Source organism: Nocardiopsis sp. TRM 82005 (genome assembly GCF_056312425.1).
Window position 1 is genome coordinate 230,687 of sequence record NZ_JBWDTQ010000010.1, and the last position, 48,693, is coordinate 279,379.

At 69.2% G+C, this 48,693-nt stretch carries 40 protein-coding genes and 1 pseudogene (1 of these 41 running past the window's edge); 18 read left to right on the forward strand and 23 right to left on the reverse strand.

Annotation, left to right across the window (positions count from 1 at the left end; genetic code table 11):
- Window positions 1-473, forward strand: the 3' portion of a protein-coding gene (locus tag AC0T5L_RS07400) for a type II secretion system F family protein (RefSeq protein ID WP_476164635.1). The gene continues 439 nt to the left of window position 1, outside the view; the window shows 473 of its 912 coding nt (coding positions 440-912); its start codon lies off the left edge, out of view; it ends in the stop codon at window positions 471-473.
- A 40-nt stretch (window positions 474-513) separates the two neighbouring features.
- Here AC0T5L_RS07400 and AC0T5L_RS07405 read toward each other — a convergent pair whose 3' ends face one another.
- The 3 genes from AC0T5L_RS07405 to AC0T5L_RS07415 form a co-directional block, all read right to left on the reverse strand.
- Window positions 514-1,440: a nitroreductase/quinone reductase family protein gene (locus AC0T5L_RS07405; protein ID WP_476164636.1), complete on the reverse strand. Its 927-nt coding sequence runs from the start codon at window positions 1,438-1,440 to the stop codon at window positions 514-516.
- A 659-nt stretch (window positions 1,441-2,099) separates the two neighbouring features.
- Window positions 2,100-4,121 (reverse strand): serine/threonine-protein kinase, encoded by a 2,022-nt coding sequence (locus AC0T5L_RS07410; protein ID WP_476164637.1) that lies wholly within the window; start codon window positions 4,119-4,121, stop codon window positions 2,100-2,102.
- Window positions 4,122-4,524: 403 nt separating this feature from the next.
- Complete coding sequence (locus AC0T5L_RS07415) at window positions 4,525-4,884, reverse strand: ArsR/SmtB family transcription factor (RefSeq protein WP_476164638.1); 360 nt, start codon at window positions 4,882-4,884, stop codon at window positions 4,525-4,527.
- Window positions 4,885-5,065: 181 nt separating this feature from the next.
- Between AC0T5L_RS07415 and AC0T5L_RS07420 the strand changes: the two genes are divergently transcribed.
- On the forward strand, window positions 5,066-6,073 hold the full coding sequence (locus AC0T5L_RS07420; protein WP_476164639.1) for an LLM class flavin-dependent oxidoreductase: 1,008 nt from the start codon (window positions 5,066-5,068) through the stop codon (window positions 6,071-6,073).
- 166 nt (window positions 6,074-6,239) lie between these two features.
- Here the strand turns inward: AC0T5L_RS07420 and AC0T5L_RS07425 are convergent, their stop codons facing one another.
- Window positions 6,240-7,400 carry a TIGR04222 domain-containing membrane protein gene (locus AC0T5L_RS07425; RefSeq protein ID WP_476164640.1) on the reverse strand — a complete coding sequence of 387 codons (1,161 nt, stop codon included), beginning with the start codon at window positions 7,398-7,400 and terminating at the stop codon, window positions 6,240-6,242.
- Between the two features lie 622 nt (window positions 7,401-8,022).
- Here AC0T5L_RS07425 and AC0T5L_RS07430 point away from each other — a divergent pair.
- The 5 genes from AC0T5L_RS07430 (at window position 8,023) to AC0T5L_RS07450 (ending at window position 13,397) form a co-directional block, all read left to right on the forward strand.
- Window positions 8,023-8,244: a hypothetical protein gene (locus tag AC0T5L_RS07430; RefSeq protein ID WP_476164641.1), complete on the forward strand. Its 222-nt coding sequence runs from the start codon at window positions 8,023-8,025 to the stop codon at window positions 8,242-8,244.
- Window positions 8,210-9,361, forward strand: a complete 1,152-nt coding sequence (locus tag AC0T5L_RS07435; RefSeq protein WP_476164642.1) for an OmpA family protein — start codon at window positions 8,210-8,212, stop codon at window positions 9,359-9,361. The genes AC0T5L_RS07430 and AC0T5L_RS07435 overlap by 35 nt, the downstream gene beginning before the upstream one ends.
- A gap of 11 nt (window positions 9,362-9,372) precedes the next feature.
- The gene (locus tag AC0T5L_RS07440) at window positions 9,373-9,906 is read left to right on the forward strand and encodes a hypothetical protein (protein ID WP_476164643.1); all 534 of its coding nucleotides are present in this window, start codon (window positions 9,373-9,375) and stop codon (window positions 9,904-9,906) included.
- A 27-nt stretch (window positions 9,907-9,933) separates the two neighbouring features.
- Window positions 9,934-10,605 carry an aggregation-promoting factor C-terminal-like domain-containing protein gene (locus tag AC0T5L_RS07445; protein ID WP_476164644.1) on the forward strand — a complete coding sequence of 224 codons (672 nt, stop codon included), beginning with the start codon at window positions 9,934-9,936 and terminating at the stop codon, window positions 10,603-10,605.
- Between the two features lie 359 nt (window positions 10,606-10,964).
- Window positions 10,965-13,397, forward strand: coding sequence for a glycosyltransferase family 4 protein (locus AC0T5L_RS07450; RefSeq protein WP_476164645.1), 2,433 nt, complete (start codon window positions 10,965-10,967; stop codon window positions 13,395-13,397).
- Window positions 13,398-13,464: 67 nt separating this feature from the next.
- Here the strand turns inward: AC0T5L_RS07450 and AC0T5L_RS07455 are convergent, their stop codons facing one another.
- Entirely contained in the window at window positions 13,465-14,472 is a 1,008-nt protein-coding gene (locus tag AC0T5L_RS07455; RefSeq protein ID WP_476164646.1) for a hypothetical protein, read from the reverse strand.
- Window positions 14,473-14,908: 436 nt separating this feature from the next.
- Here AC0T5L_RS07455 and AC0T5L_RS07460 point away from each other — a divergent pair, with 436 nt between their 5' ends.
- The 3 genes from AC0T5L_RS07460 to AC0T5L_RS07470 all read left to right on the forward strand — a co-directional run bounded on the left by AC0T5L_RS07460 (window position 14,909) and on the right by AC0T5L_RS07470 (window position 18,716).
- The gene (locus AC0T5L_RS07460; protein ID WP_476164647.1) at window positions 14,909-16,003 is read left to right on the forward strand and encodes a VldE C-terminal domain-containing protein; all 1,095 of its coding nucleotides are present in this window, start codon (window positions 14,909-14,911) and stop codon (window positions 16,001-16,003) included.
- Window positions 16,004-16,090: 87 nt separating this feature from the next.
- Window positions 16,091-16,966 (forward strand): hypothetical protein, encoded by an 876-nt coding sequence (locus AC0T5L_RS07465; RefSeq protein ID WP_476164648.1) that lies wholly within the window; start codon window positions 16,091-16,093, stop codon window positions 16,964-16,966.
- Window positions 16,967-17,801: 835 nt separating this feature from the next.
- Window positions 17,802-18,716 (forward strand): hypothetical protein, encoded by a 915-nt coding sequence (locus tag AC0T5L_RS07470; protein ID WP_476164649.1) that lies wholly within the window; start codon window positions 17,802-17,804, stop codon window positions 18,714-18,716.
- Here AC0T5L_RS07470 and AC0T5L_RS07475 read toward each other — a convergent pair.
- From AC0T5L_RS07475 to AC0T5L_RS07500, 6 genes are all read right to left on the reverse strand, one after another.
- Window positions 18,709-19,746, reverse strand: coding sequence for a pectate lyase family protein (locus tag AC0T5L_RS07475; RefSeq protein ID WP_476164650.1), 1,038 nt, complete (start codon window positions 19,744-19,746; stop codon window positions 18,709-18,711). The two genes, AC0T5L_RS07470 and AC0T5L_RS07475, sit on opposite strands and share 8 nt — an antisense overlap.
- A gap of 413 nt (window positions 19,747-20,159) precedes the next feature.
- Window positions 20,160-21,866: an ABC transporter family substrate-binding protein gene (locus AC0T5L_RS07480; RefSeq protein WP_476164651.1), complete on the reverse strand. Its 1,707-nt coding sequence runs from the start codon at window positions 21,864-21,866 to the stop codon at window positions 20,160-20,162.
- 73 nt (window positions 21,867-21,939) lie between these two features.
- Window positions 21,940-24,144 carry a dipeptide ABC transporter ATP-binding protein gene (locus AC0T5L_RS07485; RefSeq protein ID WP_476164652.1) on the reverse strand — a complete coding sequence of 735 codons (2,205 nt, stop codon included), beginning with the start codon at window positions 24,142-24,144 and terminating at the stop codon, window positions 21,940-21,942.
- A gap of 150 nt (window positions 24,145-24,294) precedes the next feature.
- Entirely contained in the window at window positions 24,295-25,206 is a 912-nt protein-coding gene (locus tag AC0T5L_RS07490) for an ABC transporter permease (protein WP_476164653.1), read from the reverse strand.
- Window positions 25,207-25,300: 94 nt separating this feature from the next.
- Window positions 25,301-26,281: an ABC transporter permease gene (locus AC0T5L_RS07495; protein WP_476164654.1), complete on the reverse strand. Its 981-nt coding sequence runs from the start codon at window positions 26,279-26,281 to the stop codon at window positions 25,301-25,303.
- A 599-nt stretch (window positions 26,282-26,880) separates the two neighbouring features.
- Window positions 26,881-28,548: a family 2 glycosyl transferase gene (locus AC0T5L_RS07500; protein ID WP_476164655.1), complete on the reverse strand. Its 1,668-nt coding sequence runs from the start codon at window positions 28,546-28,548 to the stop codon at window positions 26,881-26,883.
- A 686-nt stretch (window positions 28,549-29,234) separates the two neighbouring features.
- Here AC0T5L_RS07500 and AC0T5L_RS07505 point away from each other — a divergent pair.
- Complete coding sequence (locus AC0T5L_RS07505) at window positions 29,235-29,699, forward strand: ATP-binding protein (RefSeq protein ID WP_476164656.1); 465 nt, start codon at window positions 29,235-29,237, stop codon at window positions 29,697-29,699.
- Between the two features lie 64 nt (window positions 29,700-29,763).
- Here the strand turns inward: AC0T5L_RS07505 and AC0T5L_RS07510 are convergent, their stop codons facing one another.
- The 4 genes from AC0T5L_RS07510 to cmtR all read right to left on the reverse strand — a co-directional run bounded on the left by AC0T5L_RS07510 (window position 29,764) and on the right by cmtR (window position 35,798).
- Complete coding sequence (locus AC0T5L_RS07510) at window positions 29,764-29,934, reverse strand: hypothetical protein (protein ID WP_476164657.1); 171 nt, start codon at window positions 29,932-29,934, stop codon at window positions 29,764-29,766.
- A 393-nt stretch (window positions 29,935-30,327) separates the two neighbouring features.
- Complete coding sequence (locus AC0T5L_RS07515; RefSeq protein ID WP_476164658.1) at window positions 30,328-31,185, reverse strand: SigB/SigF/SigG family RNA polymerase sigma factor; 858 nt, start codon at window positions 31,183-31,185, stop codon at window positions 30,328-30,330.
- Between the two features lie 535 nt (window positions 31,186-31,720).
- The gene (locus tag AC0T5L_RS07520; RefSeq protein WP_476164659.1) at window positions 31,721-34,927 is read right to left on the reverse strand and encodes an efflux RND transporter permease subunit; all 3,207 of its coding nucleotides are present in this window, start codon (window positions 34,925-34,927) and stop codon (window positions 31,721-31,723) included.
- A gap of 541 nt (window positions 34,928-35,468) precedes the next feature.
- On the reverse strand, window positions 35,469-35,798 hold the full coding sequence (gene cmtR, locus AC0T5L_RS07525) for a Cd(II)/Pb(II)-sensing metalloregulatory transcriptional regulator CmtR (protein WP_476164660.1): 330 nt from the start codon (window positions 35,796-35,798) through the stop codon (window positions 35,469-35,471).
- A gap of 120 nt (window positions 35,799-35,918) precedes the next feature.
- On the opposite strand from cmtR, the gene AC0T5L_RS07530 reads away from it, so the two are divergent.
- The 5 genes from AC0T5L_RS07530 (at window position 35,919) to AC0T5L_RS07550 (ending at window position 40,750) form a co-directional block, all read left to right on the forward strand.
- The gene (locus AC0T5L_RS07530; RefSeq protein ID WP_476164661.1) at window positions 35,919-36,833 is read left to right on the forward strand and encodes a cation diffusion facilitator family transporter; all 915 of its coding nucleotides are present in this window, start codon (window positions 35,919-35,921) and stop codon (window positions 36,831-36,833) included.
- A gap of 267 nt (window positions 36,834-37,100) precedes the next feature.
- Window positions 37,101-38,459 carry a TrkH family potassium uptake protein gene (locus tag AC0T5L_RS07535; RefSeq protein ID WP_476164680.1) on the forward strand — a complete coding sequence of 453 codons (1,359 nt, stop codon included), beginning with the start codon at window positions 37,101-37,103 and terminating at the stop codon, window positions 38,457-38,459.
- A gap of 28 nt (window positions 38,460-38,487) precedes the next feature.
- Complete coding sequence (locus AC0T5L_RS07540) at window positions 38,488-39,159, forward strand: potassium channel family protein (RefSeq protein WP_476164662.1); 672 nt, start codon at window positions 38,488-38,490, stop codon at window positions 39,157-39,159.
- Between the two features lie 120 nt (window positions 39,160-39,279).
- Entirely contained in the window at window positions 39,280-40,254 is a 975-nt protein-coding gene (locus AC0T5L_RS07545) for a metal ABC transporter substrate-binding protein (RefSeq protein ID WP_476164681.1), read from the forward strand.
- A 262-nt stretch (window positions 40,255-40,516) separates the two neighbouring features.
- Window positions 40,517-40,750, forward strand: coding sequence for a DUF397 domain-containing protein (locus tag AC0T5L_RS07550; RefSeq protein WP_476164663.1), 234 nt, complete (start codon window positions 40,517-40,519; stop codon window positions 40,748-40,750).
- Window positions 40,751-41,057: 307 nt separating this feature from the next.
- Here the strand turns inward: AC0T5L_RS07550 and AC0T5L_RS07555 are convergent.
- Together AC0T5L_RS07555 and AC0T5L_RS07560 are read right to left on the reverse strand one after the other, a co-directional pair.
- Window positions 41,058-41,899 (reverse strand): annotated as a pseudogene (locus tag AC0T5L_RS07555) (helix-turn-helix domain-containing protein).
- A 251-nt stretch (window positions 41,900-42,150) separates the two neighbouring features.
- A complete protein-coding gene (locus AC0T5L_RS07560) occupies window positions 42,151-42,648 on the reverse strand; it encodes an ATP-binding protein (RefSeq protein ID WP_476164682.1) in 498 nt (165 codons plus the stop codon).
- A gap of 324 nt (window positions 42,649-42,972) precedes the next feature.
- Between AC0T5L_RS07560 and AC0T5L_RS07565 the strand changes: the two genes are divergently transcribed.
- Window positions 42,973-43,731: an SDR family oxidoreductase gene (locus tag AC0T5L_RS07565; protein ID WP_476164664.1), complete on the forward strand. Its 759-nt coding sequence runs from the start codon at window positions 42,973-42,975 to the stop codon at window positions 43,729-43,731.
- Window positions 43,732-43,953: 222 nt separating this feature from the next.
- Here AC0T5L_RS07565 and AC0T5L_RS07570 read toward each other — a convergent pair whose 3' ends face one another.
- The 4 genes from AC0T5L_RS07570 to AC0T5L_RS07585 all read right to left on the reverse strand — a co-directional run bounded on the left by AC0T5L_RS07570 (window position 43,954) and on the right by AC0T5L_RS07585 (window position 47,007).
- Complete coding sequence (locus AC0T5L_RS07570) at window positions 43,954-44,937, reverse strand: serine hydrolase (protein ID WP_476164665.1); 984 nt, start codon at window positions 44,935-44,937, stop codon at window positions 43,954-43,956.
- A gap of 143 nt (window positions 44,938-45,080) precedes the next feature.
- The gene (locus tag AC0T5L_RS07575; RefSeq protein ID WP_476164666.1) at window positions 45,081-45,695 is read right to left on the reverse strand and encodes an energy-coupling factor transporter transmembrane component T family protein; all 615 of its coding nucleotides are present in this window, start codon (window positions 45,693-45,695) and stop codon (window positions 45,081-45,083) included.
- Window positions 45,692-46,372 (reverse strand): energy-coupling factor ABC transporter ATP-binding protein, encoded by a 681-nt coding sequence (locus AC0T5L_RS07580; protein WP_476164667.1) that lies wholly within the window; start codon window positions 46,370-46,372, stop codon window positions 45,692-45,694. Before AC0T5L_RS07580 ends, AC0T5L_RS07575 begins: the two co-directional genes overlap by 4 nt.
- Window positions 46,372-47,007 carry a biotin transporter BioY gene (locus tag AC0T5L_RS07585; RefSeq protein WP_476164668.1) on the reverse strand — a complete coding sequence of 212 codons (636 nt, stop codon included), beginning with the start codon at window positions 47,005-47,007 and terminating at the stop codon, window positions 46,372-46,374. The genes AC0T5L_RS07580 and AC0T5L_RS07585 overlap by 1 nt, the downstream gene beginning before the upstream one ends.
- A gap of 219 nt (window positions 47,008-47,226) precedes the next feature.
- Between AC0T5L_RS07585 and AC0T5L_RS07590 the strand changes: the two genes are divergently transcribed.
- On the forward strand, window positions 47,227-47,703 hold the full coding sequence (locus AC0T5L_RS07590; RefSeq protein ID WP_476164669.1) for a hypothetical protein: 477 nt from the start codon (window positions 47,227-47,229) through the stop codon (window positions 47,701-47,703).
- On the opposite strand, the gene AC0T5L_RS07595 is transcribed toward AC0T5L_RS07590, so the two are convergent.
- Window positions 47,655-48,041 carry a hypothetical protein gene (locus AC0T5L_RS07595; RefSeq protein WP_476164670.1) on the reverse strand — a complete coding sequence of 129 codons (387 nt, stop codon included), beginning with the start codon at window positions 48,039-48,041 and terminating at the stop codon, window positions 47,655-47,657. The genes AC0T5L_RS07590 and AC0T5L_RS07595 overlap by 49 nt on opposite strands.
- A gap of 135 nt (window positions 48,042-48,176) precedes the next feature.
- Window positions 48,177-48,693: cbb3-type cytochrome c oxidase subunit I (locus AC0T5L_RS07600; RefSeq protein ID WP_476164671.1), on the reverse strand; the 517-nt coding region annotated here is incomplete at its 5' end.

Here is a 48,693-nt window from a genome sequence, read left to right on the forward strand (position 1 = left end):
AGGAGCGGGCCGACCGGGTGCAGTCGCAGCTTCCGGACTTCCTGGACGTGCTCGCGGTGACGGTGAGCGCGGGGATGTCCTTCCGGGCGGCGGTGGCGCGGGTGGCCGATTCGATGCCGGGCGTGCTCGCCGACGAGTTCAAGCTGGCCCTACAGCAGATGGAGCTGGGCACGTCGCGGCGGGAGGCGTTCGAGCTGCTGCGCCGCCGCAACCGCAACGAGTCGCTGAGCAAGTTCGTGACCGCGATCCAGCAGGCGGAGGAGCTGGGCGCCCCGCTCAGCGACACCCTGGTGGACATCAGCCGGGACATGCGGCGGGCCGACGCCCAGTACATGCGCCGCAAGGCCCAGCGGATGAATCCGAGGGTGACGATGGTGACCGCGGTGACCCTGCTACCGGGGCTGCTCATCCTCATCGTGGGGTCGATGTTCCTGGGCACCGAGGTCAACCTCGGTGTCATCCTCGGCGGCTGAGGCCCCGGGGCCCTCGCAAGGGATCCCGGGGCCGGTACGGCTAGGGAGTGTCACCGGGCGGGAAGGGGATGGCGGCCAGGGTCGGAAACAGCTCGGTCTCCTCGTAGTCCAGGTGCGCCTCCAGCTCCCGGGTCATCCGCTCCACCTCCTCGCGGAACCTCGTGGGGTCGACGGTGGTCAGGTCCGCGATGAGCGCCTCCAGCTCACCGCGGAGCCGTTCCACAGTGCGGTGCTCCTCGCGCAGCCGGTCCAGCGTCCGCTCCAGGTGCGGCTCACGCTCCCCCAGGTGCGGAAACATGAACTCCTCGCTGGTGTGGTGAAAGTGCAGGGACTCGCAGAAGGCCAGGCAGTGCTGGCGCAGTTGCAGGTTGATCCCGGGCGGCGGCGGTCCGTCCCCGTTCGTTCGTGCGGAGCGCTCAGCGAGGTAGGCGTCCGCCTCGGCACGCACGTGCCCGAGCTGTCCGCGCAGCCAGGTGTGCACCTCGACGAGCTTGTCAGCGAGGTTGGCGGCCTCGGCGCTCTCAACGTAGGGGCGCTCCAGGGCCACGACCGGCAGGACGCGGTCGGTCCCGGCCTGGTAGTCGCCATAGCCCGGTAGCCGGCGCACGGCCTCGGCGAACAGCCGGTCCCGTTCGGCGCCCTCAGCGGGCACGGCGACGGCGCCGAACTCCTCGGTACCCAGCTCCACCCGCACCATGGGATAGGCGAGCAGGTTGCGGTACCAGGCGGGGTGACGGTCCGATCCGCCCGCGGAGCCGATGACCAGCAGCCGATCCGCGATGCGGACGTAGCCGAGCGGGGTGGTGTGCTCACGGCCGGACCTGGCGCCGACGGTGGTGAGCAGCAGCAGGTCGCCGCCCTCGAACACGCCGCCGACGCGGCCGCCGTTGGCGCGGAACTCCTCCACCACCGGGATGTTGAAGTCGCTGACGTGTGGTTCGGATCGAATGTGCGGGTTCTCGGTCATGTGTCTCCTTGGGGTGTGGTCTTGGGCGCGACCGTCCCCGAGGACGTCCGCGGCGGCCCGGGCCGGAGCACGGGCGGCGGACGGACATGACGGTGGACCCGGGTGTGGCCGGGAACGGGGTTCGGGGAGGCCGCGATGGATGCCGGTGCGTTCGGGCGCGGCTCAGGCCGACGCCTCGGGAACGGCTAGGGAGTGTTTTTCTGGACGCTTTCGCCCGTATCGGCGGAGCCGATCCTCGCGGGCGGCCATCTCCCCTACTGCGCGCCGCCTCGCAGGCTCGGCAGGATCGCACAGCGGGGGCCCGGCCGTCTCTCGCAAGACGTGGCGCGCAGCTCAGCCTGGTCGTGCTTCGCAAGCGTCAGCGGCGCGGCGAGAGGGTCGCGAGCGCGGAACGCCCCAGAAAACACGCCCTAAACGCGGTCCGCGGTGTGTGTACTCACAGTGCGCTCCCCGATGGTCAAGGTGCCTCCATACCTACCGACCGGCCCACTTCTCTTTGGTCGGTGGCACGCGACACGGCGCCACCATACGCCACCCGGCGGATCCGGCGCCATGGGGGGGCAGTGCGGGACGCCGACCGGCACGGTCCGCGGCTTCGTGTGCGGCACGGACACGGGAGAGGACCGGCCGGCGATGCTCCCACGGGCCGAGTCCCCAGGTCAGTCGTTGGGCGAGGTGAGGTCATCCGTCGGCCGGAGCTGCTCCGGGTCGGGGATACCCAGGTCCGGGTCCCCGTCCATCCCCACGAACGTGTACCGGGTGTACCACCGTTCCGTCTCCGAGGCCGCGGAGTCCAGGAAGGACCTCGGAATGCCTTCGGAGAGCGGGCGCCCGTTGAGGGCGTAGCCGCCGGCGCCCTCGGTGGAGAAACCCAGCGGAACCCCGTCCTCCGTGGCGACCAGCACGAACGCCGTGTCCGCCTCGCCTGAGTCACCGGAGGCGGAGAACTCACCCTCCACCCGGACGGCGGGCACGTCGTCGGGGACCTCGCCGCCCAGGTGGCCGTAGGCGTCCTCGGCGGGCGGGGGCGCCGTGAAGGCCACCGCCTCCTCCTCGGTGACGGTTCCGCTCTCCGCGGCGCGGACCAGGGGTTCGACGACCCCGTCCGGGGTGAACGCATCCGCTGAGCCGAGTACCTCGGGCTCCGCCTCGTACCAGGTCGGCGGCCCGTTCCACGCGGTGTTCCCGGCCCGCAGCATGTCGCCGTCGACCACGGCCAGATCGCTGGTGCGGGCGCCGCTGACGGTACTGGTCCAGCGCAGCGCCTCTGGCGGCCCCGACTGGTAGAGCACACGGTCGAAGAAGGTGGGCGTGGTGACGGTGTCGTCGGGCAGCGGCTGGCCGTAGCCCTCGCCGTTCCCGGCGTAGGTGATGAACGTGAGCTCGAAGGAGTCGGCGGCCAGGAGGGTGTCCAGTGACGCCGACACCAGGTCCATGCCGCTCAGCGGCTCGGTCCCGGCGGTCGCGGCCTCCCCGGCCTCCCCGGCCTCTTCCTCCTGCTCAGGATCGGTGTCCTCCTCAGGCGGCCCGGGTTCCGAACCCGTCGTGGTGGTGTCGGGTTCCCCGGCCGGGGTGTCCAGGAACAAATAGCCGCCGCCGACGGCCACGGCCAGGAGCACGGCCGCGACGGCTCCCAGCACCGGGAACCCGCCGCGGCGGTGTCCACGGACGCGCCCACCGGTTCGGCGCCCGGCCCCGTCCGCGGGCCCCTCGGCTCCGGTGCCGCGTTCGGCGAGGCCCGGGGCTGCGCTGACCCACTCCTCCGGCCGGGGCCGGGCGACGTCCACGCGCGGCCAGTGCTCACGGATGAGCGCGAGCAGCCGTTCCGCCCACACGTCGCGGGTGGCGCTGTCCTCCACGCCCGCCAGCAGCAGGCACTCCAGGTAGGCCTCCTCCGCGGGAGGGCGCAGCGCCGGATCCGTCGACAGCGCCCGGGTCAGCACGGAGCGCAGCCCCTCGGGCACTCCCGCGAGGTCGACGGTGTCCTCACGGGCCTGGCGGGCCGCCTCCTGCGGTGAGGCGTCCGCGGCGAACGGCTCCCGCCCGGTCGCGGCCATCACCACCAGGCACGCCCACGAGAACACGTCGGAGGCGGCGTCGGCCGGGGCGCCCGCGTAGCGCTCCGGGACCAGCCAGCCGAGGCTGCCCGCGGTGGTCCGCGAGTCGCCGTCGTCGACCTGGCGGGCGATGCCGTGGTCCACCAGCCGGGGACCGTCCGGGGTCACGATCACGTTGCCGGGTTTGACGTCGCCGTGGGGTACTCCCGCGACGTGCACGGAGGCGAGGGCCTCGGCGGTTCCGGCGGCCAGGACCAGGAGCGCGGGCTCGGGCAGCGGCCCGTTCTCGCTCACGTGGCGGCCGAGGTCTGGGCCGGGAAGGTAGCGGACCGCCGTCCACGGCCGCCCGTGCAGGGAGCCGCTCGCGCTGACGCCCACGGCACACACGCCCCGGTCGTGGCGGACCAGGGTGATTCCCCGGTCGGGGTCCGCGGCGGGGGCCCACTCGGCGTGGGCGGCCTTGAGGGCGACCGCCTCCCCGTCCGGGGCCACGGCGGCGTACACGACGCCCATGCCGCTACCGCCCAAGCGGCCGATCAGTCGGTGACCGCTGATCTCGGCGGGATCATCGTCGGCGAGGGGACGCACGTGCGGCGGGAGGGAGTCCAACGGGTGAGGAGCCATGGGGGGACGCCTTCCACTCTCCTGGATCGGGGGAATACCTGCCGGTCCGGGCCACCGACCCACAGGTATGCGAATCTGTTGAATACCGACCGTACATTCCCGCACATACTCCGCGTCCGAACGGTTCACGACTGCACAAGTCCGGTTGCGGTCAGGTCGCCCCGCGGCCGGGCGCAGCTCCTGACACCCGTGGTCACCACGATTACGGTGAAAGGGTCAGCGTCCAGGCACGGCTACCGTCCGGTCGTGCCCGGGCGCTGACCCGTGCGCTCGGGTTCCGGGGCATGCTCCCCGGACACGTGCTCTGCCCCCGCGACGGGCGATATTCACAGAACACACCCTTGGGGCATGCTCGGCGGACACCTGCTCCACTGCGCGACGGGCAGCACCCACCGAACGCTCCCTAGCGGTCGCCGCCGGACAGTTCCCCTTCCGCGACCTGGGCGTGCACCGAGTCACGGCACGTCAGGACCGAATCCAGCAGGCCGGGGAAGCGCCCCTCCAGCTCCTCGTCGCGCAGCGAGATGAAGCACCGCGTCCCCTCGGTCCGGTTCTGCACCAGGCCGGCGTTGCGCAGGATCTTCAGGTGGTGGCTCAGCGTGGACTGCGCGATGGGCAGGTGGATGTCCTTCCACGCCCGTTCCCCCTCCATCGCGGCGAGCATTCGCACGATCCGCAGCCGGGTCGGCTCGGCCAGAGCGGCGAGGACCGTGACCAGTTCCACCTCGTGGAGGGCGGGGTGCGCGTGCTCCCTGGGAGCCAAGGCAGTCCTCCTCGTACGGGGCCTGGCCAGGACCAGACGGGATTTGGCTCGTGGACAGTCGCGAGTGTACCTTCGTAATTCGATGTTCGTCGAACATCGAACGTGCAGGCCAGTCGGTGACGAGGATCCCCGTCCCGGCCTCGCCGCCGGATCCGCCACGCAGCAGGGGAAGAGGGCCACCATGTCCAACGTCGCGCTGTCGGTGCTCGACCACGCCAGCATCGCCGAGGGGTCCACCCCCGGTGACGCGCTCCGCTCCGCGCGGGAACTCGCCCAACACGTGGAGCGGCTGGGCTACAAGCGCTTCTGGCTGTCCGAGCACCACAACATGCAGGCCATCGCCAGCGCCGCGACATCCGTCTCCCTCGGGTTCATCGCCGAGGGAACCTCCACCATCAGGATCGGCGCGGGCGGTGTCATGCTGCCCAACCACTCACCGCTGGTGATCGCCGAGCAGTTCGGCACGCTGGAGTCGCTCTACCCGGGCCGGATCGACCTGGGGCTGGGCCGCGCACCGGGCACCGATCCCCGCACGATGAGGGCGCTGCGCCGCGACCACAGCGCGTCGGCGACCTTCCCCAGCGACGTGCAGGAGCTCCAGGGGTTCTTCGAGCCCGCCGACCCCGGCCAACCCGTGCGCGCGGTCCCCGGCGAGGGGCTGCGGGTGCCGCTGTGGATCCTGGGCTCCAGCCTCTTCGGCGCACAGCTCTCCGCGCAGCTCGGCCTGCCGTACGCGTTCGCGTCGCACTTCGCCCCGGACGCGCTGTACGAGGCCCTGAAGGCCTACCGGGAGGGCTTCCGGCCCTCCGGACAGCTGGACAAGCCCTACGCCGTCGCGGGCGTGAACGCTTTCGTCGCCGACACCGACGAGGAGGCCCGGTACCTGTTCACGACCATGCAACAGGCGTTCCTGGGCACCCTGCGCGGGGCGCGGGGGCGGCTCCGCGCGCCGGTGGAGAGCCTGGACACCGCATGGCGTCCCGGAGAGAAGGAACGGCTGGACCACATGCTTCGTTACTCCTTCGTGGGCTCTCCCGAAACGGTCCGCCGCAAGCTCGACCTGTTCGTCACTGACACGGGTGCGGACGAGCTGATGGTGTCGTCGATGATCTACGACCAGACGGCTCGCCTGCGTTCGTTCGAGCTGCTGGCGGAGCTGGCCGAACTGAAGCGTCCGGAACAGGGCTGATCCCATCTCCTGAGCCGGGAGACGATCAAGGGTGGCGGCGCCGAACTGCGGGCAGGCAGGGGCGCCGTCCTCCCGGCACGGGAACGCCGGGTGGGGTCGCGCGACCCCACCCGGCGTTTTGGCGCTCTCGCTTTCTGGTGCCGGGATGCGGGTGCCGGTTCGGGTCTCAGGCACCCCCGCCGCCGCCATCGCCCCCACCGGAGCCGGACCCGCCTCCGTCACCGGATGAGCCGAAACCGTCGCCCCAGCCACCGGAGGAGGAGCCTCCGCCCCATCCGCCGCCGGACGGGCCCGGGCCCTGACAGAGGTCGGCGAACGCGCTCATCTCTTCCAGGCAGACGGAACCGGAGTCCGTACCGCCCGAACCGCCTGTGTCGTCGGCGCTGCCCATGTGGATGAGGGGAGTGGAGAGGTCCTTGTGGGCGCCCGTGGAACGCCGGACCGGAGAGGTCCCGCGGTCCCGGTTCCGGGGCACGGCCCCGCGCAGTGCCCGGAACCCGGCGACGGCCGTGTGGCGGACCGCGCGGGCATGTGTCATTCCCCCGGCGGAGTGTGTGTCTGCGGCATGGCCATCATGGGCCTGGGCCTCCAGGACGCCGTACCTCTGCCTGGCGAGTTCGACCACCGCGTTCCCCGCGGGGGTGTTGGGGCTCAAGGCGGGCCCTCCGGTCGCAGTCAGCACCGCCTGCACGGCCGTCAGAGCGGCAGCGGCGGCCAGCCCTCCGGAGAGGAAGGCGAGGGCGCCGGTGCCACCGGAGTCCAGGAAGAAGAGAAAGCCCGCCCCGCCAACCAGCAGGGACGCCGTCCTCAGCCCCCGGATCAGCTTCGGGACCTCCGCACGTGCCTGGAGCGCCTGACGCAGCCGAGGAGAATCCACGAGCAGACCCGACTCGGCGAGATCGACGCGCAACCGCTCCACTCCCCGGCCGGTGACGACCCGGCTCACCATCTCGCGGGCGCTGACGCCGACACTGTTCTTGAAGGCGGCCACCATCTCCCGGTGTGCGAGGTCCTTTTCATGGGCGGAGGGGCGGGGTCGGCCGACCAGGGTGAAGAAGCCCCCGGAGGACTGCTGGCGGATACGGCCGCGCAGGAAGGCGTCCATGACCACGGCCTCCCCCACCCGAACCGGGCCGCCGGCGAGCAGGGCCAGCTTGTTCGGGTGCAGGTCGTCCGGGTCGGGTGGGTCATCGCGGGGATCGGCGGCCTCCCGAAGTGCCTCCCTGAGGGTGAAACCGCCATGCAGGACGGCCGCCAGCGGAACGGCTCCGACCACCAGTCCCATGACCAGGGCCGCCACCAGGTAAAGAACAGCGCTGCCGTCCAAGGCACTACCTCTCGTCTTCTGTGTCGGTGCCGTCCGGCGGAGTGCTTGTCCCGGGACTTGTCCGGCCGGGGGCTGTGGGGATCTCTGAGAACCAGGGGCGGGGGTCATGGGGCGGGGATGGGGGCGGGGTGACGGGGGGTGGAGTAACGGAGCCAGGGACATGTGCCCGGGACCCGCGTCGGGTGGAGCCCGCCCATGGTCCTGTCACGGCCAAGGCACCATCCAACACCAGCGCACCGAACACGTACAGGATGGCCCGGCATCCTCCTACCGGCCATGGCGCTTCGACAGCGCACATGCCATCATGGTGATCCGTCGAACACCAAACGTGATTCCCGCGGCGAGGAAGCGTGACAGCGTATCCACCTGGCTACTCGGTTTCACCTGGGCATTCACCAAGCCCTGTGGATAACGTGTGGCCTCGGGTTCCATGGGGCATCCTGAGAAAAGATGGCCACATCCGGTCAGGAGCCGGGCTGGCATCGGTGTTCGTGTCGGATAGTGGGATTCGGTGAACACGCGCCTCCCGCGCAAACCCCCGGCGGGCCCGTCCAAGGGTTCACTGCCCAGAGACCGCAGAGATGTGGTGCCCCAAGACCCCCTCCTCCAAGGAGTCAGCCCCGTGAACAGCTTGACCAAGCTCTGGGTGACGCTCAGCGCCTTCCTTGTGCCAACCTCCAAGAAGGATGACAAGGGCGCCGGGATAGTCGAGTACGCCGCCGTGGTGCTACTTGTTGCCGCTATTGCTTTTGCGGTCTACCAACTAGGCCTTGCCGAAAGCATCAGCAGTGGGATTAGAGGAGCTGTCGATGGTGTTCTTCGTGGCCCCCAAACCCCCGAATAGAAAAAGCATCCTGAAGGGCGGAAAGCGAATATCAAAACCACCCCAGGAAGCCAAGAAGGATTTGAATATAGAACATCGATCTTCTCAAAAGAAGCGCAAGAACTCCCTCATAATCACAGGAGCCTCAGCAACTGCGGCCTTTCTCCTCGCCTCCGGTTGCGTCGTCAATCCTCCAGACACCTCAGACAATGAGGGCAGCAAATCCAGCCAAACAGGTGAACCCAACACAAGCCCTTCTTCACAACCAGACAGCACAGAAAAGGAAATTATCGCCAGCAGCACAACTTCTTCCACATCAATCGGCGGAGACTATCAGATTGACATCCATGCCCTCGAAAAAGTAGGAAACAATCTCCTAAGACTTCGAATCGGAGCAACAAACAACTCTGAATCAGATTATTTCCTCCAGGACGGATTAAGTGATTTTGAAAATCCTTACACCGCCAACAGAATAACCCTGCTAGACCCAAAGAACCAGACTCGGCACCTAAGCTTCAACCAGAATAATGGCTCCTGCTTCTGCTCTAAACTCAACGAAAACATTCCCGCCGGCGGAAGCGCTGACATGTGGGTCATCTTCCCTCAACCACCAACAGACGTTGAGTCAATGACAGTCACAACACCGCTCACTCCCCCAATTTTTGACGTACCGATAAGCAACTCTTCAGAAACTCTGGAGAATTCAGGACTTTCCGATCCTGAAATTATCCCCATGACCATGATCTCAAATGACACCGAGGACAACACTGGACGCACCGAAAGTGGAGATGAGGTAAGCATCATTCTCTCCTCCGACGTCCTCTTCGAGATAAACAGCGCCGACCTCAATCCGGATGCGCAGGATATTATCGACCAAGTCGCCACAGAAATCAACGACGCAAAATCCCCCGTAGTGAGTATCGATGGCTACGCTGACAACACCGGGTCTGACTCAGTCAATATCCCACTGTCTCAGGAACGTGCTGAAATTGTTGAGTCAGTTCTGTCCGACCTCGTCACTAGAGAAGGAGTCACCTTCGAGGTCGAGGGTCATGGGTCAGCAGACCCCATTGGAGATAACGCCACCGAAGAAGGCCGAGAGCGCAACCGCCGAGTCAGTGTCACGTTCGAGAAGTAATGGAGACAACAATGCAAATACAGAAGCCTCCCCATAAACTCGGACTTATTTCTTTGGCTGCAGGAGCCACCTTTGCTATGTCAACAGGAGTCAGCGCTGCCTCACCTGTTCCTCGAACAGAGAATCTTGATTCACTTGGAACCACTCAGGGCAACGCTGATGTGTCAACCAATCTAACTGCCGAAGTCCACGAAGCCAAAAGAGACGAAGCATCAACTTTCTTATCCATCACCTGGAGCATCGAGAACACAGGGAATGGCCAAGAAGGTCTAGCCTGGCTCAAGGATGGTTCTTATCTCTACACAGGGCAGAACTTTGCCGGGGTGACCATCATGACCCCGGAAGAAGGAACTCGATACCACCCGATCATGGACGGAGACGGGTCCTGCCTTTGCTCCGGGGAAAGCAGTAACGAGTTCATCGGGACACTGAACCCTGAGGAAAAAATCGCTTACTGGTCTCTCTTCTCTGTGCCTGATGACATCGACGCAGTGACGATCGAGATCCCCAACTTCGAGCCCATCAAAGACATCCCCATCTCCTGAACCTCCACAGATCCGTAGGAGGCGGCGTTGCCCACCCCCCACCGCCCCGCACTCGGGGACTCCCGACGGCCCTCCCCCACCGGGCCGCCTGGGCGGACCGACGACCGCACCAGACCGCCTCGGGCCCGACGCCGGGCCGAGCGTGCCCTCCGTTGGCTGCGCCCCCGGGGGCCGCTGCGGGACCGCGGCGCGGCGTTCGTCGAACTGGCGGCGGTCACCGTCCTGGTCGCGGCGATCATGGTCGCGGTCTACCAGCTCGAACTCAGCCAGACCTTCAACAACGGGGTGCGGCAGATGGTCTGCCTGGTCGAGGGGCCCGGCTGCGGTGACGACACGTGGGTGGACGCGGACCGGCCGGAGGAGCCCGAGGAGTACGAGTGGGGCGGTGACGACTCCAATGCCCTGGAGAACGAGAACACCGCCATGAACAGGGCCGCGGCCAAGGGCTGGGAAGAGAACGAGTGGGAGTGCCTGAAGAACCTCTGGGGCACCATCTCCCACTGGGACCACACGCTCGTCAACTCCACGACCGGTGACAACGGCATCTCCGGGTTCAATCCGGCCCTGCACGGCACCATGCCTCCCGGGTTCCGGGAGAGCCCGTCGGTTCAGATCGACTGGGGGCTGAACCACATCGAGGAGGCCCACGGGACCCCCTGCGTCGCTTGGGCGTACTGGGAGGGCGCCGGGAGCTACTGACGGACCCGTTCACCGGCCCACCCGCCGGGTCCACTCCCCCTTCGGCCCGCTCCCCCGCCGCCGACCTCCCCGCGCGCCACGATCCCGCCCGTTCACCGCCTGTGGCGTGCTCTCCTACACGAACACCGTCCCTGACTCCGGGCGTGTCGCTTTCGCGTCGTGTGAAATTTCCGCAAAACCCACACAGAGGCTCGTAAATCTTGTGGACTTACCCGGCATAAGGGGCATTTTCCTCTAAGCGACGTCCATAGCCTGTTCGTCATTCCCCGTGCCCTCCCCGACAGGGACCCGGGCGCGGAGAACGGGCAACGCTGCCGTCCCGTGGGGGCACGGGACGGCACGGAGTACACGGGGGCTTTGTGAAGATCGCCTATCTGATCAACGACATGTACGGGATCGGCGGGACCGTCCGTACCGTCGCCAACCAGGCGACGGCGCTGTCCGCGCGGCACGAGGTCGAGATCGTCTCGGTGTTCCGGCACCGCGCGGAACCCGTTCTGCCCGTGCCCGCCCAGGTACGCCTGGTCCCGCTCGTCGACGTGCGCGACCACGACAGCCGCGACGGCGCGGGGGCCGAGGGCCGTCCGCTGTACGAGGGCTCGCCGAGGGCCGGTATGCCCCCGTTGCTCTTCCCCCCGGAGGACATGCGCGGCCCCGCACACAGCCGCCTGACCGACGACCGGCTGGAGGAGTACCTGGCCACCACCGACGCCGACGTGGTCGTGGGCACCCGGCCCGGGTTGAACGTGGCGATCGCCCGGGCCGCGCCGCGACGGGTGGTGAAGGTGGGGCAGGAGCACCTGACCTACGGCCAGCACTCCGAGCCGATACGCCGGGTGATGGAGACCGAGTACCCGCACCTGGACGCGTTCGTGACGGTGACCGAGGCCGACGCGCGCACCTACCGCCAACGGATGTCGCTGCCGAACGTGCACGTTCTGTCCATCCCGAACTCGGTGCCCGCGCCGCCCTTCACCGCCGACGGCCGCAACACACACACCGTCGTCTCCGCCTCAAGACTCGCCCCCAGCAAACGGCACGACCTCCTGGTACAGGCGTTCTCCATGGTCAGCGACGATTTCCCCGACTGGACCCTGCGCATCTACGGGCGCGGCAACCAGCGCGCCTCACTGGCACGGCTGGTGAGGTCGTTGGGGCTTCAGGACCGGGTGTGGTTGATGGGGGCGCACCCGCGCGTGGAGGAGGTCTGGGCCCAGGGCGCGTTCGCGGCGGCGACCTCCAGCGAGGAGCCGTTCGGTATGACGATCGTGGAGGCGATGCGGTCGGGTCTTCCGGTGGTGAGCACCGACTGCCCGCACGGACCGGCGTCGATCATCCGCGACCACGAGGACGGACTGCTGGTACCGAACAAGTCCGCCTCGGGGATCGCCGAGGGCATGGCGAAGCTGATGGCCGACGACGGACTCCGCCGCCGGATGTCGTCCGCCGCCCTGCTGGACTCCGAGCGCTTCGACCCGGCCAACGTCGTGCTGCGGCACGAGGAGCTGTTCTCGGGCCTGAGCGGCCGCCCCGTGCCGCCGCCGAAATCGCCGGTGCCCGCGCCGCGTCCTGAGCCGCCCGCCGCATGCCGTGTGCGGGCCGGTGCGGACGGGACCGCGGTGCTGTCGTTTCCCGACCCGCCCGACCGGGTGGTACTGGCCCGGCCCGGACAGAGGGTGGAGCTGGAGGTGGACGGTTCCGGTACCGCGGTCGTGGACGCCCGGCGCGAGGGCCTGGCCGTGTGCACGTGGGAGGTACTCCGGGCCGACGGCGACCAGGAGACCCCGATCCATGACGTGGAGATCCACCAGCACGGTTTTCCACTCGCCCCGGACGGAGTCGAGCAGCTGGCACTGGTGGTGCCCGCGCGCTCGGCCAAGGGCTGTCTGGTGCTGCACGCGCGCCGGTCGGCGCACCACGCCGAGGTGGAGCACGTGGAGTCGGCCGACGGGCTGATCACTGTGCGGGGCCTGGTACTGGGGCAGCACGCGCCGGACGATCGCGCGTGCCTGACGGTACGGCTGCGCACCCCGCCCCGGGCCATGCGGGAGTTCCCCGCCCCGGTGCGGGGCGACGGCCGGTTCACCGCGGTCGTCGATCCCGAGGCCGTGGTCCGCGACCGGGACGGGGAGTCGGAGAAATGGGAGCTGCGCCTGGTGCTCTCCGACGGGACCGAGTGCACGGTGGGCCGGCACCTGTCCGGTGTGGCGGGATACAAGAAGATCATCAAGTACCCGGCCCAGAAGGTGGTGCGGGAACGCGGGTGTGGTTCGCGGGTGCAGCCCTACTACACCGTCAACGACCGACTGGGCCTGAAGACATCGACGCTGGCGCCGACCCTGGAGGTGGACGACGTGCGGGTGCACTCGACAGGGCACCCGGGACGCGGACTCCGGTTCGAGGTGCGTCTGTTCTCCTCGCTCCCCGATGACGCGGAGTACGCGGTGGAGGTGGTGCGCGGCACCGCCGCGGGCCAGCGCTTCCCGCTGCGGGCCGACCCCGTCCGCGCGCAGGAGGGCAGCCGCCTGACGGGGACCCTGCCGCTGCTGGACCGCGCGGAGCACGAGGGTGTCTCCGCGGTCCGGGCGTCGTGGCAGCTGCGGCTGCTGGCGGGGCCCGCCGGGGCCCTGGGCCGCCTGGGCGCCAAGGCCGTCCCGGTGCGCACCGCGCGCCGCTGGGACCACGGCCCCTACGTGCGTTCGGTGACCGTGGCGCCGCTCGGCAACGGCGACCTCCATGTCACCGTCGCCGACGTCCACCTGATGGAGGCCGTCCGTCGGCGGCTGCGCTAGGTCGTGTCCGGCGGACACGCTCCGGCCGGCCACGGCTCCCCGCTTCACCGCCCTCCACCCTCGACCGTCACGTTCCGTGCCTCTGCTCCTCCCCGGTGCGGATCATGCGCTGGGCGAGGCCGAGCCGGTCCAGCAGCCAGTCCGGAAGGTGGTCGGAACTACGCGGGAAGTGCTGGATGTCCTGGTGGAAACTGCGGGGGTCGGGCTCGAAGTCGAACTCGGGCGGGGCGTCGTGGTCGAAGTGCGCTCCGATCTCCCGCGACTCGCTCACCGTGAACCGGGCGGTGAACCACGTCCCCTTCCCCGGCTGGTACATCCCCGTGCGCAACCGGTCCAGCATGTGTCCGACCTCCGGCAGAAGCAGCTCCCACCCGGTGTCGCCCTCCGCTCCGCGCACCGTCACCCGGGACGAGGACACCCCGACGAGCCCCTTGTAGTCGATGACGATCTCGCTCCACTGGCCGCGGACCGACGCGACCGTGCGGTCCACGATCTCCTGGACGGTGTCCATCATCTCTTCGGGGGTCATGTCTCCGGGCGAGATCCCCGACCGGGCGGAGGGGCTCGGGGCCGCGGCCAGCAGGCTCCAGGGAGAGGCGCTCTCCGGCGCCGTCCCGGGCACGCGGTCCCCCTCCAGGCGTTCCCGCAGCCAGTCGGGAACGTGCGCGTCGTCGCGGGGGAAGCGCTCCATGTCGAGCACGTGGTCGGCGTCGCCTCGAAGCTCGTCCTCCCGGGGGTCGTCGAAGTGGGGTTCGTTCTCGTAGTCGTACCGGATCCGGTAGCTTCCGGGCCGCTCGATCTCGTAGTAGGCCGTGTACCAGGTGCCCGTTCCGGCGGTGTACATCCCCGCGCGCATCTCCCGCAGCCGGTCCAGGGCACTCAGCGGCGGAACCCAGCCGGTGCTGCGCCCGTCCTCGAACATCACCTCGAAGCGGGCCGTCTCGCGGTCCCCGAGCCCCGAGTACACGAGCCGGAGCTTGGCCCAGTCCTCGGGGGCCGATCTGAGCAGGTCCGTCCCGATCCGACGGAGGAACTCGTCCTGTTCGATGGGGGACATCGCTTTTCGGGCGCTCATGTTCTCGCCTTCACTTCATACGCGGCGGGTGGGTTCGTCGGCCGGGCACCGCGGTGTTCCCCACGCGGCTTGCACCGGCCAGGGTCCATACTCCTGCGTGCGCACCGGTTCCGGATGGACAACTCGGCAGAAACCCCCAAATCCGGTCTCTAATACGGTGACCACGAAGGTTCGCCAGGCCGCTTCTGTCCAGCGTGATCTTGTACTTATAGCGCGGCTCGACGGTCCAACCTCGCTATAAGTACAAGATCAACGGGCGTGGGACCTCCCACACGTCCCACCGGACGCGGCATCCGTCCACAGGCTCTACCGATTCCCAGTATGCCCGGCTAAGCTGCGTCAGGCGGGGTGTCGCCCTTCTGCCACGCACACGCGCCCCGTCCCCGACGACCCCCGCTCCCCGCCCCGCAAGCACCCCCACCCCCACGGACAAGGCATGGGACTGCGAAGGATCCCCTCCCACCCGACCCCACGGCCTCGACGGCGCCTCATGGGCCGTGACGACGACGGGCAGGCCAACATCCTGCTCCTGTTCGGGCTCACCCTGGCCCTGCTGGCTCTGACCCTGCTGTTCGTGCGGGTCGGTGCCGCCAACGACTCGCGGTCACAGGCCCAGACCGCGGCCGACGCCGCCGCGCTGGCCGCGGTGAGCGCTCTACAGGACCAGGCCGCGCAGGACATCGTCAACGGCGTGTACCCCATGCCGTGGTTCGACGAGGAGGTCGCCGAGGCGCGCGCCGATGAGTACGCCCGGGCCAACGGGGCGGTGCTCACCGACATCCGCGCCAGCGACAACGTCATGGGGCGCAACGGCAACATCGTGCGCGTGGAGGTGCGCGGCGCCGTGTGCCAGAAGGAGCTGGAGGAGGACGGCTCCCGGCCCTGGAACGACGTGGTCTGCGACGGGACCGAGGACGAGACCGACACCGTGGTCGGCAACGCGTCGGCCATCGCCATCGTCCGGATCCCCTCCCAGTGCGGACGCGACCAGGGCGACCTGGTCTGCGACGGCGGGCCGGTCACCGACGCCGGCGCCGCCAAGCGGCTGGTCGAGGTGCACCTGGTCGACCAGGAGGGCCGCTACAAGTTCGATCCGAGTATCAGCTTCGGAGGAGGGCCGATGGTGGACTGTTCGTCCCTCGGGACGCTGCACCCGACCATGTGCGCCGTGCACAAACGTCTCCACACCGAGTTCGACGGCTTCTACATCTCCGCGGGCGGACAGCGCACCGAACCGGGAAGCGACCACCACACCGGCGAGGCCGTGGACTACATGATGGCGAACCTGGGCGAGGTCCCCACCGGCGAAATGCAGTCGACCGCCGTCCAGGTGATCGACTGGGTGATCCAGAACGCCCGGCAGCTCGGGGTCAAGGGTGTCATCTACGACCATCACATCTGGAACGCGACCAGGGGGGACCCGGTGGGGCCGTGGATGAGCGTGCGGCGCCCCATGGAGGACAGAGAGAGCAACACGCAGAACCACGTCGACCACATCCACCTGGCGGCGGGCGACGGGCCCATGCGCTGACCCCCGTCTCCGCCCGTGGGGCCAGGGGTCGTCCACAGGCTCGGGAAGGGCCTTGCCGGAACCCCGCGAGGCGCCGAACCTGGGAGTATGACAGTCCGTGGTCATACGCTCCCCGATCGTTCCCTCCTCCTGCGCGCCCTCGCCCCCATCGTGGGCCCGCTCTCCTCCGACGCGGTCACCTGCGACGTCACCGCCTCCTACGTGTGGGGCGTGGACCTGTACCCGTCCGGTGTCCGCGCCACCCGGGCCCGGCCGCACGTGTCGCTCCCCCGGGGCGTACGGACGGGCGGCACGCCGGTCATCGCCCACCGCGATCCCGTGTCCGCGGCGGACCGCACCGTGGTGGAGGGCGTGCGGATCACCACGCCGGCGCGCACCGCCGCCGACGTGGCCGCCCGCGCGCCCTCGGTGTTCATGGCCACGGCCCGCCTCGACGCCTTCCTCTCCCGGGGGCTGGTCACCAGGCGGGAACTGGTCGGCGCCACGTACCGGCCCCGTTCCGGGCACCAGCTCCGTCAGCTGCGGACCGCCCTGCGCTACTCCTCGGAGCTGAGCCGGTCGCCCGCCGAGTCCTGGACCCGGGCACTGGTCCTGGAGGCGCACCTGCCCCCGCCCGTCCCTCAGTGCCCGGTGGTCACCGACGAGGGCCTGTTCCACGCCGACCTCGGCTGGCCCGACCAGAGGGTGGCGCTGGAGTACGACGGCCTGGAGTTCCACTCCTCGCCACCGGCGCTGGCCAGCGACAGGCTCCGTTACACCGCCATGCGGGCGCGGGGCTGGGAGGTGGTCCCGGCCAGCGTGTACGACCTCCAGTGCCGCCCGGAACGGCTGCTGCGGCGGATCCTGGACACGCTCACCCGGCGGGGCTGGTCCTGCCCTCCCGAGCGCCTGGGGCGCGTCCGCGCCCGTGTGCGCGCCTACGAGAAGGCCCCTCCCCGGCTGTTCGACCACCGCACGGGCTGACGTGCACGGTCCCCGCTACCGCTGCCCAGGAGGAAGGAGGTGCATGACGTGGACCGGGGCAACGCCCTACCGGAGTACGCGGCCCTGCTCCTGGTCGTGGCGTCCCTCCTCGTGGCGGCCACCGCGTACGGGCCGCTGGAGCCCCTCCCCCAGGGGTTGCGCGGCGCCGTACACCGGATCCTGGACGCCGCCGCGGGCCCCGCCGACGTCGGCGGCCCGGTGGGCGCCTCACCCCGGGGCGACGGTGCTTCCGGCGAAGGTCCTGGAGATCGCCCTCCCGGTGACGGGGCCGGGACAGGCGACGGCGGGGCCACAACCGGCCACGGACCCTCACCGGGACACGGCTGGAGGCTGGACCCGGCGGCGGCCGCGGAGGCGGTCCTGCGCTGCGCGCCGCACCCGCTGGCGGCCCGCGTGGACTGCGCACTGGCCCTTCTGGGACTGCTGGACTCAAAGGTGCTGGAGGCGACCCTCCTACGGCTGGAAGCCGACGAGCTGCGCGAGCTCTTCCTCAGCCGTTCCTTCACGGCGACCGGGGCGGCCCGGACGGCGGTGCGGCTGCTGTGGGAGCACGCCTCGGAGGAGACCCTGCGGCGGCTGTCGCGGACCCACACGTTCGGCTTCCTGCGTCCGTTCACGGACGGGCCCCACCACGACTGGGTGCTCGTCTTCGTGCGTGTGGGCGGTGATCACGTGCGTGCGACCATCGAACGGAACACTGCGTCAGCGCGTCGTACCACCCGTCACCCCCGGGTGCCAGCCGAAGACGACCAGCATGACCCCCGCGATCCGTCCCCCGATCGCGTGAAGACTCGCAGAAACGAGGCTCAAGGCCGTGTCGATATCGTCGATACCGCACAGCTCCGACTCCGACGACCAGCCTCCCGGCCCCGGAGAGCGGCCGAACCTGCTGGTGTCCGCCCTCGTGGTGCTGGCCTGCGTGGCCGTGGTCGCCAGCGGATGGGGCGTGGCCAGGGTGGCCGTGGGCGATCCCCTGCATCCGCTCGGCGCCGCCGAGGATGCCGGGCCCGAGCAGCCCCGGGCCGGGGCTGCCGTCTCCGAGACCGACCCCGAGGACGTCGGGGCCTACGTCGAGGCCGCGGCGGAACTGGTGGAGGGCTCCTCGGCCTTCCACATCACCTTCAGCGTGTACGGGGACGGGAGCGCTCCCCGGGACGGTATGGCCGCCGTCCCCGTCGGCGGGGGTGGGGACGCCCCCGCCGACGCGTCCCCGGCCGACACGCGCCCGGACGCGGACACGACGGGCCGGGGAGAGGCCGTGTACGACTCCGGGGCCGAGCCTGAGTTCGACCACTCCCTCACCACCTCCGGGGGCGGGAGCGTGTACCGCTACGACGTGGGCGACGGGCAGCTCATGATGACCGCCGACCGGGGCCTGGAGCTGCTCGACCCGCCCAGCACGGCCGACCGTTACCTGTGCTCCCAGAACTTCGGCTCCGCCAAACTGCGCGAGATACTCGACACCTCCACCGACCTGGTGCTGACCGGCAGGGAGGAGGTGTCCCTGGAGGGATCGGTGCGGCGCACCACGCACAGCGCCCACCACTACACCGGCACCTTCACGGCGATGCTGGGCGGCTACGACTCGGAGTCGGGGAGCAACACCCTCACCGCCGTGGAGGACGCCGGGTTCGAGCTGTGGATCGATGAGCGGGGATATCCGCGCAGACTCGACTACCGCGCCGCGGACGGCGTCGGGGAGAGCTACGAGTACCACTCGTTCAGCTGATTCCGGCCCTCACGGTGACCAGGTCGGGCACGCTGACGGTGTCGTCCAGCTCATAGGCGTAGGGCGGGTCGGGCACGTCGCCGCGCAGGTCGGGCTGTTCGGAGTCCACCAGCAGGTTGTCGCGGGTGACCACGTTGCCGGGCTCGTCCTTCTCGGTGAACACCGACAGGCGGGTGCCGTCGAAGTAGTTGCCCTCCACCAGGACGTTGGAGTCGTGGGCCGACTGCACCCCGTACTCCGGGTTGGCCCGGAAGTAGTTGTTGAACACGTGCACGTGCTCGGCGAACCGGGCACGCGGGTGGCGGCCCGAGGTGCCGTCGAAGTAGTTGTGGTGCACGGTGACCCGCAGCGCTCCGTGTTCGTCCTCGCCATCGCCGATGGTGAGCGCCGACTCGCCTTCGGTGAAGTGGTTCCAGGACAGGGTGACGTTGTCGGCGCCGTCGGAGACCGAGACCAGGGAGGAGTCACCGCCTCCCGCGAACGTGGAACCGTCCACCCACACGTGGTGGGCGCCGCCTCGCACCGCGACCGCGGTTCCGTCGGTCTCCAGGCTCAGGTTGGACAGGACGACGTTGCCGGAGCCGTCGACCACGAGCCGGCCCCCGGTCAGCTCGGCGCCGCCGTCCACACCCACGAGGGTCTTGTCCGAGCCGACCCCGACCGCACCGTCCAGGTCGATCCGGCCGCTGACCTCGACGGTGAGCGGCTCCTCGGCGGCCAGGTGGTCGGCCAGTTCGCCGGTGTCGGAGGCTGTGACGGTCTCTCCCCCGGCTCCACCGGCCACGCCCGGGTACTCCTCCCCGTCACGTTCCAGGGGCTCAGCCGCCCAGCCGACCGGGTTCGGGGCCCCCTCCTCACCGGGTGTGCCCTGCGGCGGAGGGCTGGCCTCGTCGCCCTCGGGCGTGTCCGGCTCGGCCGCCGCTCCCAGCGGCGGTTTCGCCGCGGCCTCCTCCACGTCCTCGGAACAGGAGGTGAGGGCGGCGCACAGCAGCACCGCCGCGGTCGCGGCGGCGATCGGATGAGATCTCATCGAGGGCTTTCCAACGAGCGGGGGTGAGGGGTGTGGGGGCGGGGTGTGCTCCGGGTGCGGCGCCCGTCGCGGACTTCACGCGGCGGGACGTGTGTCCGAAGAGCACGCCTGAGGCGTGTTCGGCGGATACTGCTCGTCGCCTGGAGAGCGCTGCGCGAAGCGCGACCGTTGGGGGTCGGTGGTGGGCGACGGGTGGGCGCGCAGCCAGAGCACGTATCCGCCGAATACGCCTTAAACCTTGCCACAGCCCGGTTCCCGGCCCCAACCCCGGGCCGGGGCCGGCGCCGGATCCCGGTGCGCGGGGCGCGGGGCGCGGGGCGCGGTACACACGTGAGGGCGCCGCTCCCCTCACGGGGACCGGCGCCCTCACGGCCGCGGGTGCTCAGGGCACCGCTTGCGGCGTCGTTACTCGGCTACTCGGCGGCCCAGCCGATGTCCTCGTAGACGTAGCCGGAGGCCAGGCCGTACTCGCCCCAGTTGTGCAGGTCCTCGTTCACCACGTACAGGCCCGGGCGCTCGAAGAACGGGACGGTCACGACCTCCTCCCAGAGCAGGCGGTCGATCTCGTTGGCGAGCTCGGCGTAGCGGTCCGGGTCGGTCTCGGCCCGCATCTCGTTGAACTTGTCCTCGATCTCCTGGGTCGAGTGCTGGGCGAGGTTGTTGCCCCACTCGCCTTCCTCGACCGGCATCCCGTAGTTCTCCTGGGCGTCACCCGCGTAGGGGTTGGAGCCGACCAGGACGTACGTGGCGACCTCGTAGTTGCCCGGGATGACGTAGTCGGAGAACAGGGCGTTGCTCGGCACCTGCTGGACCTCGACCTCGACGCCGATCTCGGCGAGCATCTCGCGGCCGATCTCGGCCTCGTCCTGGGCGATGGCCATGTCGTCGGAGGCCACCCAGTCCAGGGTCAGCGTCTCGCCGTCCTCGTTGGTGCGGACGTCCGCGCCCTCCTCCAGGGTCCACCCGGCCTCGTCGAGCAGCTCCTCGGCGCGCTCGGGCTCGTACTCGCCGTACCCCTCGCTGTTGTTCTCGTAGCCGTGCTGGCTGGAGCGCAGCAGGCGGTTGACCTCACCGGTGATCGGCCAGCCGACCGCGCCGAGGGCGACCTCGGCGAGGGCGTCGGTGTCCAGGCCCAGGGAGATGGCGTGGCGGACGCGGACGTCCTCCAGGTTCGGGCTGGCGCCGTTGAGCGAGGCGAACCTGGTGCCGTGGTTGATGGCCTCGGTGAAGTAGGCGCCGTCCCCCTTCTGGTCCTTGAGCAGCTCGTAGCCGGCGGCGTCGTAGCCGAGGTAGAAGCCGTCGATCTCGCCGTTGTTGAACGCGCCGGCCATCGCGTCGGTGGCCATGGCGTCGAAGATGATCTCGTCCAGCAGGGGCTCGGTGCCCCACCAGTCCTCGTTCTTCGTGATCGTGATGCGCTCGGCCACGTCGTCGAACTCCACGTCGCCGAAGGGGCCCGCGGTGACGGGGTACTCCTTGACGTAGCCCTCCTTGAAGAGCTCGTCGTCCTCCATGTACTCCTTGGGGTACAGCGGGGAGAACAGGGACGGCCACTCGGCGTAGGGCTCGTCGAACTCCAGGGTGAAGGAGTAGTCGTCGTCGCCGGGGACGAACTCCGTGACCCGCTCGTACCCGTCGGTGCCGCCGAGCTCCCAGTCGCCCTCACGGAAGCCGCCGACGGTCTCCACCTGGGCCTCGTAGTCCTCGTAGGTGACGGGTTCGCCGTCGGACCACACCGCGTCGGGGTTGAGCTCGTAGGAGACCTCGAGGCCGTCGTCGCTGACCTGGTAGTCGAGCACGAAGTCGGTGTTGGGGGAGGCCGTGCCCTCGGCGTCGTAGCGGGTCGGGTCGGGCAGTACCGCCGCGGTCACACGGCGCACGTTGGCCTGGTTGCCCTGCGTGTGCCACATGTTGTGCTGCTCGTCGTAGGCGCTGAGGGCCCACACGAAGGTGCCGCCCTCCTGAAGGTCCTCGCGGGGAGCGGGGTTCAGGTCCTCGGCGGCGAGGGAGGCCGCCTGCTCCTGAGCGTCACCGTCGCCGTCGCCGTCGTTGCCGCAGGCGCTGGCCACCAGGACCAGGGCCGCGGCGGGGGCGAGATAACGCGCCTTCCCGATTCGCATGGGGATTTCCTCCTGTGGGGATGGTTCGACCAGCACGCGGGGCGGTGCTGGCCATGCCTGCCGCTCGCCGGGCTCAGGCCTTCGCCTGTCGCTCCGCGAAGTGGCAGGCGGCCGCCTGGTCGCCATCACTGACAGCCGTGACCCGCGGCTCGACGCTCATGCACTGCTCCCGGTCGGGCTCGGAGAGAGTGATGAACTTCTGGCACCTGGTCCGGAACCTGCAACCCGAGGGCGGGTTGGCCGGGCTGGGCAGGTCTCCGTCCAGGACGATGTGCGTGCGCGTGCGCTCCCTCTCCGGATCGGGGACCGGGATAGCGGACAGCAGCGCCTGGGTGTATGGGTGGGAGGGCCGGGCGTAGACCGAGCGGGTGTCGCCGATCTCCACGATCCGGCCGAGGTACATGACCGCGACCCGGTCTGCGATGTGCCGGACCACGGACAGGTCGTGGGCCACGAACAGGTAGGCCAGTCCGAGGCGCGCCTGGAGCTCCTGGAGGAGGTTGACCACACCCGCCTGGATGGACACGTCCAGGGCCGAGACCGGTTCGTCGAGCACCAGCAGCTTGGGCTCCAGCGCCAGGGCCCGGGCGATGCCGATGCGCTGGCGCTGCCCGCCGGAGAACTCCGCGGGGAACCGGCTGGCGTGTTCGGTGTTGAGGCCCACCAGGCCGATCAGCTCGAACACCCGGCGGGTGACGTCGGCCGGGGCCCTGCCGTGGGTGCGCAGGGGTTCGGCGATGATGTCGAACACCGTCATGCGCGGGTCGAGCGAGCTCATCGGATCCTGGAAGACGATCTGCATGTCCCGGCGCAGCCCGAACCGGCTGGACCTGCCCAGGCCCGCGGTGTCCCGTCCCATGACGGAGACGCTGCCGCGCTGGGGCTTCTCCAGCCCCATGATCTCCATGAGGGTGGAGGACTTGCCGCAGCCGGACTCACCGACCAGGGCGAGCGTCTCGCCCTCGCGGATGTCGAAGTCGATGCCGTCGACCGCGTACACGGTACCCACGCGCCGCTTGAGCACCATGCCCTTCATCAGGGGGTGGTGCTTGATGAGGTCCGTGACCCGCAGCATCTCGGCGCGGTCCTCGCGGCGCACCGTGGATGTCGCGGCCTCGGGGATGTCCGGCACCGGGTAGATGTCCTGGGCGGTCCACTCCTGGGCGGCGATCTCGCCGGAACGGATGCACGCCACCCGTTGCGCGTCGGTGTCCGCTTCGCCGCCTCGCGCCGGCGCGGCGCCCGCCTCGGCCCCCCGGGCCCGGATCTCCTCTCCGGAGGGCTGGGAACCGACCGCGAGGAGCTCGGGTTCGGCCAGCTCGCACTCGGGCTGGGCGATGGGGCAGCGCGGCGCGAAGGGGCAGCCGGGAGGCAGGTCCGACAGGGACGGCGGGGTCCCCTTGATGGGAACCAGGGCGCCCTGGCGTTCGAGGTCCATGCGGGGCACGGCGCCGAGCAGGCCCATGGTGTAGGGCATGCGGCTGCGGTAGTAGATGTCGTCGACGCTGCCGGTCTCCACCGGGCGGCCCGCGTACATGACCAGGACCCGGTCGACGAACCCGGCCACGACGCCGAGGTCGTGGGTGATCATCACGATGGCGGCGCCGGTCTCGCGCCGGGCGGTGCGCAGCAGGTCGAGGATCTGCGCCTGGATGGTGACGTCCAGGGCCGTGGTGGGCTCGTCGCAGATGATGACGTCCGGCCTGTTGGCCATCGCCATGGCGATCATGACGCGCTGGCGCATACCGCCGGAGAACTCGTGCGGGAAGGAGCGGTACCGCTGCTCGGGGTTGGGGATGCCGACCAGGTCGAGCAGCTCGACGGCGCGGGCACGGGCCCTGGCCTTGGGGAGCTTGGCGTCGTGGACCAGGACGGCCTCGGCGAGCTGGTCGCCGACGGTGTACACGGGGGTGAGCCCGGACAGCGGGTCCTGGAAGACCATGGAGATGACGCTGCCGCGCTTGCGCGCCATGGTGCGGTCGTCCAGGCCCAGGATCTCCTCGCCGTGCAGACGCACCGATCCGGTGATCCTCGCGTGCTCGGGCAGCAGGCCCATGGCCGCCATGGAGGAGACGGACTTGCCCGAACCGGACTCACCGACGATGCCCAGCACCTCGCCGCGGCTGACGGCGTAGTTGACGCCGCGTACGGCGCGGACGTCGGGGTTGCCGTTCATTCCGGGGAAGGTGACGGTGAGGTCGGTGACCTCCAGGACCGGTGTGTCGCCGGTGCCCCCGGTGTGCGCGTCCTCTGCGGTCGCGACGGTGTCAGTGCTCATAGTGGGCCTCCCCAAGGGCGTGTGTGATGGATGCTGTCCGTCGCGTGAAGAGCGCTGAGCGTAGGCGTCGGTTGAGGGGGTGGAAGGGCGACAGGCGTGAAGAGTGCCGCGCCGTGGGCGTCGGCAGGGCGGGTGTCTCCATACACGGGCCTAGGACCGGCGCGACTTGGAGTAGGGGTCGAGGGCGTCGCGCAGCCCGTCCCCGACCATGTTCACGGAGAGCACCATCACGATCAACAGGGCCGTGGGCAGGGCGAACACCCACGGCGCAGTGGTGGCGAACGAGGAGCCGTCGGCGATGACCATGCCGAGGCTGATGTCGGGCGACTGTACGCCCAGGCCGAAGTAGCTGAGCGCGGTCTCACCGATGATCGCGGCGCTGACCATGACCGTGGCGTCCGCGATGAGCAGGGACGACATGTTCGGCAGGATGTGGCGCAGGATGATCTTGTGCGAGGGGACGCCCATGAAGCGGGCGGCGTGGATGTACTCGCGTTCGCGCAGCGAGATGGTCAGGCCGCGCACCATCTTGGAGGTGACCATCCAGCTGAACGCGGCCAGCAGGATGACCAGGATGAGCCAGCCGCCCTGGCCGATGAAGTGCTTGGACAGGATCGCCAGGATGACGAAGTTGGGCAGGACCAGTGCCAGGTCAGCGATCCACATCAGGCCCCTGTCGGTCACCCTGCCGAAGTAGCCGGCGAACGCGCCGACGAGTGCGGCGAACCCGGTGGAGATGACGGCGACCAGCAGACCGATCATCAGGGACTTCTGTAGACCCGCCGTGGTCTGGGTGAAGATGTCCTGACCGGTGCGGTTGGTACCCATCCAGTGCTCGGCCGTGGGGCCTTCGAGCAGGGCCCCGTAGTCGCGCTGGCCCACGTCCCAGCCCGTCAGGAGCGGGCCGGTGAAGGCGATGACGGCCAGGACGAGGAGCAGGACGATCCCGACGATGACGCGTCGGGTCCCGATCAGCTGGCGCGTGATGTCCTTGAGCCGGTTCGGTGCCGGGGGCACGGCCGGTGCCTGTTCCGATGCCGTGCTCTCTTTGGTCGTGCTCATGGCGTGGTCTCCAGCTGGACTGCCGCGGCGGCGCGCGGAAGGGGTCGAACGTGGCAGCGAGGCGCACCGGGGGCGGCGCGGGGCGCGGGCGCGGTCACACCCGCACCCTCGGGTCGAGCCATGCGTAGAGGATGTCCGAGAGGAAGGACGCCGCCATGATGGTGATCGCCATGAACCACGAGACGGCCGCGACCACGTGGACGTCCTGGCGGAAGATGGAGTCGATCAGCCACGCGCCCATGCCGTGCCAGCCGTAGATCTTCTCGGTGAACGTCGCACCGGACACCAGCGCGCCGAAGGTGAACGTGAAGTAGGTGATGGTGGGGATCAGCGCGGTGCGCAGGGCGTGCTTGAACAGCGCCTGGCGGCGGGTGAGCCCCTTGGCCATGGCGGTGCGCACGAAATCGGAGCCGAGCACGTCCAGCATCATGTTGCGCTGGTAGCGGGCGAAGGCGGCGAACAGCGCGATGGCCAGGACGAGCGTGGGCAGGATCGCGTGGTGGATCCGGTTGGCCAGGAACTCCCACCACGCCCCGTCGAAGCCCGCCGAGTACTCACCGGAGTAGCGCAGCAGCTGGAAGCCGAGTCCGTCGTTGAGGGTGACCGCCATGACCTGGACGACGATCGCGATGACGACCGTGGGCACCGACAGCACGAAGAACGACACGGCGGTGGCGGCCTTGTCGAAGCGGCGGTACTGGCGCACGGCGGCGTAGGCGCCCACCGCGATACCGATGGCGCTGCCGAGGATGGTGGCGACCGTGATCAGGCGCAGGGTGACGCCCGCCTTCATCCACATCTGCGAGGTGACGTCACCGCCCTGGATGGTCCTGCCGAAGTCGCCGGTCAGCACACCGCTGATCCAGGTGGCGTAGCGCTGGGCCAGGGGCGTCTGGTCGTTGAGGTTCAGCGCGTCCAGCTGGGCGTTGACAGCCTCCGGTGTGGGCGGTGGCTGCATCTGCTCGAAGTAGCCGCGCGGATACAGGTTGGTCGCGGCGAGCAGGTAGGCGAAACTCGTCGCGAGAAAGATCAGCACGACGTAGTTCAGCAGTCGTCTGACCAGGAACTTGCCCAAAACTATCTCCGAACCTCACAGCCGAGCCCGGCGCTTGATCCCGTTTGTGCACGGTCGTTACTGGGTGGCCCCCGTGGCCCACGGTTCGGAGTGCTCCACGAGTATGCCAACGGTGGTTGGCATCGTTAAGCCTTCGCGATTCCGCGACCACCGGTGGGTGTAACGCCCGGTGACTGCCGAAACACACTTGCGTCCGGTTCACGATCCGTGACCGGAATGTCAAAAGTCTGCGGGAGCGCGAGACACTCGACGGTAACCACTCCATCAAGAAAAGACAACGGTGCCTACTTAACCACCTGATTGCAGTCGGTTTGTCAAGATTTATACTCACGGCAATGACACCACTCTGCATAGTGACCATATGCGTCATGAGCTGGGTAAACGGCATTCACCGACGAGAGGGGACGCATCAATCTCCACAGAGGGGCACAGGATCTCCAAGGGTTCCGTCCAATGTTGGTACGGCACGAACGGCACAGAACCCCAGTTCCCAGGGTCGGCACCGTTCATCGGACGGCCCGGTGAACAGCCGGCGGGCTCCGGGGAAACACCCGTCGCGTCTTCCCCTTCTCCCGCCCTTCACTCCGGGTGACGGAGTGTTAAGTAGCGCTCACGTTCGTCGGCGAGCCCTCCTTGGCCGTCGAACGCCCCGGCACCCGCACGGGCCGGCCCACTCCCCGTGCGACCGGGACCGAACCGGCCACCGCCGTCGATCTGAGCCGGGGCACCAGCGGCGCCGGGGAGCCCGACACCGCCGCCCCCCACCAAGTGCCCAGGGAGCGGGCGGCGTCTCCCGCCATTCCCAGAACGGTCCAGGTCACGGGGCCGGTCAGGGCCGCACCCCTGTCCCGCCGCCAGGACACCACGTGCGGCAGGACCAGGGCCGCGCCCGCGGTCACCGCGATCCGGCCCGCGCGGCCGGGCCGGCCGGGGCGTGGGCCACGCCACCGGGCCGCCCTTCGGAGCGCCTCCTGAGCCGTCCTGGGCGCGTCGCGGTGGTCCCCGCCTCCGCGCGCCCGGTTCCAGACGACCGCGCCGCCCACCGCCACCGCGGCGACCAGCGGCCACCATGCCGTGCGGGCCGCGCGCGTTCCCGTCCGAACTGTGTGCGCCAGGTCCGCGCCGGCCACCCGCACCGCCTCGGGAAGCGGGGTCCGGACCCCGTTCACGAGCGTGCCCGCCACCGACGCGCCGCCCAGCGCACCGGCTGTCAGAGCGGCTCCGGGACGGCCGGAGGCCGCCAGGGCGAGTCCGACCGCACCGGCCCAGGGCAGTTCGGGTCCGGCCGCGCGACGGCCGTGGCGGCGGGCCAGCGGACCGGCGACCGCACCCGAGGTGAAGCAGGCGCGCAGGTAGCCGCCCAACTCGGTGACCGGGGGCGTCCACACCCGGGAGCGGGGTTCGTAGCGCACCGACCAGCCCTCGCCGACCAGCCGCCACAGCAGGTCGAGTTCGGCGGCGGCACCCAGTTCGGGGGCGAACTCGGCGGCGGCGCGGCGCAGCACCAGGGAGGGAACGGGCCGCAGCGGGTCGGCGTGCTCGTTGGCGGGGCCGGGGAGCGCCTGTTCCGGTACCGAGTGCCCCCAGGGCAGGACGGGCGCGGGATCGCCGCCGCGGTCCGCGCCCGTGCGGCTGGCGGCGACCGCGGCCACGGTCATCTGCATGTGGCCGAGGCAGAGGGCGCGGTCGGCCAGGACACGGGGCACTACGGCGGCCACGGCGGGATCGGCGAAGTGGCCCAGGGCGGTGCCCAGCCACCCGGCGGCGGGACGTGCGCCCGCCTCGACCAGGGCGACGAAGTCGGCCGAGCACGCGCGTAGTGCGACCGCCCGGGCCCCTGCTCCCCCGGAAGGCCCCGGAACCACACGGGCGCCGCGGCGGCGGGCCGTCCAGGCTTCGGGACCGGTGGCACCGACCACGACGGGCCGAAGTCCCGGGTGGTGTTCGGCGAGGCGGTCCAGGGTGGCGCCCAGAGCGGCGGGCCCCGCCTGTCCGACGACGGCCACCTCGACGGTGTCGGTGGGGGCCGGGGCCAGGGGGCGCGGGTGGGCGAATCCGATCCGGATCAGGCCGCGGGCGAGCAGGCCCTCGTCCGCTCCCTCGGGCGTGGACCCGCCCAGCCAGCGGATCAGCGCGCTGACATGGCCTGGGGAGAGCCGCACGGACCGCGGCGGGCACCCGCCGACGAGGACGTGTCCTTCATCGGTGAGACGTACCGCGCGGTCGATCTCGACACCGAAGCCGGGGAGGGGCGAGCGGGAGACCATGCTCACACCTTGTCTGGATACGGCATGGCGGCGCAAGACCGTGGGAACACCAAAAATCTCGGAGGGCTTAACCTAATCGTTATACATGCTCACAGGTCCCACTAGTTCCGAAACTCGGCCCATATGCGTCTCCCCCCGACCCCGTCACCAGACCGGGCGCCCTCTTTGGCCAGCTCAGAGGAGGCTACCCTGGCCAGGCCAGGTCAGCTGGGTTTCCGGGGAGGCGCGGAGCGTATGCTAAGCGCGAATATGCCCTTCAGTGTCGTAGGGCACATCCGCCACCAGACATGACCAACCGCTTCGGCCCGCTCTCAGGCCTCACCTCAGTCCAGGGGAAGCCCCGCGGCTTCTCCCCATCCCCCTGTCGCCGCCCTCAGACCGCGCACCCCGCGGTACAGCACCGCTCACCTCCCTGTCCCAGGGGGTTCCGACCTGTGTGGCCACCACGCGCCGTGACCCGTTACACGGGCACGGACGCCTGTCGAGGTTCCGGCGCTTTCGTTGCCATGCCCGCCGCGAACACACGTCCTCGGGGAGTGAACCCAATGTGTGAGACCGCAGCACCCCGCAGTTCCCTCATAACGCGTCACGAGCACGACCCCACTCCTAAGGTCGGCCCCCCAACGCCGGACGCGCTTCAGGCCTCGGCCCTCTCATCCAGTCCGTTCCAACGTCCGGCGAATTCCATGGAAGAGCAGACCCCTCACAGCACAGACGCCGCATCCGGGGCCGTACGACGGAGATTCCCGGGCCTGCCGAGCCAGATCGCCTACGCGAGGAGGTTCGTCGCCCGTCAGCTGGCCGCGTCACCGGAACTGACTACAGCGACACTGTTGACCAGCGAGCTGGCCACGAATGCCATCACGCACAGCGATTCGGGCCAGGCCACCGGTAAGTTCGAGGTATGTGTCCGTCTGGCGCCCGGATGGGCACGGGTGGAGGTACGGGATCTGGGCAACATGGTCGAGGCGCCGGAGCCCCAGCACCGGAACCCCTATGACACCGCTGAGCACGGTCGGGGCCTGGACCTGGTCGAGGCGCTCTCCAGCAAGTGGGGTACCGAACCGCGCGTCGACGGAAGGGGCCGCAGGGTCTGGTTCGAGTTGGTGTGGGACTGCGACGGCGACCCGGTGGCAGCGGACCCGGACTGACGGTCTCCGGGGCCGGAGCCGGGACCGCGCCGGTACGCCGCCGCGTCCGGAGCGAGCGTTCCCCTCACTCCTCGGCGGCGGCCGTCGAGGGGGCCGCGCCGTCACTGTCGTCGGTCGGTTGATGAATCCGGAAGCGCTCGTAGAGTTCGCGCGCGTAGTCCTTGGCCTCCTGCGACGGTTCGTCGCCCAGCTCGTCACGGACCAGGTCGTCGAGGCTCTTGTTCGTTTCGTCCATGTCCCGCAGCCTGCCTGGAGTGCGCGGATAGCACAAATCGACCCTCCGATGACGGAGCGACAACCCGGGATCCGCCCCGGCTATGGGCGGTTTGGGTCCGGTATCGCATCTGGGCTGCGCAAGCCGTTCCTAGCGGGGCGCGGTCGTCCCTCCGACGGGCTCCTGTCGCCCTTGGTGGCTCACATGCTCCGTGACGACGTGGTGATGAAGAGCCGCGCGTGTGCACACCCCGTTCCGGGTTTCCACGACACCTTCGTGGACGGCCCGGGCAGCGGTTCCGGGAGACCCGCTGCCCGGGCCTTTCCGGAACCGCTGCCGTATCCGGCCCGTGGGCCGGTGCGAGTCCGGCTTCCTCCCGGGGAAGGCCCCCGCGGCACCCGGGAAGAGACCGGGTCAGCGCTGGCCTCGGACGGGCACGGACGCGCCCACTTCCTCGCGCAACTGTTCCAGGACGCCGGACAGGAGCCGGGACACGTGCATCTGGGAGTAGCCGAGGCGGTCGGCGATCTCGGACTGGGTGTGGTCGCCGAAGAACCTCAGCATGAGGATCTTGCGTTCCCGCTCGGGCAGGCGCGCCAGGGCGGGCTTGATGGATTCCCGCTCGACCACGCGCTCCAGGGAGCCGTCCTCGCTGCCCAGGTGGTCCTCCAGACGGGCGCCCTCCTGGCCCTCGGAGTCGGAGGAGTCCGGTGCGTCCAGCGACAGGGACCGGTAGGACTCCGATACCTGGGCCAGCTCGCTGACCTCGGCCTCGGAGATCCCCATCTCCTTGGCGAGTTCGGCGATGGTGGGGGTGCGCGCGTGGTTCTGTTGGAACTCGCCTGTGATGCGTCGCAGCTTGACCCTGTTCTCCTGGTGTCGTCGGGGTACCCGGATCGCCCAGGTGTGGTCGCGGAAGTGGCGCTTGATCTCACCGGTGACCGTGGGCAGCAGGTAGGAGACGAACGGCTTACCGCGGTCGGGGTCATAGCCGCGCACGGCTTTGACGAGTCCCACCATGGCAGTCTGCTTCAGGTCCTCCAGCGGTTCGCCGCGCCCCCCGTAGCGGCGCGCGATCTTGTTGATCAGGGGCTGGTAGAGGTCCACGACACGCTCTCGCAGCCTGTTCGCCCTGGGATCCCCCTCGCTCAGACCCCTGAGTTCTGCCAGGAGTTCCTCGGCTGAGACGTCCTCAACCGATCTGCGCGGGATGGGGATTACGGGCGTGTTTTCTGTTGTGTTCTGGGACACGTGGGAAGCGGTAGCGGACAAGAGAAAACCCCCCGGTGCTCTGTCCTGTTTTGTTCCTGGTGTAGCTGCCTGGTTGGCAGGCCCCAGCGGTGCGTCCCGCCTCTCGACCGATATCAGCAACCTACGGTCCGGCGGTGACGACCGTGGTGCGCAGAGTATGTTCCCTCAGAAACGGCTTCAAAAGCCGCAGAGCAAAATTTTGTTGTCGTGCGACAACTAACGGCCGCACATGCCCTCATGACCTGGAAAGACGCTGCCAAAAAAACCTCGCCCGCCACGCCCGGGACTCTCTCAAGGAACCTCCTGGCGCGACGGCCGCATCTTCCATGCTTGACATGTCACTTGCGGACACTCCCTCCATACCCCTGGATGCCTCATAAAACATATTTGTCACGTAGCTCACATATCGAACACTCGTTCGATTAATTTCGGCTGGGTATGGCGCCTTACCCCCGTTAGGGGGCACTCTCCGGATCGCGACGGCACGATCGTCCGCCCCGACGACGAGGGGGCGCCCCGCGCAGTGCGCGAAACGCCCCCTCGGAACCTGGTGCGGTCAGCCGACCGGCTGCTTGGCACGCTCGGCCCCGGGCTCCTTCTTGTCCCCCCTGCCACGCGCCTTGCGGTCGCGGCGGCGCTCACGGCGGGCCTGCCTGCGGGCCGTGCCGCGCTGCCTGGACCACTCCACCAGCTGGTAGAGGACCGGGACCAGGATCAGTGTGAGCAGGGTGGAGGTCACCAGGCCGCCGATCACCACGATCGCGACCGGGCCGGAGACGAAGGCCCCGCCGCCCGCCAGGCCGGTGGCCATCGGCACGAGGGCGGCGATGGTGCCCGCCGCCGTCATCAGGATGGGCCTCAGGCGGTGACGGGCACCCTCCACGATCGCCTCGCCGAGCGGCATGCCCCTGTTCTGGTTCTGGTTGATCAGGTCCATCAGCACGATGGCGTTGGTGATCACGATGCCGATCAGCATCAGCATGCCGATCAGGGCGGCGGCACCGACCGGGGTACCGGTCAGCATGAGCAGACCCAGCGATCCGGTCGCGGCGAACGGGATGGAGATCAGCAGCATGAGCGGCTGGACCAGGCTCTTGAACGTCGCCACCATGATCAGGTAGCAGACGACGATCGCGACGAGCATCGCCAGGCCGATCTGGGCGAAGCCCTCTGTCTGGTCCTGGCTCACCCCGCCCAGACTGGCGTCGGCGCCCTCGGGCAGGTCCATCGTGTCCAGGGACTCACTGATCTGGGCGCTGACCCCGCCCAGGTCGGAGGCGGTGGCCGCGGCCGACACGGTGGTGCTGGCGATCCCGTCGATGCGGGTGAGCTCCGGCGGCTGACGCACCTCCTCCACCTCGGCCACGTCGCCGAGGGCGAGGGTGTCCCCGGTGGGGGACGCCAGCGGCAGGTCCTCCAGTTCGGCGACCGTCTGCGGGGCCTCCTCCGCCCGGACGACCACGTCGCGGCGGACGTCGTCGATGGTGACGGTGCCCGCGTTGCTGCCGTTGAAGGCGGCCGCGACCATCTGGCCGACCATGGCCTCGCTCATACCGCGCTCGGCGGCCTCCTCACCGTCCACGCGCACCTCCAGGGAGGCCTGTGACTCGGAGATGTCGCTGACCACGTCCTCGGCGCCGTCGATGCCGTCCAGCTCGTCCGCGACCATCTCCGCGGCCTCGACCAGGGTGTCCTGGTTCTCCGCGGTGACCCGCACCTCGATATCGGAACCGCCCATGCCTCCGGAGGAGTCCAGGCGCGGCTCGTGCTCGGTGTCCAGACTGGCGAACTCCTCGCGCAGCACGTCGCGGTTGCGCAGCTGGTCGGTCTCCGGGTCGGCCGTGACGGTGTAGTCGATCTGGTCGGTCCCACCGCCCATCAGCGGGTTGCCGCCGATATTGGCCTGGTAGGTGTCGATCCAGGCCATCCCGGACAGGACCTCCTCGACCTTGGCGGCCTCGGCGTCGGCGGCCTCCAGGGACGTACCGGGTTCCAGTTCCTGCACGACCGTGTAGGTGTTCTGCTCGGCCTCGCCCATCCAGTCGGTCTCGGAGGTGGCCGCCATGGCGAGCGTCCCGCCGAAGATGGCGAGGGAGGCGGCCAGGGTGACGACCGTGGCGGTCTTGCGCTTGGTCGTGATCCAGCGGATGACCGGCAGGTAGGCACGTTGCAGCGGGGAGCGCGACTCCCTCTCGTTCTGCTGGCGCTCGATGTCGCCCTGGGTGGAGTCTCCGACGTTGCGCGGGCGCATGAACCAGTAGCACAGCACCGGGGTGACGGTGAGCGCGACCAGCAGCGAACCGCCCAGGGCGAGGGCGCTGGTGACGGCGAACGGCATGAAGATCTCGCCGACCATGCCGCCGACGAAGGCCAACGGCAGGAAGACGGCGATGGTGGCGAAGGAGGACGAGGCCACGGCGACGGCGACCTCGCGCACGCCGTCCTTGACCGCGCTCATGCGTTCCTTGCCGTAGTCCATGTGCCGTCGGACGTTCTCCAGAACCACGATGGAGTCGTCCACCACGCGGCCGATCGCGATGGTGATGGCCGCCAGGGTCAGCATGTTGAGGGTGAACCCGAAGGCCTGCATCCCCACGAAGGCGATGAGGATCGACACCGGGATGGAGACGGCGACGACCAGGGTGGAGCGGAGGGAGAACAAGAAGACGAGGATCACGATGACCGAGGCGACCAGACCGTAGGCGCCCGCCTCGAACATGTCCGTGATGGAGTCGTTGATGAAGGGAGCCTGGTCGAAGACCACGGAGACGTCGGTGTCGGAGCCCAGCAGATCGGCTTGTTCGTCCAGGACGGCCTGAACGCCGTCGGAGATGTCGACGGTGTTTCCGTCGGGTGTGGCCATGATCATCAGGGCGATGCTGGGCACGCCGTCCAGGCGGGCGATACTGCCAGCCTCGTCGGTGACGAGTTCGACGTCGGCGACCTCGGAGATCCGGACGGGTGAGGGCGCATCGGCCGGAGGCGCCCCGGGCACCGCGGCGGACTCGTCGACGCCCTGGGAGGGCTGGACCCACAGGTCCTCGACCTCCTCGATGGAGGTGAGCTGTTCGCCGGTGGTGACGCTCAGGGACCGGCCGTCCTCGTCGATGGACCCGCCGGCCATGAGCATGCCGTTGCTCTCCAGGGCCTGTGTGAGGTCCTCGGAGGTGATCCCGGCGGAGGCGAGCTCGTCCTCGTCCGGAACGATCTCGACCTTCTGCTCGGGCACCCCGGAGAGGTTGGCCGAGCGCACGCCGTCGACGGACTCCAGTTCGGGGATGAGGACGTTCTCGACGGTGGAGGCCATGGCCTGCTCGTCGCCGTTCTCGGAGCTGACGGCCAGGAGCATGGCGGGCATCATGTCCGAGCTCATGGACATGACGGAGGTGTCGGCGTCCTCGGGGAGCATGCCCGAGATCTGGTCGACGGCGACCTGCGCCTCGCGGACCAGGGCGTCCTGGTCACGGCCGTAGTCGAACTCCGCCATGATCTGGGCGGAGCCGTTGCTGGAGGTGGAGGTGACGGTGTTGACGCCCTCCACGCCCTGGAGCGCCTGCTCCAGGGGTTCGGTGACCTGGCCCTCCACCACCTGGGGTGTGGCACCGGAGTAGCTCCCCGTGACCATCACCATCGGAAGCGAGACCTCGGGGAAGAGCTCGCGCTTGGCCGACATGGCGGCGAGGACGCCGAAGGAGAGGACTGCCAGGGTGATGAGCAGGACCAGCGCCCGGTTGCCGAGCGACATGACCGAGAGGCGGTTCACGTGTTCGCCCCTTCCGCTCCGGTGGCGGCGGTCCCCGCCTGGGGGCGACCCGCGGCGCGGGCCGTTGCGGCCGATCTGGACATGAGAGGTTCTCGCTCCTAGTTCACTGCGGACCACGGGGGCGGGCCGTGGTGTGCGGGTCGTCCAGTGCTTGTCGGCGCCCGTCAGAGCACACACGTCGTCCGTCGGTCCTGCCACCGGTTGCCGGTTTGGAACTGGTCTCTCGAACGTGTGGTGGTGGGGATGCCGGTGTTCGTCCGCGAGGCGCGGGACACCCGTGTCAGCCGTATGAGCCGTGCTTCACGCATCCACCGGGCGCACCATTCACCATACGTCGCGTTATATCTGGAGTTGAGCCTCCCCCGCCTGATTCAGGGGCTTCTCAGGGACACGTCAGCCTTCTGTCAGGGGGGACCCTGACCAAAGTCGGAGCCCTCATCCGGAAGTCGGAGCCCGAGATCGACACGGTGCGTCCTCCCCTGCGCCGCGGGTGACGGTGGCACGTAGCGGACATCACAGTGAAGGTTTCCGGTCCACCGGATCAGACGGTCCGGTGTTCCTCCACCGGCTCGTGCGGCTGGGCGGTGCCCCACACCACGCGCAGGAGGTCCTCCAGGGCGTGGGACAGCGAGTCGTCCACGAGTTCATAGCTGACCTGTCGCCCTCGCGCGAAGGTGCGCACCAGCCCGCAGTCACGCAGACAGGCGAGGTGGTTGGAGACGTTCTGCCGAGTGAGCCCCAGGTGCTCAGCGAGCCCGGCGGGGTAGTGGGGGCCGTCGAGGAGCGCCAGCAGGAGGCGGCAGCGAGTGGGGTCGGCCAGGGCGCGCCCGAGGCGGTGGATGGCGGACAGGCGCTGTTCGGAGGTCAACATGAAAACCATTGTACATAGCTTGCTGTATAGACAGCTAGGGCTGTATAAACAGTGTTGGCTGAACCATGGGCGCCGTCATCCGCGGCGCCCGTGAACGGAACCGCAGGACAGGGGGCGCCGATGGGCGCGGGACACGGCCACGGACACGCGGTCACCGCGGGGGCGGCCAACAGCAGACGGCTGGCGATGGTCCTCGGGATGATGCTCACCGTCGCCGCGGTCCAGGTGACCGGTGCCGCGTTCAGCGGCAGCCTGGCCCTGCTCGCCGACGCCGGGCACACCGTCACCGACTCCTTCGGCGTGGTCCTCGCCCTGGCCGCCGTGTGGATCGCCGCGCGGCCCGCCACCAACAGGCGCACCTTCGGCTACCAGCGCGCGGAGATCCTCGCCGCCGCGGTCAACGCCCTGGTGCTGTTCGGCCTGTGCGGGTTCATCGTGGTGGAGGCGGTCGAGCGGCTCCAGAGGCCCGCCGGGGTATCCGGGCTCGGCATGGTCGTCGTCGCCGCGTTCGGTCTGGTCATGAACATCGGCGCGTTGTTCGTACTGCGCTCGGGAGCCCAGAGGAGCCTCAACGTCAAGGGCGCCTACCTGGAGGTCATGAGCGACGCCCTGGCCTCGGTCGGCGTCATCGCGGGCGGAGCCGTGGTCTGGATGACCGGGTGGGCACGGGTGGACACCCTCGTGTCGCTGGGCATCGCCGCGATCATCGTTCCCCGTGCCTGGGCTCTGCTACGAGAGGCCGTGCACATCCTGCTGGAGGCCACGCCCAAGGACATGGACCTGAGCGAGGTACGCGACCACCTGCTCGGGCACCCCGCCGTACTCGACGTCCACGACCTGCACGCCTGGACCATCACCTCCGGGGTACCCGTGATGTCGGCGCACGTGGTGGTCGCCGAGGAGCACCTCCACGACAGCGGCCGGATGCTGGACGAACTCCACGCGTGCCTGACCGGTCACTTCGACGTCGAGCACTCCACCTTGCAGTTGGAACCGCCCGGCCACGCCGACCACGAGGGCCCCCGACACGCCTGAACCGCCGCAGCCCCGCCGAGGAACGGTCCGTGGACGCCCGTACCACCCCCCACCGGGGTTTACGATGCTGGGCGGACCGTCGACGTGCCACGATCTGAGCCCTCTGGCACAATTCCTCGCGGCCAGGTGACAAGGAGGAACCGTGGCACCCTTTCCGACCCCCGACCAGCGATGAGCACGAAGCCGCCGAGCGCGAGCATTCACGCCCTTCGCAGGTTGGTCCGCGGATCCTTCCTCCCTCGGAAGACGTCCGTGCTGGCGCACCGGATGCGCCTGGACTCGCGTTCGACCCGCGAGGCCCGCGGATGGCGCAAGCCCGCGCGGGTGTTCCTCCTGGTGTTCGTGACCGTCGACCTGGCGGGCACGGCCCTGCTGATGACACCGCTGGCCACGACCGGTGGCGGGGGGCTGACGTTCGTCCAGGCCTTCTTCACCGCGACGACGTCGCTGGCGGTGTGCGGCTTGAGTGTGATCAGCGTCGGCAGCGACCTCAACACCTTCGGCCACGTGATCATCCTGCTCCTCATGCAGGTCGGCGGGATGGGGATCATGACCCTGGCCTCCCTGCTGGGCACCGCGATGATCCACCGGTTCGGTCTGCGCATGCAGCTCAACGTGCAGGCCGAGACCAAGAGCCTGTGGGTGGGCGACGTACGCGGTGTGGTCAGCCGGGTCGCGGTGATCTTCCTGGTACTCCAGGGATGCACGTTCCTGCTGATCACACCGAGGATGTGGCTGGGCTACGACATGTCCTTCGGAGAGGCCCTCTACTCAGGCTTCTTCCACTCGATCTCGGCCTTCAACAACGCGGGGCTCTCGCTCTACGACGACAGCATGACCGGCTTCTCCGGCGACGTGTTCATCCTGATGCCCGTGGCCTTCGCGGTCATCCTCGGCGGTATCGGGTTCCCGGTCCTGCTGGAGCTGCGGCACCAGCTGCGTACCCCGCGCGTGTGGAGCATGCACACCAAGCTCACCGTCACCACCACCGCGATCCTCTTCGCGGCCGGGGCGCTGATGGTGACCGTGATGGAGTGGAACAACCCGGACACCCTGGGCCAGCTGCACTGGTGGGCCCGGATCACCGACGGCTTCTTCCACGGCGTGATGCCCCGCAGCGGCGGCCTCAACGTCGTCGACACCGGCCAGATGCAGGACGCCACGCTGCTGATGACGATCATGCTCATGTTCGTCGGCAACGGTAGCGCGGGAACGGCCGGGGGGATCAAGGTCGCCACCCTCGCGGTGATCTTCCTGGTGGTGCTGGCCGAGGTCCGCGCCCAGGACAAGGTGCACGTGTTCGACCGCCAGCTCTCGCCCGAGGTCATCCGGCAGTCGCTGAGCCTGGTGTTCCTGTCCGCGTCGGTCGTGGCGTTCACCACCCTCCTGTTGCTGCGCACCACCCCGTACGACACGCTGCCCGTGATGTTCGAGGTGGTATCCGCCGTCGGCGTGGTCGGCCTGTCCACCGGCATCACCCCGGACCTGGCCCCCTGGGTGCAGTGTCTGCTGGCCATACTCATGGTGGCCGGCAGGATCGGCCCCATCACTTTCGTGACGGCGCTCGCCTTCCGTGACCGCCGTCGCCGCTACGATCTCGCCAAGGCGCGGCCGATCATCGGTTGAGGCCCTCCGGCACAGAAGGGAGAGATCCGTGCAGCAGCACAGGAGACCCACCGACAGGCGCGTCCTGGTCATCGGCCTGGGCCGGTTCGGCAGTTCGCTGGCGCTGGAGCTGGTCAGCCGAGGATGGGAGGTGCTGGGCGTCGACTCCAACTCGCGCATGGTGCAGACCTACGCCGACGCCCTCACCCACACGGTGATCGCCGACGCCACCGACGAGGAGGCGCTCTACCAGGTGGGCGCGGCCCAGTTCCACCGGGCGGTGGTGGCCATAGGCACCCACCTGGAGGAGAGCATCCTGGCCACCTCACAGCTGGTGGACATGGGGGTGTCCACCATCTGGGCCAAGGCGACGAGCCGTCGGCACGGACGGATCCTGGAACAGGTGGGTGCCCATCACGTGGTGCTGCCCGAACACGACATGGGCGAGCGCGTGGCGCACCTGCTGTCGGGACGGATGCTCGACTACGTGGAGCTGGAGGAGGGCTTCTCCCTCGGCAAGACCAAGGCGCCGCGGGCGCTGATCGGCAAGACCCTGCGTGAGACGAGGGTCCGCCAGCAGTACGGGATCACCGTGGTGTCGGTGAAACGGCTGGGCGCGGAGTTCACCTACGCCACCCAGGAGACGGTGCTGAACAAGGGCGACGTGATCGTGGTGGCGGGCAGGACCGACGACGTGGAGCGCTTCTCCGAGTCCACCTGAGCCGAGCCGGGCTGCCCCGGTCCGGTCCGGCCTGGTCCCCCCGGAGGTTCCACGCCAAACGGGCGAATTGACAACCGTTTTCATTTTCCCGAGAATTGACCCATGCGAACTGGGACGACCATGCGAGCCGCCGCCCTCGGCGCCGCGACACTCATGACGATCACCGCCTGCGGAAGCGGCGGCGAAGGGGCGGACGACTCGGGTGTCTCCCCGGCCGAAGCCGACATGACCGTGGTCACCGGCGTCTATCCCCTGGAGTGGCTGGCCACGGAGATCGGCGGTGACCAGGTAGCGGTCACCCAGCTCACCGATCCGGGCACCGAACCCCACGACCTGGAGCTCACCGGCCGCCAGGTCGCCGAGGTCAGCGAGGCCGACATCGCCTTCTACGTGGAGGGCTTGCAGCCCGCCGTGGACGACGCGATCGACCAGGAGGCCTCCGAGATCGCGCTCGACGTCGCCGGCCTCGTCCAGCTGCGGTCCGCCGACGAGGCCGAGGACGAGCACGGGCATGAGGGGGACGAGCACGCCGACGAGGAGGGCCACTCCGGGGAGGAGGACCACGACCACGGCGAGTACGATCCCCACTTCTGGCTGGACGTGGACCTGATGGCACAGGTGGCCCAGTCGCTCAGCGACCGCATGGCCGAAGTCCACCCCGACGGAGCCGACGGCTACGCGCAGAACGCGGAGACCGTGACCGCCGAGCTGGAGGCGATCGGACAGGAGTACGAGGAGGGCCTGTCCTCCTGTGAGCACGACGAGGTGGTCGTCGGGCACACCGCCTTCACCTACCTCACCGATGCCTACGGCCTGGAACAGATCGGTGTCAGCGGGGTGGACCCCGACACCGAGCCCTCGCCCTCGCAGATCGCGGAGATCACCGACACCGTCCGCGCGCACGACATCGACACCGTCTTCACCGAGCCGCTGATGCCCACGGCGACCGCGGACACCATCGCCGCGGAGACCGGCGCGCGGGTGGAGGTGCTCGATCCCCTGGAGGGCGTCACCGAGGACTCCCCCGGCGACGACTACCCCTCGATCATGCGCGGCAACCTGGACGCGCTGACCACCGCGCTGGTCTGCTCCTGAGCGACCTCGCCTCCGAGCCCCATCGGGCCCGCGGCATCCGCTCCGCGTCCGGTGGGGCTCTCGTCTTGCCCGCCTTTTCTGCCCATCGGCCGACCCGTCCACCACCGCGTTCTCACAACCGGATTACACAGCGCTTACATACCGCAAAACCCTCGGACAAGTGGCGGAGGTCACGCTATGCTTGTGAACGCGTCGGTGCGAATGCACGTGCAAGTGGCAGTGCATCGGCACGAACACTCCCCTCAAGGAACGAAGGAGCAGCATGACCGCACACAACGGCGTCCCCGCGACCAACCTCTCCGGCGCCGCCTGGCAGAAGGCCAAGCGCAGCAACTCCCAGGGGGCCTGCGTCGAGATGGCCCGTCTCGGTGATGGTTCGATCGCCGTGCGCAATTCCCGTTTCCCGGCCGGACCGGCCCTGGTCTACACCCAGGAGGAGATCGACTGCATGATCCTGGGCGCCAAGGACGGAGACTTCGACAACCTCCTCAGCTAGGGCTGCCGTCCCGCTGAGCCACCGGACACGTCGGTGTCCTCGAAACACACAGGAGGGGTCGTCACCGGCCGGTGACCCCTCTCCCCGCGCCGGCCCGGTCGCCGCGCCCTCATCAGGGTTGACCGGGGGCGGACGCACACGTGGGGGTCCCGGACGGGACTCCCACGGTGAACACGGGTGAGCCCGCCACGGAGGCCGATCACCGTCGGCAGGTCGCACCGGAAAACCGGAAAGGCCCGCCGCGGCGAGCCCCTGGTGGTTGACGGCCTCTCCGCCCCAGGCCCCTCCCCGGACGGAAGACACGCGCTCAGTCCTTGTCCAAGTCCTCCAGCATCTCCCTGGCATGTTCAGCGTCTCGTCGGGCGTGGCCGCGGCGACGCTCAGCCGGGTCATGGCCTTGGTGTAGGTCTCCACCACGGGACGGCGGTCGATGATCTCAGCGTCGGTGAGCTGCTCCAGGTAGACCATGTCAGCCAGTTCGAACTCCGAGTAGCGCAGGAGCGTGAACGAGCCGGCCTCGGCGGCGTGCGCGCCCACCGCGAAGGGGACGATCTGGAGGGTGATGTTGTCGTACTCCTCGCTGAGCTCGATGAGCCACTCCAGCTGGCCGCGCATGATCTCGCGGCCCTCCTCGGGGCCGCCGATGGGTCTGCGCACCGCGGCCTCGTCGAGGATCACCCACATGCGCATGTTCTTGTCCGTGCGCAGACGGCGCTGTCTCTTGAGCCTGGCCTCCACGCGCTGCTCGGTGACCTGATCGGTCTCCACGCCACCGGAGATGATCGCCCGCGCGTACTCCTCGGTCTGCAACAGGCCGGGAACGAACTGGGACTCATAGATGCGGATGTGGTCGGCGGCCTCCTCGAAGCCGACATAACGGATGAACCACTTGTGCAGTGACTCCCCGTACTCCTTCCACCATCCGGGCTTGTTGGATTCGCGCGCGACTTCGAGGATTTCCTTGATCCTCTTGCGGTCGGTGACCCCGTACATCTTGAGGAGGTCCTCGATATCGCGCAGCTTGAAACCAACCCGGCCAAGTTCCATACGGCTGATCTTGGACGCCGACGCACGAATCTTGTTCCCGGCGTCCTCACGGCTGATACCGCGTGCTTCGCGGAGTTGGCGCAGCTCGTGTCCGATCAGCATGCGGCGCACAGTGGGGCCGCTCCCCTGGCGCAACCGAGCGATATCCACGTTCGCCGCCTCTCCGTCATTCCTCGAACAAGGGTATCCGGACCGTCGGTATACCTTTGCCATACGGTCAAGACACTACATGTACACGATAGAGCCACGGCGTCCGCACGTCCCAGGGCCGCGGCCCGAAGACCTTCCAACGGGGCTCCCCGACCGGGGCGGGGAGACCGGCGGGCCGTCCGGCGGCGGGAACCGCGGTCGACTCATACGAATTGCGCCCACACGAACTTTCCGCCGGGTGGCGTGGGAATCACGCCCCACTCTCGCGCGAAAGCACTCACCAGGGCAAGCCCTCGGCCGCCCTCCAGGCAGAGTTCGGCTTCCCTTCTCGCGGGGAGCCGATCTCCACCGTCGCGGACCGCGCAGATGAATTCACCGCCGCTGCGCATCAGCGACAGCTGAATACCCCCGTCGCCGCGCCTGGTCAAGGGCAGAGGGTCACCGTGCCTGACCGCATTGGTGACCAATTCGGAAACGACTACCGCGACATCGCTGGACAAGTACTGCATCTCCCATTGGTGGAGAAGAGCCTCGGAAATCTCGCGTGCGGCGCCCACAGCGTGGGGCCGGGGCGCGAAGCTCCACGTGACGGCGTCGTGCCTGTCTCCGCAGACGGGGGTGTTCCAGCGTCGGGAACCGTGCGTCAGGACCTTGAGCCACCAGCCGCCGGCCGGTTCCGCCACCGCCTCCGCACACTCCATGCCTTCCACTCCTCCCTGACGCACCGCAGTGCGAGCGGCAGTGACACGTTCCGGGGTACGCGGTGTCCGCGTACGGAGCGGGCGCGTGCCTCTGCACGGCTCGAATGCACGTGCATCTTGGTCTTGCAAGCAATCGTAGGCCAAGGCTCGACGATGTGCAGGCAAACAGCAGGACCAACTTCGGCTCGTCCGTAAAGCCTGGTTGATATGGGACAAACCTGCCGTAGCACTGCTTCCCCGAACGACCCCCGGGTACCTACCGACCGGTTGGCATGCCGATATGATTCCCTCGCGCCCACCACGTGAATTACTGGAGGTAACACCATGTCCCCAACGCCCCGTGTAGCCATCGTGACCGGTGCGGCCCGTGGGATCGGTGCCGCCACGGCTGAGCGCCTGGCGCGCGAGGGTCGGGCCGTCGCCGTCCTGGACCTGAAGGAGTCCGACGCCCAGGAGGTCGTGGACCGCATCACCGCCGCGGGCGGCACGGCCCTGGCAGTGGGCTGCGACGTCTCCGACCCCGACCAGGTGACCGCCGCCGTCGACACCGTCGCCGAGCGCCTAGGCCCGCCCGCGATCCTGGTGAACAACGCCGGTGTCCTACGCGACAACCTGCTGTTCAAGATGTCCGTGGAGGACTGGGACACCGTGATGAACGTGCACCTGCGGGGCGCGTTCCTGATGAGCAAGGCCGCCCAGGCCCACATGACCAAGAACGGCTGGGGCAGGATCGTCAACCTGTCCAGTTCCTCGGCGCAGGGCAACCGGGGCCAGGCCAACTACTCCGCGGCCAAGGCCGGGCTCCAGGGGTTCACCAAGACCCTCTCCATCGAGCTGGGCAAGTTCGGCGTGACCTGCAACGCCGTCGCTCCCGGGTTCATCGAGACCGCCATGACCAAGGCGACCGCCGAGCGCATCGGCATCAAGTACGAGGACATGAAGGCCTACAAGGAGGCCGAGATCCCGGTACGCCGGGCGGGTGTCCCCGAGGACATCGCCAACACGGTCGCCTTCCTCACCGGTGAGGACGCCGGGTTCGTGTCCGGCCAGGTCGTCTACGTCGCCGGCGGTCCGCTGGACTAGGTCCGTGCTCGTTCCGGGGCTTCGCTTTGCCCCGTCGTGCCCCGTTCGGCCCCAGCCGGACGGGGCACACGTGTGCCAGGCCGCGTGGGGCCGCCGCCCGCGGCGGCCTGGACGGCGGTTCGGGGGGAGGAAGGGGTCATGGCCCCATTCTTGCAGCGGCGCCCCGGAAACCCGAGCCGCGAGTTGTTGGGGGCGAGGCGGCCAGGCCCCGGAGAGCAGGCGTCAGCGGCTGAGCTGCTCGGGGTCCGGTGCGCCCTCCAGGGCACCGGTGACCGTGGACGCCAGTTCCTCCACCAGGGCGACGCCCGTGGTGTAGTCGCTGCTGCCGTCGGTGAGGACCGCGATCAGGTACTCGCGTTCGGAGCCGGCCACGTAGCCGACGCTGTTGACGTTCCACAGGCCGCCGTTGCTCTCCCGGGGCGTCCATCCGTTCTTGAGGCCCACGGTGTCGGCGGGCCCGGCGCTGGCCGACACGCCCCAGGCCTGTTCCGCGACGACGGTCTCCATCAGCTCGCGCGCGTAGGCTCGGTCCTCCTCCGGCAGCGGGCTCTCGTCACAGTAGAGCGTGCGCAGCAGCCGTATCTGGTCGGCGGCGGTGGTCCTGGTGGCACCCCACACACCCCGGGGGTTGGGGTCGGTACTGGTGTAGCCGAGGGTTCGGGCACCGCGCACGAAGCCGTCGGTGAAGCCGATCCGCGAGTACAGGCCGTCGGTGACGTCGTTGTCGCTGTAGCGGATCATCATGGAGGTCTGTGCCTGCTCTGCCCCGGTGAGGTCGCGCCCCTCCTCATGAGCACGCAGGAGCAGCATGGTCAGGATGGTCAGCTTGACGACGCTCGCCGTGGGGAACTGCTGGTGTGCGTTGTGGCTGAAGGTGGCGCCGGTGCGCAGGTCCTGTACGGCGATCCCGAATTCGGCGCCGCGTTCCTCGGAGAGCGCCTCGATCCGCGCGGTGAGCTCCTGGCGCTGGTCGTGAGCGAGGCCCTGCCCACCGGTGGCGGGTCCGGTGCGGGGCGCGAAGGGCACCAGGGGAAAGGCCTCCTCGGAGAGCAGGGCTCGGACCAGGGCCGGATCCGGCTCCGGAGGGGTACTGCTCGCGGCGGAGGTGGCACCGGGCAGGGCGAAGGCCATCAGGACGACGAGGGCGACCGCCGTGGTGACGACGGACCAGGCCCGGATCACGGCGGGGGGAGGACGCCGGGGCACGCTAATCACCGGTTCGTTGGCGCGTTACTTCGGGTGGACTGGTACTCATTATCCATCGAAATGCGTGCGAATCCGACTATCCGATGCTCAATCGGTACCGGATTCCACCGTTTCGTTCCCGCTAACGCGGACCGTTGGGCACATCAGTGCCGGGTCTCCTCGTCGATCCCCCGGGCCACGAGCGCCTCCCCCGTCGCGTCGGCCATCCGCAGCAGCTGGACGATCAGCGGAACCACGAGCAGGTGGGGGCGACCGGACAGGCCCCGAGCCCGATAGCCCTCCTGGGCCGCCTGCCAGGCGGCGGCGACCATCGGGATGGATCGGATGGTGAGTGCCAGGACGAGGGCGATCCGGTCGGGGTTGGCGCCCACGTGTCGGAGCGGTCGGACCATCCGTTCGAAGAGGTCGAGCATCTCGCGCACGCGAGTGGTGAGAGTGACGAGGTTGGCGAGCAGAACGAGCGCGGCGAGTTGCGCGCACAGGCGCAGGGCCGTCTGCCAGTCGGCGAACAGGACCTGGAACAGGCCGATGGCCAGCAGGAACGGCCACAGTGCGCGTAGCGCGGCCACGGCCCGGCCCAGGGGCAGCCTCACCACCGGGTAGAGCACGAGCGCGACGGCCAGGGCACCGGCCGCGACGCGGTGGTCGGCCCAGACGACGAGGCCGACACCGGCCAACAGCAGCACGAGGAGTTTGGCCCCGGCCGGGGCGCGGTGGAGGGGGCTGTGGCCGGGGACGTACAGGCCGACGGTACTCATCGGTTGTCCATGAGCTTGGTGTAGTAGGGCACGGCGTCGCCGGGAACGCCGTCGAAGACCACCCGACCCGCGTCCATGACCAGGACCCGGTCGAAGTCGTCGAGCAGGTCCAGGTCGTGCGTGAACAGCACGACCTGCTGGTCGAGGCCGTCGAGGGTGCGGTGCACCATGCGGGTGTTGCGCAGGTCGAGCAGGGTGGTGGGCTCGTCGCAGACCAGCACCGCGGGCTCGGTGACCAGGACCGAGGCCAGGGCGAGAAGCTGTTTCTGGCCGCCGGAGAGCAGGTGGCCCGGGTGGTCGCGGTGGCCGTCGAGGCCGTAGCGGACCAGGGCGTCCTCAACCCGGCGGTTGGTCTCCGCGCGATCGAGCTTCAGGGAGCGCAGGCCGATCTCCACGTCCTCGGCGACGGTGGGCATGATGATCTGGTTGGCGGCGTCGGAGAAGACGAAGCCGACCCTGCGCCGGATGTGCTTGGCGTGGCGCCGGGTGTCCCACTCCCCCAGTGACACCCGGCCCTCGTCGGGGACGACGAGGCCGTTGAGGGTGCGGGCGAGCGTGGACTTGCCCGATCCGTTGGCCCCGATCACGCCGATACGGTGCTCGGCGAGGTCGAGGGTGACGTCGCGCAGTACGGCGCGGTCGTCGTAGGAGTGGGAGACCCCCTTGAGGCGGAGCATCAGGCGGCTCCACCGTTGTCGCTGCCGGCCTCGACGACCGGGCGCCCGGCGGGCGGGATGGGGTAGGCGCGAAAGACCGTGCTGGCGATGAGGGCGGTGGCGCCGGCCTTGACGAGGTCGCCCGGCAGGAAGGCCAGCATGGAGTAGGTGGTGGCCAGGGTTCCGCTGCCCGCGACGACGGCCATCCAGGGGACGCCGATCGCGTAGATGACGAGGACGCCTCCGACGACGTTGACGCCCAGGCCCGCCCAGAAGCGGTAGCGGCCATGGCTGTTGCGAACCATGAGGTCGGTGAGCACACCGATGACCAGGGCGGCGAAGATCCAGCTGATGATGAACCCGGCCGAGGGCCTGGCCAGGACTCCGACACCTCCCATCCCGCCCGCGAAGAGCGGGAGCCCGGCCAGGCCCAGGGCGAGGAAGGCGGCGACGGCGAGGGTGCCGCGTTTCCAGCCCAGGAGGCTGGGGGCGAGCATGATGCCGAGGGTCTGGAGGGTGATCGGCGCCGGCGAGAACGGCAGCGGGATGGCGACGGTGACGCTGAGCGCGGCGATGAGCCCGGCGAACACGGCGATGAGGGCCAGGTCTCGGGCGGTCAGGCCCCTGTAGCGGACGTCATTCCTGGTCGTGGGCATGGGTGGATTCCCTCAGGGGTGTGGGAGTGGATCACCTCCCATTGTCCGTTATGCCGGTGACCGGGGAAGAGGTCGGGACGCACAGTTCCCCGCGCCCGAAGTTGTAGGAGTTCGCCTGAGACGCAGGTCACAACCGTGGTTCGGGAACCCGGTACCGTGTCCGCGATTCCTCACGGGGAAGCGCGTAAGTCCGGATGGCCGCGGGAACACTCAACGGACATGAGACGGGAAACGGATGACAGGCAAGTGGAACTCCCCCAGACCCCCGTACCCACCGGCTACGCCGTCGGCGGCGCGTCGGTGCTTCTGGTAGCGGCCCTCTGCCTGACGTGGTCGGCCTGGGACGCTCCGGCCCCCGACCCCCTGCGCCTGCGGCTCTTCCTCCTGGCCTGGCTGGTGTTGGCGCTGGTTCTGGTGGTGGCGGTCGCCACCAGGGCGCTGCCCGGACGGCCGGTGGAGGTACCTCGCTGGGTGCTGGTCTACTGCCTCGGTGCTCTGACGGGTGTCGCCGTGGCCACCACCCCGTGGCGGGAGCTCGGGGACGTGTTCTGGCACCAGCTGTGGTGGTCGGTTCCGATGGGGGTGGGTCTGGTCATGGCCCTTCGCGTACCTGGGGGAAGGCGAGGGCGCGTAGAGCGCGGGCCGCCTCACCCTCCCGGGTCCTTGTGGCCACCGTTCCCGGCGCGGCCCCGGTAGACCAGGCGACCGGAACCGTCGGGCCCGTAACGCGCCCGTCCTCCACCGGGTACGGCCAGGACCAGGCCCGCGTCTCGTGGGCCTGCGGCCCTGGCCGTTCGGATCCGTGCGCCGTCCAGCGGACCGCCGACCAGCTCGGTCCACCCCGCCCTGGACCGCATGAACCCCGCGGCGAACACACCGGCCACCGTGCAGCACGTGGCCACCGCGAACGCGGGGTGGCCGGTCCATGTCCACAGCATCATCAGGGCGGCCACCGACAGGAGAACGGCGCAGACCGCACCGGCGTGGCCGTCCAGGAGCGGTCGCCGTGAGTTGTCGCCGGGGGATGGACTCACAACCATGCGCCTTCAACCCAGAACTGGTCGCCTTCGGCGGCGTTCGGCCACCTCGGGCGTCGAGCTTGCGTTCGGACGGGGAAACGGACCTCGGAAGGGGCCTCCTCCGCGAAGGACCCGCGTTCTCGTGAATAGCTACTGCCTCGCGGGATCCGTGTGCGCCGGGGCCGCGGCGTGCGGGTGGTTCAGGTCGAACGCGGGACGCTCCGACCGGATCCGCGGCAGCGACGCGAAGTTGTGCCGCGGCGGAGGGCAGGACGTCGCCCACTCCAGGGAGCAGCCGTAGCCCCACGGGTCGTCCACCCCGACCTGGGGAGCGTTCTTGGCGGTGATGTAGACGTTCCAGAAGAAGATCAGCGTGGAGCCCGCCAGCACGAACGACGAGACCGAGGAGATCTGGTTCAGCTCCGTGAAGCCGTCGTTGAACAGGTAGTCGGCGTAACGGCGCGGGAAACCCGCGGCGCCCAGCCAGTGCTGGACCAGGAACGTGCCGTGGAAACCGAGGAACAGCAGCCAGAAGTGGAACTTGCCCAGGGTCTCGTTGAGCATCGTTCCGGTGAACTTGGGCCACCAGAAGTAGAAGCCCGCGAACATCGCGAACACCACGGTGCCGAACACCACGTAGTGGAAGTGCGCCACCACGAAGTAGGAG

What these genes read in the sequence shown, in the direction of transcription:
- AC0T5L_RS07405 (WP_476164636.1), bottom strand. Translation starts at nt 1,440, where the DNA reads ATGACCGAGAACCCGCACATTCGATCCGAACCACACGTCAGCGACTTC.
- AC0T5L_RS07410 (WP_476164637.1), bottom strand. Translation starts at nt 4,121, where the DNA reads ATGGCTCCTCACCCGTTGGACTCCCTCCCGCCGCACGTGCGTCCCCTC.
- AC0T5L_RS07420 (WP_476164639.1), top strand. Translation starts at nt 5,066, where the DNA reads ATGTCCAACGTCGCGCTGTCGGTGCTCGACCACGCCAGCATCGCCGAG.
- AC0T5L_RS07435 (WP_476164642.1), top strand. Translation starts at nt 8,210, where the DNA reads ATGGTGTTCTTCGTGGCCCCCAAACCCCCGAATAGAAAAAGCATCCTG.
- AC0T5L_RS07440 (WP_476164643.1), top strand. Translation starts at nt 9,373, where the DNA reads ATGCAAATACAGAAGCCTCCCCATAAACTCGGACTTATTTCTTTGGCT.
- AC0T5L_RS07455 (WP_476164646.1), bottom strand. Translation starts at nt 14,472, where the DNA reads ATGAGCGCCCGAAAAGCGATGTCCCCCATCGAACAGGACGAGTTCCTC.
- AC0T5L_RS07460 (WP_476164647.1), top strand. Translation starts at nt 14,909, where the DNA reads ATGGGACTGCGAAGGATCCCCTCCCACCCGACCCCACGGCCTCGACGG.
- AC0T5L_RS07465 (WP_476164648.1), top strand. Translation starts at nt 16,091, where the DNA reads ATGACAGTCCGTGGTCATACGCTCCCCGATCGTTCCCTCCTCCTGCGC.
- AC0T5L_RS07475 (WP_476164650.1), bottom strand. Translation starts at nt 19,746, where the DNA reads ATGAGATCTCATCCGATCGCCGCCGCGACCGCGGCGGTGCTGCTGTGC.
- AC0T5L_RS07480 (WP_476164651.1), bottom strand. Translation starts at nt 21,866, where the DNA reads ATGCGAATCGGGAAGGCGCGTTATCTCGCCCCCGCCGCGGCCCTGGTC.
- AC0T5L_RS07485 (WP_476164652.1), bottom strand. Translation starts at nt 24,144, where the DNA reads ATGAGCACTGACACCGTCGCGACCGCAGAGGACGCGCACACCGGGGGC.
- AC0T5L_RS07490 (WP_476164653.1), bottom strand. Translation starts at nt 25,206, where the DNA reads ATGAGCACGACCAAAGAGAGCACGGCATCGGAACAGGCACCGGCCGTG.
- AC0T5L_RS07500 (WP_476164655.1), bottom strand. Translation starts at nt 28,548, where the DNA reads ATGGTCTCCCGCTCGCCCCTCCCCGGCTTCGGTGTCGAGATCGACCGC.
- AC0T5L_RS07505 (WP_476164656.1), top strand. Translation starts at nt 29,235, where the DNA reads ATGGAAGAGCAGACCCCTCACAGCACAGACGCCGCATCCGGGGCCGTA.
- AC0T5L_RS07510 (WP_476164657.1), bottom strand. Translation starts at nt 29,934, where the DNA reads ATGGACGAAACGAACAAGAGCCTCGACGACCTGGTCCGTGACGAGCTG.
- cmtR (WP_476164660.1), bottom strand. Translation starts at nt 35,798, where the DNA reads ATGTTGACCTCCGAACAGCGCCTGTCCGCCATCCACCGCCTCGGGCGC.
- AC0T5L_RS07530 (WP_476164661.1), top strand. Translation starts at nt 35,919, where the DNA reads ATGGGCGCGGGACACGGCCACGGACACGCGGTCACCGCGGGGGCGGCC.
- AC0T5L_RS07535 (WP_476164680.1), top strand. Translation starts at nt 37,101, where the DNA reads ATGCGCCTGGACTCGCGTTCGACCCGCGAGGCCCGCGGATGGCGCAAG.
- AC0T5L_RS07545 (WP_476164681.1), top strand. Translation starts at nt 39,280, where the DNA reads ATGCGAGCCGCCGCCCTCGGCGCCGCGACACTCATGACGATCACCGCC.
- AC0T5L_RS07550 (WP_476164663.1), top strand. Translation starts at nt 40,517, where the DNA reads ATGACCGCACACAACGGCGTCCCCGCGACCAACCTCTCCGGCGCCGCC.
- AC0T5L_RS07560 (WP_476164682.1), bottom strand. Translation starts at nt 42,648, where the DNA reads ATGGAGTGTGCGGAGGCGGTGGCGGAACCGGCCGGCGGCTGGTGGCTC.
- AC0T5L_RS07565 (WP_476164664.1), top strand. Translation starts at nt 42,973, where the DNA reads ATGTCCCCAACGCCCCGTGTAGCCATCGTGACCGGTGCGGCCCGTGGG.
- AC0T5L_RS07575 (WP_476164666.1), bottom strand. Translation starts at nt 45,695, where the DNA reads ATGAGTACCGTCGGCCTGTACGTCCCCGGCCACAGCCCCCTCCACCGC.
- AC0T5L_RS07580 (WP_476164667.1), bottom strand. Translation starts at nt 46,372, where the DNA reads ATGCTCCGCCTCAAGGGGGTCTCCCACTCCTACGACGACCGCGCCGTA.
- AC0T5L_RS07585 (WP_476164668.1), bottom strand. Translation starts at nt 47,007, where the DNA reads ATGCCCACGACCAGGAATGACGTCCGCTACAGGGGCCTGACCGCCCGA.
- AC0T5L_RS07590 (WP_476164669.1), top strand. Translation starts at nt 47,227, where the DNA reads ATGAGACGGGAAACGGATGACAGGCAAGTGGAACTCCCCCAGACCCCC.